General features: G+C 64.5%; 46 protein-coding genes and 1 riboswitch. Of the genes, 28 read left to right on the forward strand and 18 right to left on the reverse strand.

What is annotated here, in order from left to right; all coding sequences use genetic code 11:
* Window positions 1-198: hypothetical protein (locus tag BT122_RS06695; protein ID WP_502685898.1), on the reverse strand; the 198-nt coding region annotated here is incomplete at its 3' end.
* Window positions 199-620: 422 nt separating this feature from the next.
* Here BT122_RS06695 and BT122_RS06700 point away from each other — a divergent pair.
* The 4 genes from BT122_RS06700 to leuB all read left to right on the forward strand — a co-directional run bounded on the left by BT122_RS06700 (window position 621) and on the right by leuB (window position 5403).
* Entirely contained in the window at window positions 621-2156 is a 1536-nt protein-coding gene (locus tag BT122_RS06700) for a 2-isopropylmalate synthase (RefSeq protein ID WP_072355207.1), read from the forward strand.
* Complete coding sequence (gene leuC, locus BT122_RS06705) at window positions 2157-3419, forward strand: 3-isopropylmalate dehydratase large subunit (RefSeq protein ID WP_072355208.1); 1263 nt, start codon at window positions 2157-2159, stop codon at window positions 3417-3419.
* 362 nt (window positions 3420-3781) lie between these two features.
* Window positions 3782-4288 (forward strand): 3-isopropylmalate dehydratase small subunit, encoded by a 507-nt coding sequence (gene leuD, locus BT122_RS06710; protein ID WP_072355209.1) that lies wholly within the window; start codon window positions 3782-3784, stop codon window positions 4286-4288.
* Between the two features lie 2 nt (window positions 4289-4290).
* The gene (gene leuB / locus BT122_RS06715) at window positions 4291-5403 is read left to right on the forward strand and encodes a 3-isopropylmalate dehydrogenase (RefSeq protein WP_072355210.1); all 1113 of its coding nucleotides are present in this window, start codon (window positions 4291-4293) and stop codon (window positions 5401-5403) included.
* 128 nt (window positions 5404-5531) lie between these two features.
* Here leuB and ilvA read toward each other — a convergent pair whose 3' ends face one another.
* Window positions 5532-6752, reverse strand: a complete 1221-nt coding sequence (gene ilvA, locus BT122_RS06720) for a threonine ammonia-lyase (RefSeq protein WP_072355211.1) — start codon at window positions 6750-6752, stop codon at window positions 5532-5534.
* A gap of 154 nt (window positions 6753-6906) precedes the next feature.
* Here ilvA and BT122_RS06725 point away from each other — a divergent pair, with 154 nt between their 5' ends.
* The 5 genes from BT122_RS06725 to BT122_RS06745 all read left to right on the forward strand — a co-directional run bounded on the left by BT122_RS06725 (window position 6907) and on the right by BT122_RS06745 (window position 12626).
* Complete coding sequence (locus BT122_RS06725; protein ID WP_072355212.1) at window positions 6907-7725, forward strand: ABC transporter ATP-binding protein; 819 nt, start codon at window positions 6907-6909, stop codon at window positions 7723-7725.
* 6 nt (window positions 7726-7731) lie between these two features.
* Window positions 7732-8478 (forward strand): class I SAM-dependent methyltransferase, encoded by a 747-nt coding sequence (locus BT122_RS06730; RefSeq protein WP_286130333.1) that lies wholly within the window; start codon window positions 7732-7734, stop codon window positions 8476-8478.
* A 144-nt stretch (window positions 8479-8622) separates the two neighbouring features.
* Window positions 8623-9783 (forward strand): CobW family GTP-binding protein, encoded by a 1161-nt coding sequence (locus BT122_RS06735; protein ID WP_072355214.1) that lies wholly within the window; start codon window positions 8623-8625, stop codon window positions 9781-9783.
* A gap of 6 nt (window positions 9784-9789) precedes the next feature.
* Window positions 9790-10422, forward strand: coding sequence for a hypothetical protein (locus BT122_RS06740; RefSeq protein ID WP_072355215.1), 633 nt, complete (start codon window positions 9790-9792; stop codon window positions 10420-10422).
* Between the two features lie 377 nt (window positions 10423-10799).
* Window positions 10800-12626: an adenine deaminase gene (locus BT122_RS06745; protein WP_072355216.1), complete on the forward strand. Its 1827-nt coding sequence runs from the start codon at window positions 10800-10802 to the stop codon at window positions 12624-12626.
* Window positions 12627-12695: 69 nt separating this feature from the next.
* Here the strand turns inward: BT122_RS06745 and yfbR are convergent, their stop codons facing one another.
* Window positions 12696-13298 carry a 5'-deoxynucleotidase gene (gene yfbR / locus BT122_RS06750; RefSeq protein ID WP_059055046.1) on the reverse strand — a complete coding sequence of 201 codons (603 nt, stop codon included), beginning with the start codon at window positions 13296-13298 and terminating at the stop codon, window positions 12696-12698.
* A gap of 81 nt (window positions 13299-13379) precedes the next feature.
* Between yfbR and BT122_RS06755 the strand changes: the two genes are divergently transcribed.
* Window positions 13380-14003 (forward strand): flavodoxin family protein, encoded by a 624-nt coding sequence (locus BT122_RS06755; protein WP_072355217.1) that lies wholly within the window; start codon window positions 13380-13382, stop codon window positions 14001-14003.
* Between the two features lie 23 nt (window positions 14004-14026).
* Here BT122_RS06755 and BT122_RS06760 read toward each other — a convergent pair whose 3' ends face one another.
* The 4 genes from BT122_RS06760 to BT122_RS06775 form a co-directional block, all read right to left on the reverse strand.
* A complete protein-coding gene (locus BT122_RS06760; RefSeq protein WP_072355218.1) occupies window positions 14027-14821 on the reverse strand; it encodes an energy-coupling factor transporter transmembrane component T family protein in 795 nt (264 codons plus the stop codon).
* Window positions 14822-14823: 2 nt separating this feature from the next.
* On the reverse strand, window positions 14824-16683 hold the full coding sequence (locus BT122_RS06765; RefSeq protein WP_072355219.1) for an ABC transporter ATP-binding protein: 1860 nt from the start codon (window positions 16681-16683) through the stop codon (window positions 14824-14826).
* Window positions 16684-17286 (reverse strand): ECF transporter S component, encoded by a 603-nt coding sequence (locus BT122_RS06770; RefSeq protein ID WP_072355220.1) that lies wholly within the window; start codon window positions 17284-17286, stop codon window positions 16684-16686. It abuts the gene before it with no gap.
* A gap of 7 nt (window positions 17287-17293) precedes the next feature.
* Window positions 17294-17430, reverse strand: a riboswitch (FMN riboswitch).
* A gap of 54 nt (window positions 17431-17484) precedes the next feature.
* A complete protein-coding gene (locus tag BT122_RS06775; protein WP_072355221.1) occupies window positions 17485-18468 on the reverse strand; it encodes a hypothetical protein in 984 nt (327 codons plus the stop codon).
* Between the two features lie 146 nt (window positions 18469-18614).
* On the opposite strand from BT122_RS06775, the gene murB reads away from it, so the two are divergent.
* Together murB and BT122_RS06785 are read left to right on the forward strand one after the other, a co-directional pair.
* The gene (murB, locus tag BT122_RS06780; RefSeq protein ID WP_072355222.1) at window positions 18615-19550 is read left to right on the forward strand and encodes a UDP-N-acetylmuramate dehydrogenase; all 936 of its coding nucleotides are present in this window, start codon (window positions 18615-18617) and stop codon (window positions 19548-19550) included.
* Window positions 19551-19998: 448 nt separating this feature from the next.
* Window positions 19999-20862 (forward strand): putative endonuclease domain-containing protein, encoded by an 864-nt coding sequence (locus tag BT122_RS06785; protein WP_177242204.1) that lies wholly within the window; start codon window positions 19999-20001, stop codon window positions 20860-20862.
* A gap of 194 nt (window positions 20863-21056) precedes the next feature.
* Here BT122_RS06785 and BT122_RS06790 read toward each other — a convergent pair whose 3' ends face one another.
* Both BT122_RS06790 and BT122_RS06795 read right to left on the reverse strand, forming a co-directional pair.
* On the reverse strand, window positions 21057-22421 hold the full coding sequence (locus BT122_RS06790) for a PFL family protein (protein WP_059055053.1): 1365 nt from the start codon (window positions 22419-22421) through the stop codon (window positions 21057-21059).
* A 168-nt stretch (window positions 22422-22589) separates the two neighbouring features.
* A complete protein-coding gene (locus BT122_RS06795) occupies window positions 22590-23240 on the reverse strand; it encodes an HAD family hydrolase (RefSeq protein ID WP_072355224.1) in 651 nt (216 codons plus the stop codon).
* 125 nt (window positions 23241-23365) lie between these two features.
* Between BT122_RS06795 and BT122_RS10725 the strand changes: the two genes are divergently transcribed.
* Window positions 23366-23863 (forward strand): DUF1653 domain-containing protein, encoded by a 498-nt coding sequence (locus tag BT122_RS10725; protein ID WP_218161966.1) that lies wholly within the window; start codon window positions 23366-23368, stop codon window positions 23861-23863.
* An 18-nt stretch (window positions 23864-23881) separates the two neighbouring features.
* Window positions 23882-24259, forward strand: a complete 378-nt coding sequence (locus tag BT122_RS06810) for a peptide chain release factor family protein (RefSeq protein WP_072355225.1) — start codon at window positions 23882-23884, stop codon at window positions 24257-24259.
* 439 nt (window positions 24260-24698) lie between these two features.
* On the opposite strand, the gene BT122_RS06815 is transcribed toward BT122_RS06810, so the two are convergent.
* Window positions 24699-25337 carry a TMEM175 family protein gene (locus BT122_RS06815; RefSeq protein ID WP_072355226.1) on the reverse strand — a complete coding sequence of 213 codons (639 nt, stop codon included), beginning with the start codon at window positions 25335-25337 and terminating at the stop codon, window positions 24699-24701.
* Window positions 25338-25454: 117 nt separating this feature from the next.
* Between BT122_RS06815 and BT122_RS06820 the strand changes: the two genes are divergently transcribed.
* The 5 genes from BT122_RS06820 (at window position 25455) to BT122_RS06840 (ending at window position 35305) form a co-directional block, all read left to right on the forward strand.
* Entirely contained in the window at window positions 25455-26324 is an 870-nt protein-coding gene (locus BT122_RS06820) for a MurR/RpiR family transcriptional regulator (protein WP_072355227.1), read from the forward strand.
* 281 nt (window positions 26325-26605) lie between these two features.
* Window positions 26606-29704: a glycoside hydrolase family 3 C-terminal domain-containing protein gene (locus BT122_RS06825; RefSeq protein WP_072355228.1), complete on the forward strand. Its 3099-nt coding sequence runs from the start codon at window positions 26606-26608 to the stop codon at window positions 29702-29704.
* A complete protein-coding gene (locus tag BT122_RS06830) occupies window positions 29704-30156 on the forward strand; it encodes a hypothetical protein (RefSeq protein ID WP_072355229.1) in 453 nt (150 codons plus the stop codon). The genes BT122_RS06825 and BT122_RS06830 overlap by 1 nt, the downstream gene beginning before the upstream one ends.
* 98 nt (window positions 30157-30254) lie before the next feature.
* The gene (locus BT122_RS06835) at window positions 30255-32813 is read left to right on the forward strand and encodes an alpha-L-rhamnosidase (protein ID WP_072355230.1); all 2559 of its coding nucleotides are present in this window, start codon (window positions 30255-30257) and stop codon (window positions 32811-32813) included.
* On the forward strand, window positions 32810-35305 hold the full coding sequence (locus BT122_RS06840) for a glycoside hydrolase family 2 TIM barrel-domain containing protein (protein WP_072355231.1): 2496 nt from the start codon (window positions 32810-32812) through the stop codon (window positions 35303-35305). The genes BT122_RS06835 and BT122_RS06840 overlap by 4 nt, the downstream gene beginning before the upstream one ends.
* 197 nt (window positions 35306-35502) lie before the next feature.
* Here BT122_RS06840 and BT122_RS06845 read toward each other — a convergent pair whose 3' ends face one another.
* Window positions 35503-37008 (reverse strand): MFS transporter, encoded by a 1506-nt coding sequence (locus BT122_RS06845; protein ID WP_072355232.1) that lies wholly within the window; start codon window positions 37006-37008, stop codon window positions 35503-35505.
* A gap of 311 nt (window positions 37009-37319) precedes the next feature.
* Between BT122_RS06845 and rhaB the strand changes: the two genes are divergently transcribed.
* From rhaB to rhaD, 3 genes are read left to right on the forward strand one after another with little or no spacing between them, the layout of a single operon-like run.
* A complete protein-coding gene (gene rhaB, locus BT122_RS06850) occupies window positions 37320-38756 on the forward strand; it encodes a rhamnulokinase (RefSeq protein WP_072355233.1) in 1437 nt (478 codons plus the stop codon).
* Window positions 38749-40035, forward strand: coding sequence for an L-rhamnose isomerase (locus BT122_RS06855; protein WP_072355234.1), 1287 nt, complete (start codon window positions 38749-38751; stop codon window positions 40033-40035). Before rhaB ends, BT122_RS06855 begins: the two co-directional genes overlap by 8 nt.
* Before the next feature lie 27 nt (window positions 40036-40062).
* On the forward strand, window positions 40063-40878 hold the full coding sequence (gene rhaD / locus BT122_RS06860) for a rhamnulose-1-phosphate aldolase (protein WP_072355235.1): 816 nt from the start codon (window positions 40063-40065) through the stop codon (window positions 40876-40878).
* Window positions 40879-40921: 43 nt separating this feature from the next.
* On the opposite strand, the gene BT122_RS06865 is transcribed toward rhaD, so the two are convergent.
* Window positions 40922-42226 (reverse strand): ATP-binding protein, encoded by a 1305-nt coding sequence (locus BT122_RS06865; RefSeq protein ID WP_072355236.1) that lies wholly within the window; start codon window positions 42224-42226, stop codon window positions 40922-40924.
* On the reverse strand, window positions 42223-42942 hold the full coding sequence (locus tag BT122_RS06870) for a LytR/AlgR family response regulator transcription factor (protein WP_072355237.1): 720 nt from the start codon (window positions 42940-42942) through the stop codon (window positions 42223-42225). The genes BT122_RS06865 and BT122_RS06870 overlap by 4 nt, the downstream gene beginning before the upstream one ends.
* 214 nt (window positions 42943-43156) lie before the next feature.
* On the opposite strand from BT122_RS06870, the gene BT122_RS06875 reads away from it, so the two are divergent.
* The gene (locus BT122_RS06875; RefSeq protein WP_083432368.1) at window positions 43157-45598 is read left to right on the forward strand and encodes a glycoside hydrolase family 3 N-terminal domain-containing protein; all 2442 of its coding nucleotides are present in this window, start codon (window positions 43157-43159) and stop codon (window positions 45596-45598) included.
* A gap of 175 nt (window positions 45599-45773) precedes the next feature.
* Here the strand turns inward: BT122_RS06875 and BT122_RS06880 are convergent, their stop codons facing one another.
* From BT122_RS06880 to BT122_RS06890, 3 genes are all read right to left on the reverse strand, one after another.
* Window positions 45774-46088, reverse strand: coding sequence for a type II toxin-antitoxin system RelE/ParE family toxin (locus tag BT122_RS06880; RefSeq protein WP_072355238.1), 315 nt, complete (start codon window positions 46086-46088; stop codon window positions 45774-45776).
* Complete coding sequence (locus tag BT122_RS06885) at window positions 46085-46357, reverse strand: type II toxin-antitoxin system prevent-host-death family antitoxin (RefSeq protein ID WP_072355239.1); 273 nt, start codon at window positions 46355-46357, stop codon at window positions 46085-46087. The genes BT122_RS06880 and BT122_RS06885 overlap by 4 nt, the downstream gene beginning before the upstream one ends.
* 200 nt (window positions 46358-46557) lie before the next feature.
* Window positions 46558-47208, reverse strand: a complete 651-nt coding sequence (locus tag BT122_RS06890; protein WP_072355240.1) for a hypothetical protein — start codon at window positions 47206-47208, stop codon at window positions 46558-46560.
* Window positions 47209-47441: 233 nt separating this feature from the next.
* Here BT122_RS06890 and BT122_RS06895 point away from each other — a divergent pair, with 233 nt between their 5' ends.
* The 4 genes from BT122_RS06895 to BT122_RS06910 all read left to right on the forward strand — a co-directional run bounded on the left by BT122_RS06895 (window position 47442) and on the right by BT122_RS06910 (window position 54304).
* Window positions 47442-48464, forward strand: coding sequence for a LacI family DNA-binding transcriptional regulator (locus BT122_RS06895; RefSeq protein WP_072355241.1), 1023 nt, complete (start codon window positions 47442-47444; stop codon window positions 48462-48464).
* 722 nt (window positions 48465-49186) lie between these two features.
* The gene (locus tag BT122_RS06900; protein ID WP_059055081.1) at window positions 49187-51691 is read left to right on the forward strand and encodes a phosphoketolase; all 2505 of its coding nucleotides are present in this window, start codon (window positions 49187-49189) and stop codon (window positions 51689-51691) included.
* 565 nt (window positions 51692-52256) lie between these two features.
* Window positions 52257-53852, forward strand: a complete 1596-nt coding sequence (locus tag BT122_RS10730) for a Wadjet anti-phage system protein JetD domain-containing protein (protein ID WP_083432370.1) — start codon at window positions 52257-52259, stop codon at window positions 53850-53852.
* An 89-nt stretch (window positions 53853-53941) separates the two neighbouring features.
* Window positions 53942-54304, forward strand: coding sequence for an arsenate reductase family protein (locus BT122_RS06910; protein ID WP_072355332.1), 363 nt, complete (start codon window positions 53942-53944; stop codon window positions 54302-54304).
* A gap of 74 nt (window positions 54305-54378) precedes the next feature.
* Here BT122_RS06910 and BT122_RS06915 read toward each other — a convergent pair whose 3' ends face one another.
* Complete coding sequence (locus tag BT122_RS06915) at window positions 54379-54987, reverse strand: DUF2200 family protein (RefSeq protein WP_286130334.1); 609 nt, start codon at window positions 54985-54987, stop codon at window positions 54379-54381.
* A 164-nt stretch (window positions 54988-55151) separates the two neighbouring features.
* Between BT122_RS06915 and BT122_RS06925 the strand changes: the two genes are divergently transcribed.
* Complete coding sequence (locus tag BT122_RS06925; protein ID WP_072355242.1) at window positions 55152-56249, forward strand: putative NPN-dependent ornithine cyclodeaminase; 1098 nt, start codon at window positions 55152-55154, stop codon at window positions 56247-56249.
* Between the two features lie 51 nt (window positions 56250-56300).
* On the opposite strand, the gene BT122_RS06930 is transcribed toward BT122_RS06925, so the two are convergent.
* Entirely contained in the window at window positions 56301-57509 is a 1209-nt protein-coding gene (locus tag BT122_RS06930) for a hypothetical protein (RefSeq protein ID WP_177242205.1), read from the reverse strand.
* Between the last annotated feature and the right edge of the window lie 162 nt (window positions 57510-57671).

The raw sequence follows: 57671 nt of genomic DNA on the forward strand, positions 1-57671 counted from the left end.
GCGAGTGTCGTAGACGCCGCACCTCCGCCCGCACTCGGGGCACTCGACGGCCTGCCCCCTCACGTGAGCCACGCGGACGTGGAGCTCGTCGGGGGCGCCGTCGCGCTCCTCGAACCAGACGTCGGAGACCTCCCACTCGGGGCCCAGTCCCATCGACCTCTCGAAGAGCCTCGCGAGCATCCCGGCCTGCGCTTCCATAGCCGCCTCCCCGGTGGGTTGTGTCCGGCATCCCCCTGCAGGGCAACATCCTACCGCCCGGAGGAGTCAGACGCATCACCGCAGGGATGCGCTACCCACCAGAAGTGACGATGAGCCCAACTTTTTCCGCTGTGCCAAAGTAAACAACACCGGCTGCAGCCAGCAGCCTCGGCCAAGATGGGAGGGAACATGCGCATGAATCACCAGGAGCTGCCCATGGACCTTCTCGCTCTTGATCTACTCGGCCTAGAGCTTACGTGCGCGAGCGCACGCTAGGTCCGAGGTCCAGCAGGTATCATTAGACCCAGCTTGCGTTCGCGTCCCGCCTTGGGACAGCGGCAGCTGGGTCTTGTCGTGTGTCATGCCACCATCCCAAGGCAACCTGGTACCAGTCACTGGGTCCACGTCCAATGGAGGTAGCAATGACCCGCAAGATCGCCATCTTTGATACCACCCTGCGTGACGGCGAGCAGTCGCCCGGCGCGTCCATGAATACCGAGGAGAAGCTCGTCATCGCCCAGCAGCTGCTGCGCCTGCACGTGGACGTCATCGAGGCGGGCTTCCCCATCTCCTCCCCGGGCGACTTCCGCTCGGTGCAGGAGATCGGCCGCCTTGCCGGCGACGACGCCGTGGTGGTTGGCCTCACGCGCGCCGTCGACAAGGACATCGACCGCGCGGCCGAGGCGCTGAAGACCGCCAAGCGCCCGCGCATCCACACCGGCCTGGGCGTCTCGCCGCAGCACCTGCGCGAGAAGCTCCGCATCACCGAGGACGAGTGCGTCGAGCGCGCCATCCACTGCGTGAAGTACGCAAAGCAGTACGTCGAGGACGTGGAGTTCTACGCCGAGGACGCCGGTCGTGCGGACCAGAAGTTCTTGGAGCGCGTGATTCAGGCCGCCGTCGATGCGGGCGCAACCGTGGTGAACATCCCGGACACCACCGGCTACCAGATGCCGGACGACTTTGGCGCCCGCATCAAGGGCCTTGCCGACAACGTCCGCGGCATCGAGAACGTCACCATTAGCGTCCACACCCACAACGACCTGGGCATGGCCACCGCGCTTGCGCTGGCCGGCGTCAAGAACGGCGCCACGCAGATCGAGTGCACCATCAACGGCCTGGGCGAGCGCGCCGGCAACACCGCGCTCGAGGAAGTCGTGATGGCCATCAAGATGCACGGTGACGAGCTGGACGCCCACACCGACGTCAACACCTGCGAGCTCACGCGCGCGAGCCACCTGGTGAGCCGCATCACCGGCATGAACGTGCAGGCCAACAAGGCCATCGTGGGCGCCAACGCCTTTGCCCACAGCTCCGGCATCCACCAGGATGGCGTGCTCAAGGCGCGCGACACCTACGAGATCATCGACCCCGCCGACGTGGGCGCCGCCGGCTCCGAGATCATCCTCTCCGCGCGCTCGGGCCACGCCGCGCTGCGCCACCGCCTGGCGGAGCTGGGCTACTCCTTCAAGGACGACGAGTTCGACGAGATCTACAACCGCTTCCTTGAGATCGCAGACCAGAAGAAGGAGGTCTACGACGAGGACCTGGAGTCCATGGTGCAGGAGCGCCAGCGCGAGGTCGCGGCCGTCTACACCCTGGACGCCCTGCAGGTCTCCTGCGGCGACCCGCTCGTTCCCACCGCTACGGCTACCATCACGGACGAGTTGGGCGTGAGGCACGTGGTCTGCGCCACCGGCACCGGCCCCGTCGATGCGGCGTACAAGGCCGTCGACCAGGTGGTTGCCGTCCACGGCGACCTCGCGGAGTTCTCGGTCAAGGCCATCACCCGCGGCATCGACGCCATTGGTGAGGTCACGGTGCGCATCACGGCCGAGGACGGCAAGGTCTACACCGGCCGCGGTGCCGATAACGACATCGTGGTCTCCAGCGCCAAGGCCTACGTCAATGCCATCAACCGCATGATCCAGACTACGCGTTCCAAGGAGGGCAAGTAAATGGCACATCCCATGACCATGGCCGAGAAGATTCTCGCCGCCCACGCAGGGCTTGACGAGGTTGTCCCCGGCCAGCTCATCGAGTGCGACCTCGACCTCGTGCTCGCCAACGACATCACGGCGCCCATCGCCATCAAGACCGTGCGCGAGATTGGCGCTGGCGTCTTCGACCGCGACCGCATCTGCCTGGTGCCCGACCACTACAGCCCCAACAAGGACATCAAGAGTGCCGAGCAGACCAAGGTCACGCGTGACTTTGCGCACGAGATGGGCATCACACACTACTTCGAGCAGGGCTGCATGGGCATCGAGCACGCCCTTCTCCCCGAGCGCGGCATCGTGGGCCCCGGCGACCTGGTCATTGGCGCGGACTCCCACACCTGCACCTATGGTGGCATCGGTGCGTTCTCCACAGGCGTTGGCTCCACGGATGCCGGCGTGGGCATGGCGACCGGTCGCGCATGGTTCAAGGTGCCCGAGACCATCCGCTTCGAGATCGACGGCAAGCTGCCCGCGGGCGCCAGCGCAAAGGACATCATCCTTTATGTGATTGGCAAGATTGGCGTGGACGGCGCGCTCTACTGCGCCATGGAGTTTGCCGGCTCGACCATCCGCGACCTCTCCGTAGAGGGGCGCCTCACCATTGCCAACATGGCCATCGAGGCCGGCGGCAAGGCGGGCCTCTTCGAGGTGGACGACACCGCGCGCGCCTGGCTGGCAGGCCGCACCGAGCGCCCCTACACCGAATACCACCCCGACCCGGACGCCACCTACAAGCAGGTCATCAAGATCGATGCGGCGGACATCGTGCCGCAGGTCTCCTGGCCGCACCTGCCCTCCAACACCCACCCTGTTGCCGAGAGCCGCGACATTACCATCGACCAGGCCGTCATTGGCTCCTGCACCAACGGCCGCATCGAGGACATGCGCGCCGCGGCGGAGGTGCTGCGCGGTCGCACTGTGAACCCCAACGTGCGCTGCATCGTGATTCCCGCGACGCAGGCCGTGTGGCTGCAGTGCGTGCACGAGGGACTCATGGACGTCTTCATCGACGCGCACTGCGTTGTCTCGACGCCCACCTGCGGCCCGTGCCTGGGCGGCTACATGGGCATCCTGGCGGCAGGCGAGAGGTGCGTGAGCTCCACGAACCGCAACTTCGTCGGCCGCATGGGAGACCCCACGTCCGAGGTCTACCTGGCGAGCCCGGCCGTGTGTGCCGCGTCGGCCGTGGCCGGCCACATCGCGCTGCCGTCTGACCTGTAGCGGGAGGGGCGGGGCGCATTGCCGCTGTGCTCAGACAGCTTGGCTTCGCCAAGAACTCGCGCAGCGACAAAGCGCCCCGCCCTACCACTTGCGGGTCGTGACGGCAGGGAGCGTCGCCGGCCACGGGCGCCCCACCGGCCGCGCTCTTTGCTTCTGGTTTGAAGTTTGTTTTTTCCCGGGGTGGAGGTTCCGTCAGGGCTCTGACGCGAAAGACGGTTCCTCTCGCCTGTGGTTTGTTTCAACAACGGGACGGCGGCCACCCTTGCCGCCCCGCGAGTTCCGCAGCCGCGCTTTTTGCGGCGAGGACTGTCCGAAGCGGGGAGGCAAGGGTGGCGCCCCCCCTCCTTTTAGAAAGGAAACCCATGCAGTTCCGAGGAACCGTCTTTCGATACGGCAGAGACATAGACACCGACGTCATTATTCCTGCTCGCTACCTCAACACGTCCGATCCGGCGGAGCTCGCCAAGCACTGCCTCGAGGACCTCGACAAGACTTTCGTCTCTCGCGTGAAGCCGGGCGACATCATTGTGGCCGACGAGAACTTTGGCTGCGGCTCCTCGCGCGAGCACGCGCCCGTGGCAATCAAGGCGGCGGGTGTCTCGTGCGTCATTGCCAAGAGCTTCGCGCGCATCTTCTATCGCAACTCGATCAACATGGGCCTTCCCATCCTGGAGTGCCCCGAGGCCGCGGACGCCATCTCCGACGGCGACGTGGTGAGCGTTGACGCCGATACCGGCACCATCACCGACGAGACCACGGGCGCCGTCTTCCACGCCCAGCCGTTCCCGCCGTTCATTCAGGAGATTATCAACGAGGGCGGGCTTGTCGCGCGCACCAAGCGTGTGCTGGCCGAGAAGAAGGGCGAGTAGCAATGGCTAAGGCAACCTATCGCGTGTGCACGCTGCCGGGCGACGGCATTGGCCCCGAGATCATGGCCGAGGGCAAGAAGGTCCTGGCAGCAGTGGGCGAGAAGGCCAATGTCGACTTTGTCTGCGAGGACCACCTCATTGGCGGCGCTGCCATCGATGCCTACGGAAGTCCGCTGCCCGACGAGACGCTCGATGCCGCCAAGGCGTCGGACGCAGTCCTTCTCGCCTCCGTGGGCGGGCCCAAGTGGGACTCTACCGACCCAAACGCCCCTCGTCCGGAGCAGGGGCTTCTCGGCATTCGCAAGGGCCTCGGCCTCTACACTAACCTGCGCCCCGTTATGATCTACGACGCCCTAGCTGGCGCCTCGACGCTTCGTCCAGAGGTCATCAAGGGCGTTGACCTGGTGATTGTCCGCGAGCTTACCGGTGGCCTGTACTTTGGGCGCCGCGAGCGCTTCTACGACGAGGAGGGCGCGGGTGCCAACGGCGGCCGCGGGCAGCGTGCCTACGACACCATGGAGTACCGCGAGTACGAGGTCGAGCGCATTGCGCGCAAGGCGTTTGAGGCTGCCCGCAAGCGCCGCAACAAGGTCACGAGCGTCGACAAGCGCAACGTGCTGGAGACCTCCCGCATGTGGCGCGAGGTCGTGCACCGCGTCCATGACGAGGAGTTCCCCGAGGTCGAGCTTGAGGACCTGCTCGTTGACAACACCGCCATGCAGCTCATCAACCGTCCCGCGGACTTCGACATCGTCGTGACCGAGAACATGTTTGGCGACATCCTCTCCGACGAGGCCGCGCAGATCACGGGCTCGCTTGGCATGCTCGCGAGCGCGAGCCTGGGCGACGGCGTCTCGCTCTTCGAGCCCTCCGCCGGCTCCGCGCCGGACATCGCCGGCAAGGGCATCGCCAACCCGCTGGCGCAGATCCTCTCGACGGGCATGATGTTCACCTACGCCTTCGACATGACCGAGGAGGCTGGCTGGGTCGAGTCTGCCGTGGAGCGCGTCCTCGACGACGGCTGGCGCACCCGCGACATCGCCGATGACGCCACGCCGGCGGACCACGTGCTTGGCACCGCCGCGATGGGCGACAAGGTCGTCGAGTATCTGTAGCGGTGTCGCCGCCGCGCCTCTCGGCGCGGCCGGCGTCCGCGGCCCGCAGCGCCTATGTGCAAACAGCTCCTCCGGCGCGCATGCTGCCGGAGGGGCTGCTTCACAGCGGAGTGGTTATTACCGTGCCCTTACAGCGACGGCTGCACCAGCGAGGGCTTGAAGCCTGCCTTGCGGAGCGCCTCCACGATCTGCGCCTTGTGCTCCTCACCGTACGACTCGATGGTCACGCGCAGCTCGACCGCCGCATTCCTGTTGGTCGAGACGAACTGGTTGTGCTCGAGCTTGATCACGTTGCCGTTCTGCTCGGCGATGACGCTCGCCACGCGCACCAGCATGCCGGGGCGGTCGGGGAGCAGCACGCTCACGGTGAAGATGCGGCCGCGCTGGATGAGGCCGTGCTGCACCACGCTCGACATGGTGATCACGTCCATGTTGCCGCCGGAGAGGATGCAAGCCACGCGCTTGCCCTCGGCGGGGAGGTGCTTTGCGGCGGCCACGGTGAGCAGGCCGGAGTTCTCGACGATCATCTTGTGGTTCTCGACCATGTCGAGGAACGAGACAACCAGCTCGTCGTCGTCCACGCAGATGACGTCGTCGAGGTTCTGCTGCAGGTAGGGGAAGACCTTGTCGCCCACCTCGAGCACGGCGGTGCCGTCGGCGATGGTGTTGGCGCTGGGGAGCTTGACCACGTGGCCGGCCTCGAGTGCCGCCGTGAGGCTCGCCGCCCCCGTGGGCTCGACGCCGATGACGCGGATCTTGGGGTTGTAGAGCTTGGCGAAGGTCGAGACGCCGCAGGCCAGGCCGCCGCCTCCCACGGGCACGAGGATGGTGTCGACGAGCGGCAGCTCCTGGACGATCTCCATGGCGATGGTGCCCTGGCCGGTTGCAACCGTGGTGTCGTTGAACGGCGGAATGTAGGTAAGGCCCTGCTCCTCGGCCAGCTCGACGGCGCGCTGCTTTGCGTCGTCGAAGACGTCGCCGTAGAGGATGACCTCGGCACCGTAGCCCTTGGTGCGCTCAACCTTGATGAGCGGCGTGGTGGTGGGCATCACGACGATGGAGCGCGCGCCCGCGTGCGTGGCGGCGTAGGCCACACCCTGCGCGTGGTTGCCGGCGCTCGCGGTGATGACGCCGCGGTCGAGCTCCTCCTGCGAGAGCTTGGAGATCTTGTAGTACGCGCCACGAAGCTTGTAGGCACCGGTGCGCTGCATGTTCTCTGGCTTGAGCCACATGCGGTTACCCGTTGCCGCCGAGAGGTAGGGGCTCTCGATGAGCTTGGTCTCGAGCGTGACCTCCTTGACCTTCTCGGAGGCCTCCTCGAACGCTTCGAGCGTGAGCATCTCTGGCATGGGAACCCCTATCTGCGCAAATGAGGTGTGGGTATGTTTCTGCGCGTCGCCAACCTCGCGCGTGCGCGCACGTATTGCCTATAGTAGGTCTACGGGACGCACGTAATGGTGGTGCGTTTGTGTGAAGTTACACCAAGGAAAACCGGGAGACCGCATGCAGGGCGAGAACAACGCCGGCGATAAGACGCCGCTCTTTGCCATTCACGACGCGAGCGTGGTGAGGTCGGGCAAGACCATTCTCCACGTGGACGACTTCACGCTGCATGAGGGTGAGCACGTGGCGCTTCTCGGCCCCAACGGCGCGGGAAAGTCCACGTTCATACAGCTCCTTACCAGGGAGGTATTTCCCCTCTACCGAGACGAGCCGCCGGTACGCTTTCGCGGCAATCCGCGCCCGCAGCTTACCGACGTGCGTCGCGCGCTGGGCGTGGTGAGCTCTACCATGCACGAGCAGATCCGCGTGCACCTGCCGTCCGTCGACATCGTGGTGGGCGGGCTCTTTGGCACGCTGGGGCTGCCCAAGCAGGTGGAGGTCACCGAGCGCGACCGCCAGCTGGCGCTCGATGCGCTTGGCCGCCTGGGCATCCCCGAGGTGGCCGATCGCGACGTGATGACCCTCTCGACCGGCCAGGCCCGCCGCGTCCTGGTGGCACGCGAGCTCATCCGCGACCCGCAGGTGCTCGTCTTTGACGAGCCGTGCACCGGCCTTGACCCCGAGGGCATGTACCACGTGCGCGAGACCATGAGCACACTAGCCGCCGAGGGCCGCTCGATCATCCTGGTAACGCACTACCCCGAGGACATCATTCCGGCCATCGGGCGCGTGATGCTCATCAAGAATGCAGCCATCTTCGCTGACGGCCCCAAGGAGCAGATCCTGTGCGATAAGGTCCTCTCTAACCTCTTCGATGTGCCCCTTGTGGTGGACGAGCACGACGGCTGGTACTCGATGCGCGGGCAGTACGGGGCGTAGGCGCTGGTGGAGGGCCTGGTTGTAGAAGTTGGTGCGGGCGGGGACGCCGTTCGGGCGCAGGAGCTTGCGGCTCGTCTCGGCGTGCCCGTGGCGCCTGTGGGCACCGCGCAGGTAGCAGGTGGGCTGTGCCTTCTTGTGGGCGAGAAGGGCCTCTCGCTCGAGGGTGACGGCATGTCGCTTGCCGCGGACCTCTCACGCATGGTGCCGCGCCTTCGCGCGGGCAACCTCAACCGCGAGCTGGTGGTGCGCGCGGCACGCATTCGCGGGGCGGCTGGGCCGCTCACGGCTGTGGACGCGACGGCCGGGATGGGGGAGGACTCGCTGCTTTTGGCTGCGGCGGGCTTCTCGGTGACGCTCTTCGAGCGCGACCCCGTGATTTGCGCGCTTCTGGGCGACGCCCTGGCGCGCGCGGCGTCGGACCCGGCGCTGGCCGAGGCGGTCTCGCGCATGGAGCTTCGCGGCGAGGACTCCGTGCCGGCGCTTTCCGCGCTGGGCTTCTCGCCCGACGTGGTCCTTCTCGACCCCATGTTTCCCGAGCGCCGCAAGAGCGCGGCCGTCAAGAAGAAGCTGCAGCTCATTCAGCGTCTGGAGCGGCCGTGCGACGACGAGCGCGGCCTCATGGACGCCGCCCGTGCCGCGGGTCCTCGCCGCATTGTGGTGAAACGTCCGGCCAAGGGACCGTGGCTTGCGGGCGAGAAGCCCAGCTACACCGTGGCCGGCAAGGCCATACGCTACGACTGCTACGCGCTGTGAGCACGGGTGACGGGTCGAGAGGTGCCCGGCCGCCGCATGCCGCGCCTCTCTCGGCCCCTCAATCTCACCACACGCATGCCCTAGACTCTCTGGGTTCACCAGACACGTCGCCAGCGCCGCACGCGCCGGCAGAAGGGGGCACGTATGCCCACGAAGGACACCACGACTCCGGTCAAGATCGTCATGCTCACCGGTTACCTGGGAGCGGGCAAGACCACGCTTCTCAACCACATCCTTGCCAACGACGAGGGCATTCGCGCCGCCGTCATCGTGAACGACATTGGCGAGATCAACGTCGACGCAAGCCTCATCAAGAACGGCGGCCTCTCCGCCACGGACAGCCTCATCCCCATGAGCAACGGCTGCATCTGCTGCACGCTTGCCTCCGACCTGGCGCAGCAGCTCACGTCCATCGCCGAGACCGGCGACTTCGATTACATCATCATCGAGGCCTCGGGCATCTGCGAGCCCATCCCCATTGCCTACACCATCTCGTCCATCTGCGACCAGACCAAGGGCGGCACCGCACCGCTCGACCTGGACAACATTGTGGCCGTGGTCGACTGCGCCCGCATGTACGACGAGTTCAACGGCGGCCACGCCCTTCTCTCCGATGACATCGAGGAGGACGACGTCGAGAGCCTTCTCATCCAGCAGATCGAGTTCTGCACCACGCTCGTGCTCAACAAGTGCGACCGCGTGACGCCCGAGCAGGTGGCCGAGCTCAAGGCCATCGTGCGCGGCCTGCAGCCCCACGCGCGTATCGTGGAGGCCGTGAACGGCAACGTCCCCATGGACGAGCTGCTCAACACCGGCCGCTTTAGCTTTGACGAGGCGTACGGCTCGGCTGCATGGGTGGACGCCATGGAGCACCCCGAAGAGCACGAGAACCCCGAGGTCCTGGAGTATGACGTCTCTACCTTTGTCTACCAGCGTCGCCAGCCCTTCGACTACCATGCTCTCTCTGAGTTCGTGAACAACTGGCCCGAGTCCGTGATCCGCGTCAAGGGCCTCATGTGGGTCAACAACGACCCCGACATGTGCTACGTGTTCGAGCAGGCCGGCCAGCAGTTCACCCTCACCGAGAACGGCCAGTGGGCGGCGCTCATGCCGGAAGACGAGCTCAAGCGCAACATGGAGGAGGTCCCCGAGCTGCGTCGCGACTGGGATCCCAAGGTGGGGGACCGCATGGTTCGCCTCTGCGTGATTGGCCGTCACATGGACCGCGAGGCCGTGGAGCGCGGTCTGGACGCCTGCCTCACCACGTGGGAGGGCGAGACGCCTGCCGTCGATGGCCTGGAGTAGGGCAGCATGGACGAGAGCGACAAGACGCGCCTGATGGGGAGTGGCGCCGCGGTTGAGAATGACGAGACGCGCGTGATGGGCGACGAGGGCGAGAACGACCTCGACGCCACGGTGTACGCGCCGCCTTCGGCCTCCCGCACCGCTGCGGCGCCCCGGCGCGCCCCGGAGCCCGTGCGCAACGCCGTTCCCTCTCCCTCGCAGACGAGCTACTACGGCTATGGCTACGGTGGCGCCGCCGGCCGCGATGGACGTGGTGCCCACCGCGGCCCCAACCTCAAGCGAATCACGCTTGTGCTGGTAGGGGCGCTGGTGGCTCTCATCGTCTTTGCGGTGGTGTCAAGCTGCGTGAGTGACGCCGTGTCGAGCGTGGCCGCCGGTGCCTCAAGCGGCGCCACTTCAACTACAGCTGGCACGACAACGAGTACCACCACGCCCACGTCCACGGGAGCCAGCGGCTCCGGCAGTACCGGAGGCTCCACTTCCGGTACAGACACGGGTATCGACCTCGGTGGGATTGCGGACACCCTGGGAGATGCGGCCACCACCGCGCAGGAGGTCGTGCAGAACGTGGGTGGCGTCGCGCGGGAGGTGGCGTCCCAGCTCCCCTCCCAGGTCAAGGGGCTTCTCTCCTCTCGCTAGGCCCTGCGCGGGCCCGCGATTGCCTGTGGTTGGGGCACTTTGGGATCTTGCAGATTCCGATTGGTTAGCGGCCCCTAGCCGATCGGAATCTGCACGTTTGTCTCGCCGCACCCTTTAGCCTGCAATTTTCGATTGGTTAGCGATTCCGGCGCTCGGCCTGCAACCTTGGGAGCGCTACACATTCGGCCGACGAATCTGTATCGACCTGCGCGCGCCACACAATCGGTCCCGAATGTGTGGCGCGCATTCTTGTTTGAGTAGGCCTCCGGTAACACCGAGCAAACCTTTGTCCGCCGCTCGCAGAATTGTTGCTGCACTGCAACACAGGGCTGGTAACGTTTTGACAATTTAAAAGTCGGGCGTCGAGAGGGGCTGTCATGCTCAATCGCTTTTGCAAGAGTCCGTTGTGGGAATGCAACCGTACGCTCATCCGCGTGGCACAGGGCCAAGAGCCCGCTGACCTTGTCATTCGTCACGCCCGGCTGGTAAGCGTCACCACGCACGAGGTCCTCGAGGACGCAGACATCGCCGTTGCCGCGGGGCGCGTAGCCTACTTGGGCATTGGCGGCCACACGGCCGAGCACTGCATTGGCGAGAAGACCGCCGTCATCGATGCCGCTGGCCGCTACGTGGCACCGGGCTTCATGGACGGCCACATCCATGTGGAGTCTGCTATGGTGGGCCCCTCCGAGTACGCCCGCGCCGTGGTGCCGCATGGCACAACCGGCATCTACTGGGACCCGCACGAGGCCATGAACGTCGCTGGCCTGCCGGCGCTGAAGGAGCTCATCCGCGACTCCGAGCGCGTGCCGCTCAAGTGCATGGTCACGCCGGGCTCGTGCGTGCCCGCGGTGCCGGGCTTTGAGGACACCGGTTCCAAGATTGATGCCAAGGACATCCGCGAGACCATGGGCTGGGACGCTGTGGTGGGCCTTGGTGAGATGATGAACGACCCAGGCGTCCTTGCCTGCGACGAGGGCCCGCTCTCTGAGATGGACGAGACCCTCAAGGCCGACAAGACCCTGACCGGCCACTTCACCGTGCCGGACACGGACCGCCAGCTCAACGCCTACATCGCCTCCGGTATCTCCTGCTGCCACGAGTCCATCACGCGCGAAGAGGCGCTCGCCAAGCTCCGCCTGGGCCAGTATGCGCAGCTGCGCGAGGGTTCCGCCTGGCAGAACCTCAAGGAGCTGGCCCACGTCATCACCGAGAACAACATCGATACGCGCCACGTGAACCTTGTCTCTGATGACAACCATCCCGAGACCCTGGTCTCCGAGGGCCACCTCGACCGTATCCTGCGCAAGGCCGTGGGCTATGGCATCGATCCTGTCTCGGCAATCCAGATGGTCACGATCAACGTGGCAGACTGTTTTGGCATGTCGCGCGACCTGGGCTCCGTCACGCCTGGCAAGTGCGCCGACCTCGTGATTCTCGAGGACCTCAAGGACTTCCACGTGACGCACACCTTCATCGACGGCGAGCTTGTGGCCCAAGACGGCGCGGCGCTCTTCTCGCCAGAGCCCTACCCCTGGCCCAACTTCATGTTCAACTCCATGCACGTGGCGGCAGATATCAAGCCTGAGACCTTCCGCATCCCCGCCGTTCATGCGGACGGCTCGCCCATCATGGCAGACCGCGCGCTGGTGCGCGTGATGACCTCGAGCGCCGGCTCCACCATCACCAAGGAGGAGCACCTCGAGGTGCCCGTGGTCGACGGCTGCCTGGAGTGCTCGCCCGCGGACGACATCCTGAAGGCCTTTGTCTTCGAGCGCCATCACAACACGGGCTCGTTTGCCTACGGGTTTGCCAAGGGCTTTGGCATCCATGGTGCGCTTGCGCAGACTGTTGCCCACGATGCCCATAACCTGCTGGTCATTGGCGATAACGATGAGGACATGGCACTGGCGGCAAGTCTTCTTGTGGACTGCGGCGGAGGCGAGGTTGCCGTTGAGGACGGCAAGGTGCTTGGCCAGGTGAAGCTGCCCATTCTCGGCCTCATGAGCCCCAAGAGCGTGGAAGAGGTCGCCGCAGAGGTCCGTGGCGCCGAGGCCGCCTGGGCAAAGATGGGCTGCACGATGCCCTCGCCGTTCATGACCATGGCGCTTCTCTCGCTTGCCTGCATCCCAGACCTGCGGCTTACCAACCGAGGCTACGTGGACTGCCACACGTACCAGTTTGTGCCGGTGGTTGTGGAGTAGGACGAGAAGGCCGCGCGTGCCGGGGTGCCCGGTCCGCGCGGCCGCTGCGGTCGTCGTTGCGCTGCGCGCCTAGAGCAGCTGGTCGAGCGTCTTGCCGTAGCTGGGGAGAAACTCCGCCACGAAGTCCGCGACCTCGGGCATCTGCGCGGCCATCTCGTCCACCTTGGCGCGGATGCCCTTCTCGGCAGTCTTGAACTCGGCGTTTCCGGACTGCGCCTCGTCGACGCACTTGATGAGTGCCGAGATTTTGTCGGCGGCTTTCACCAGGCGTCGCAGGTAGACGTCGTCCTCGTCTGCTGGGTCGCCACGGAAGATCGCCTCGTAGGTGGGACGCAGGTCTTCTGGCAGCGTGTCGAGCAGCGTGTCCTCGGCGCTTCTCTCCACATCCTTGTAGGCGTCGCGGATGCCGCGGTTGGCGTACTTCACGGGCGTGGGCATGTCGCCGGTCACGATCTCTGTTGTGTCGTGGAAGAGGCCGATAAGCGCGGCCTTCTCGGCGTCAAGGTGGCGTCCGTGGCGGACGTTGCCCAGGGTTGCCAGGCCGTGCGCGATGGCAGCAACCTCGAGCGAGTGCTCGGAGAGGTTCTCCGGGCGGGCGCTGCGCATGAGTGCCCAGCGCTCGATGTACTTCATCCTCGAGACGATAGCGAAGAACGTGGACTGTTCAGTCATGGCAATCCCTCCTCCCAGAATGGTACGCTCGGATGAGACAAAGGGACAGTCCCTTTGTCTCATCCGAGAGAGGGAACGCACATGAAGGTCCTTATGCTCAACGGGGGTATTAGCCCCAAGGGGAACACCGGCATCGCGCTTGCGGAGATTGGCCGCACGCTTGCTGAGCAGGGCATAGACTCCGAGGTCTATCACCTACCGCTTACGCCCGCGCGCGACTGCGTGAGCTGTGGCAAGTGCTCCAAGCTTGGTCATTGCATCTTTGATGACGACGGCGTGAACGAGTTTGTCGAGAAGGCCGCCTCAGCCGACGGTTTTGTCTTTGGCACGCCCGTCTACTACGCGCACCCCGCAGGTCGCGTGCTGTCCTTCCTCGACCGCGTCTTCTACAGCGAGAGCGGCCAGTTTGCCTTCAAGCCGGGCGCCTGCGTGACCGTGGCGCGCCGCGGTGGCTGCACCGCGTCGTTTGACGTGATGAACAAGTACTTTGGCATCGCCAACATGATCACCGTGGGCTCGTCGTACTGGAACATGGTCTACGGCGCCAAGACCGGCGAGGCCGCGCTGGACGTCGAGGGCATGAAGACCATGCGCAACCTGGGGCGCAACATGGCGTGGCTGCTCAAGAGCATCGAGGCTGGCCGTGCCGCCGGCGTGCCCGCGCCCGAGGTCGAGGGCGGTTCCTGGATGAACTTCATCCGATGAGACAAAGGGAAACTCCCTTTGTCTCATCCCAGCGTGACGAGTAGGGCGACTAGGGCCGCTGTGGCGGCAAAGGCCACGGCGTCACGCGCGCCAAAGTGCAGCGGGTGCCAGTGCGAGCGCGTGCCGCCGCTCTCGTAGCAGCGCGCATCGAGGGCGCGCGCGAGGTCGTCGGCATGGTTCATCGAGCTTGCCATGAGCGCCACAAGCACCGAGCCCACTGCGCGAAGGCGCCGGCCCAGGCTGCCGCGCGCCACCTCGCCACCGCGCGCAACCTGGGCGTCCATGATGGCCGAGGCGTCGTTTGCCAGCGTGGGGATAAAGCGCAGCATGAGCGAGAAGACCATGGCCAGCTCGTGGCCGGGAAGGCCCAGCCTGGTGAGCGGCGAGCATGCGGCGTCGAAGGCGTCGCCCAGCTCGGTGGGCGTGGTGGTGAGCAGAAGCAGCGCGCCAACCACGATGGCGGCAAACACGCGCACCGGATAGAGCACCGCCGACCACGTGCCGCCCGTGGTTATCGTGATGGGTCCCGCGGCGAGAAGCACGCTGCCATCGCGAATGAGCAGCAGGTTGAAGACTGCAAGGATGAGAAGCACCCAGAGCACGCCTCGCACGGACGAGAGGACCTCGCCAGCCGGGACGCGCGCCGCAAGAAGCAGCGCGAGCACGCTGGCCGCAAGCGCCGCCAGCCCAAGCGGGGAGTGCACGAAGAACGTGGCAATCATGAGCGCCAGAGCGCAGGCCGTCTTGGTGCGGGGGTCAAGCCGGTGGATGGTGGAGTCTGCGGCGTAGTACTGGCCCACGGAGATGCGAAGTGCCATGGCTACTCGTCCCTCCCGTCGGCTGTTGCGGACGTACCGGCCGCGCTAGGAGCGCTGGGCTTGTCGGCTGCGCCAGCCGCGTCGGCGATGGCGTCTGCCAGGGCCTCGTTGGTGAGCGGGTCTCCCAGAGGTGCGCAGCCTGCATCCTCCAGAGCCCGCGCAAACGCAAGCGGGTGAGGGATGCCCAGCCCCATGTCGTGGAGCTTCTCGGCGTTGTCTGCCAAGAAGACCTGAGCCGGCGTGCCCGTGAGCACCACGCGTCCGCCATCGAGCACGGCCACGAGGTCTGCCCACGCGGCGTCCTCCATCGCGTGCGTGACCTCGACAAGCGTAGTACCGGCGGCGTTGAGGCCGTCGAGTATGCGCCGCAGCTTGCGGCGGCCCCGCGGGTCAAGGCCGGCGGTCGGCTCGTCCAAGACGAGAAGGTCTGGCTCCATGGCGAGGATGCCGGCAAGCGCGCAGAGGCGCTGCTGTCCTCCGGAGAGCTGGAACGGCGAGGCGTCGTCCTTGCCCGCAAGACCCACGAGGTCAAGCGCACGCCTCACGCGCTGGTCCACCTCGCTAGGAGAAAGTCCCAGGTTGGATGGGCCATAGGCCACATCCCGCGCCACGGTCTCCGCAAAGAGCTGGCGTTCCGGGCGCTGCATCACGTAGCCCACGCGGCCATGGAGCCGGCGACGGTCGCGACGCTCTGCCGTGGAGATGCCATCCACCTCAATGCGCCCCTGGTCAGGCACCTCGAGTGCCGCAATGAGTCGCAGCAGCGTGGACTTCCCCGAGCCCGTCTGTCCCACCAGCGCAACGTGCGCGCCACGCGGCACGTCGAGCGCCACGCCGTCAAGGGCTGCGGGCGCGGCGTCCGCGCGGCGTCGGCGGCGGGACTGCTCGTACGAGAAGCGCACGTCCTCCGCGCGCACCACGGGTGCTGCGGAGGTGTGAGATGCAGAACCGGGCGCAGCGGCTACACGCCCAGCGCGGTGGCCGCGCGTTCTTCTCGCCAGGTCGGCGAGAAGCGCGTCCTCGTCGCAGGTCCAAGAGACGTCCAGCCCGCGCTCGCGCAGCTGCGAGGAGAGCTGTCCGGCGAAGGGCTCCTCTAGGCCCAGGCCGCGTACCTCCTCTACGTGCGAGAAGACCTCCTGCGGCGTTCCTGCCAGGGCAACGTGGCCGTGGTCGAGCACCACCACACGATCTGCGCCAAGCGCCTCGTCCATGAAGTGCGTTACGTGGACCACGGTGCAGCCCACGCCACGGAGCTTCTCGACAACCTTCATGACCGAGCGCCTCCCGCGCACGTCGAGCGAGGACGAGGGCTCATCGAGCACCAGCACGCGAGGCTCCATGGCAAGCGCGCCGGCAATGGTCACGCGCTGGCGCTGGCCGCCGGAGAGGCGCGCCGGGTCCGCCTTGGCATAGCGCTCCATGGCAACGCGGTGCAGCTCGCGGCGAACCAGGTGCTCGATTCTCTCGGGTGGAAGGCCGAGGTTCTCGGGCCCAAATGCCACGTCCTCCTCGACCACGCTGGTCACAATCTGGTCCTCGGGGTTCTGGAAGACAAGCCCCAGCTTGCGGCGGGCGCGGCGGTAGGCGTCAAAGTCTGCGGAGCCGGCCGCAAAGACCTTCTCGCCCACAAGCGTGACCTCGCCAGCGTCTGGGGCGAGAAGCCCGCAGATGACCGATGCCAGCGTGGACTTTCCGGAACCGTTGGCACCCAGGACGCAGAGGCGCTCGCCTTGGCGCACGTCGAGCGAGACGTTATCAAGCGCCCGCAGGTCGCCATAGGCAAGCGTCACGTGCGCGAGCGAGACGATGGGCGTCTCGCTCGCGTTTGCGCTGGTAGTCGTGGTTGCGGCCGGCTGTGCCATCTAGCGGGCGTCTCCTGCGTTGGGGACCTCGATGCCCATGGCCTTGAAGGCGGGCCTCATGATGAGGACAAACACGATGCAGTTGATGACAATCTTGATAAGGTTGAAGGGCAGCAGCGCCGGCACGATGAGGTCGATGACCGCGTCGAGCGGCATGCCGGTGTAGAACGGCGTCACGATGAGATTGCCCACGATGCAGGCGACCAGGCAAACGATGCCACCAACCACAAGGCCAAGCACCGCTCCGCGCATGGTGCACTGCCTGCGGTAGATGAGAGACGCGGGCATGACCAGTGAGAACGTGGCCAGGATCGCCATGATCACGCCATAGACGCCGCTTGCCGTGGCGATGTGCACCAGGTACGGAATGACCGAGACCACGGCTCCCGTGGCAGGTCCAAACGCAAAGCCCGCGATGAGCGCCACGATGCCCGAGGGGTCGTACTTGAGCCACGTGACGCCGGGCAGGATGGGAAACTCAAGCAGCAGCGTGCAGATGGCGGCCATGGCGCAGAGAAGCGCGGTTACCGCGATGCGCCGGGTGTCCCAGCCCGATGCTGCGTGCGTGGAGTGGCTTGCGTTGCGTGATGAAGTGGGTACCATAATGGCTTCTCCGTTTCTTCCATCCGGACTGTAACCGTTGGTCCTGGAATCTCACCAGGTCAGCCGCCTTTTTAGCGGGTCGCGGACTTCGCGCGCCTGCGCGTCACCACCAGTGGGGAATCTCACCCCGCCCTGAAACTGTCAGCCGAACTATAGCACTTGAGAGGGAGCATGCAAGCGGCGAGCGCAGCGGGGAAGTTAAACCTCGGTGCCCTCCTCGGGTGTGTTGGGTGCGGTGCCCTTGTCCTTGTCAGCAAACGCGGGACGGATGCCCGGAAAGAGGGCGAGCGCGGCGCACACCCACACCGCGGCACCAAGCGCAACCTCAACGGCATAGAGCCAGGGGCTTGACCAGGGCACCAGGAAGGCGAGAAGCACCACAGCGCCCGCGGGCGGCATCCAGGTGCGCAAACCGTTCCAGGCAAGCACCAGCCCGACGAACGCAAACGCCGCCACAATCGGGCTGGACAGGCCAAAGGTGACCACGGCGTCTCTCGCCAGCGTGCCAATGATGCCTGCGATGGCGAGAACTGCCCAGGCCCGCCATGGGCGCAGGCGCAGCGTGAAGTCGGGGCGGGTAAGCTCGGTGTAGGCCACGAGCAGCGGTGGGACCGCGAGAAACACGTTGCCGGTGGCATAGGCAGGCACCGCGAACAGTGCGAACACGCACAAGCGGCGAGTCCAGGTTGCAAGGGCCTGCTCGATGGGAAGGCGGAAGGGGCGGTAGTCGATTGGCTCGCGAAGGCCCACGCGCTCGAGGGCAACCTGGCCCAGCTCGACAAGTGCCACCAGCACGAAGACGGCTACGGGGTAAATCCAGGAGTCGGTCCCCAGGAGCATGGGCAGGATCGCCGCCGAGAGCATGGGGGTCATGTCGGCACCGGCAATGTTCATGCACAGGGCGCAGAAGGCGTAGCCGATGACCGCGCGGACAGGCAGCGGGATGCCGGGGAAGGCAAGGTTCATGACCAGGCCAAAGACGGCGCCGGTGGTCATAAGTGCGAGCATGCGCGGGCGGTTGACGTTCCAGGCCTGCTTGGGCTGGATCCACGCGCCGCAGAGGATGGCGGTCATCTCGGGAAAGAGGACCTCGGGCGAGCCGATGAGCACCGAGGCACCCACCATGGCAACGACGAAGATTCCAGCAAGAAGGATGGGCAGCCAGCGCTTTTGGAATGACATGCGGAACGGCCTTCCGTGTTTGTGGTGTCGGGAGTGTAAGCGCAGGGTGAAGGCCCGCGCACAACATCCAACATCGTAGCCCACCTTGCTATACTCAAGAGCCAAACGCGTGTATGTAGCGTGCAAAACCCAAACTGAGGAGCATGATGTCCGAAAGCGGCACTACTGGCGACGACCACTTGCAACCGCTCGCCTGGAAGCTTCGCTCGATTGTTGGCGAGGACAACGTCCTTGTGAACGAGCCGATGAGCGAGCATACGTCGTTCGAGATTGGCGGTCCGGCCGACCTCTTTGTGATTCCCGAGGACTTTGACGAGGTCCATGACGTTATCGATGCCTGCAAGCAGGCGGGCGTGCCCTACTTTGTGCTGGGCCGCGGGTCGGACCTGCTGGTTGCAGACGAGGGTTACCGCGGCGTGATTGTTGCCGTGGCAGACGGCCTCGTTGGCGTGAGCGTCGATGACGACGAGATGTGGTGTCAGGCGGGCGTGACCTTGCGCGAGGCCTCCGAGATGGCGTGTGAGCTGGGGCTTTCTGGTCTCGAGTTTGCCTGTGGCATTCCCGGCTCCATTGGCGGCGCCTGCTTCATGAACGCGGGCGCGTACGGCGGCTGCATGGCGGACGTCCTCAAGAACGTGCACGTGCTGCACCAGGATGGCCACGAGGAGACCATCCCCGTTGACGAGCTTGACCTGGGCTACCGCCACAGTCGCATTGCGGACGAGGGCATGGTGGTTCTCTCGGCGACCTTCGACCTTGACCGTGGCGACCCCGAGAAGATTCGCGAGACCATGGACGAGCTCACGCGCAGGCGCGAGGAGAAGCAGCCGCTCGAGCTGCCCAGTGCCGGCTCGACGTTCAAGCGTCCTGAGGGCTACTTTGTGGGCAAGCTCGTGACCGACGCTGGTCTGCGCGGCTACCAGGTAGGCGGCGCTGCCGTCTCGAAGAAGCACGCCGGCTTTGTGGTCAACGTGGGCGGAGCCACGGCGGCGGACGTTCGCGCGGTTATCGCGCACGTCCAGGACGAGGTCGAGCGCCAGTTTGGCGTGCGCCTGGAGCCCGAGGTGCGCTTCCTGGGGTAGGTAGGCGCTTTCTGGGGAGCTCCCAGCCGTTCTTCTCGCATGCTCTTCTCGTGCTCAAAACCTCACACGTGATGTTTCTTTTTCTATAATCGCTATTACCCATCAGGGATTTTGTCACTGAATATAAGAAAAGAAACACCACGTGTGAGGTTTTCGATGGAGCAGTGCAATCTTTCTAAGAGGGAGGCTCCCCGTGTACGCGCTTTTGTCTCATGACTCTGCCTGTGAGGTACTGAGGTTTCTCTCTGCGCGCTCGACGCTTCCGACTGAGTGCTGGCCATCTGTCTCGCAGAAGCTTTCAGGTGATCAGTGTGTCTCGACGCAGCGCGAGTACCGTCAGCTCTGCGAGAAGGTTGACCTAACTTCCCTTGGGGTTCGTTCGGCTCCGACGCACCTCCTTGTGTCTTCTCAGCAGATGAGGAGCAGCGGTCGCAGAGCCCATTTTCATGTGTGGTCTGCCGAGCTTCCTGCGAATTCGTGTTTTATTGTTGGCGACGACGTTCTGCTCAGCGGTCCGGAGTTCACTATCATGCAGTTTGCCGGAGCAACTGCGCGGCTGGATGGGCTTCTCGATGCGCATGCTGCAGCAGTTGCTGCAGAGGCCAGAATGCTGGCGGATTTGGGGCTTGAAGACCATGCGATGGCGGACAGCCCACTCGTTTGGGAGCATGAGCGCCGGATTGTGGCGGCGGCGGTCCTCGCCTGTGAGTTTGCCGGGTCGTATCGTCTGGGCATGCCTGGCGAGTCAACGCGATACCGTATTTCGCCCATTATGAGCTGCAACGGGTTGGAGCTTATGGCGGCCAAGGCAGAGCGCACGACTGCGGCGTCGCGTGCGAGCAAAGCAGCCCGGCTGGCCTTTGATGGCTCAGCGTCGCCAATGGAGACGGCGCTGGCACTGCTGTTTGCGCTGCCTGTGGAATACGGTGGCTTTGGCTTGCCTCGCCCAGTGCTCAATAAGCCCGTTGATGTGTCGGGGTATCGTGGAGCACTGTCCGACAGGGATCAGGTGTCGCCTGATTTCCTTTGGCCAGAGAAGCGTGTGGCGTTGGAGTACGACAGCGGGGAGTTTCACTTTCAGGGCGAGAAGACTGCGGGTACAGATGCCGTTCGCGCCAACATCCTGACGGCACTTGGGTATCGGGTTTTCCGGGCAACTCCGCAGACGGTGCGGTCTTTGGCGGGAGTTGAGCTTCTCGGCAGACAGCTTGCTTGCGCGCTTGGTGTTGTTTTGGAGATTCCAGACGAGATTTGCACCCTGCGACGTCGGCGCCTCCACGCGGAGCTCATGCCGTGCCGACGCGAGAGATAGCGGCCTTTTCTTCCTCTTGCACCGTTCGATAACCTCACACGTGATATTTCTAAATTGATGTCATCTACATGCCAACTGGTCTTTTTCTGAGATATATCAATTTAGAAATATCACGTGTGAGGTTTGGGCAAAATGAACGCCGCGACAGGGTTGGTGTCGCGGCGAAAAGCCTTTCGGCGAGAAAGGCTGCGCTCCTAGTTCTTCAGGCTGTTGAGCGGCGCGGGGAAGCGACCGCCTCGGTGCGCCAGGACGTTCCCGGCAAAGCGGTTCACACTCATGACCGGCGCACTGCCAAAGAGACCGCCAAACTCCAGCGTGTCGCCGTCCTTGTGGCCAATCGCGGGAATCAGACGCACGGCCGTAGTCTTGGTGTTGATGACGCCGATGGCCATCTCGTCAGCGATGATGCCGGCGATGGCCTCCACGGGCGTGTCGCCGGGGATGGCAATCATGTCGAGGCCCACGGAGCACACGCTGGTCATGGCCTCGAGCTTCTCGATGGAGAGCGACCCGTCCTCGGCGGCGCGAATCATCCCGGCGTCTTCGGAGACGGGGATAAAGGCGCCGGAGAGCCCGCCCACGCTGGAGCTCGCCATGACGCCGCCCTTCTTGACGCAGTCGTTGAGCAGCGCCAGCGCGCAGGTGGTGCCAGGGCCGCCGCACTCGCCCACGCCGATGATCTCGAGGATCTTTGCCACGGAGTCGCCGGCAGCGGGAGTGGGCGCAAGCGACAGGTCCACGATGCCCTTCTCGACGCCCAGCCGGCGCGACGCCTCGCGGCTCATTAGCTCGCCGGCGCGCGTAATCTTGAACGCAGTTCTCTTGATGGTCTCGGCGACTTCCATGAGGTTTGCATCGTCGGGCAGCTGCTCCAGCGCCGCCGCCATCACGCCTGGGCCGGAGACGCCCACGTTAATCACGGCGTCGGCCTCGCCGGTTCCGTGCACCGCGCCGGCCATGAACGGCGAGTCCTCCACCATGTTGGCAAAGACCACGAACTTCGCCGCGCCGTAGCAGTCGATGTCCGTGGTGCGGCGCGCGCACTCGAGGATGGTCTGGGCCGAGAGAAGCACGGCATCCATGTTGATGCCGGCCCTGGTAGAGGCAATGTTCAGCGAGGAGCACACGCGCTCGGTGGTTGCGAGCGCCTCGGGCACCGAGTTGATGAGGCGGCGGTCGGCGTTGCCGATGCCCTTCTGAACCAGCGCAGAGAAGCCGCCCATGAAATCGATGCCCAGCGTCTGCGCGGCGCGGTCCATGGCGTGCGCGATGGGGGAGAGGTCTTCGTCTGCGCAGCCTGCCGCCACCTGTGCGACCGGCGTCACCGAGACGCGCTTGTTCGCAATGGGGATGCCGTACTCGGAGGCCAGGTCGTCGGCAACGGAGACAAGGTTCTCGGCCTGGTGCGTGATGCGGTCGTAGATCTTGTCGCACATGCGATCCATGTCCTCGTCGGCGCAGCCTGCGAGCGAGATGCCCATGGTGATTGTCCGGAGGTCGAGGTTTTGCTCCGTGACCATAGCGAGCGTCTCGGATACTTCCTGCGGCGTGATGTCCATCTGGGCCCCTTTGCTGTGACTGCTGGCTGTGCCACGTCATTATAGGTGAGCGAGAAGGCCGGCCACGGTGTAGTGCGCAACAGGAAAAGGCCTTGCAAAGTAGGGCGTGGGCCACGGCAGGGGGCCGCCCGCGCCGCGGCAGGGGGCCGCCCGCGCCGCGCACGGCCTTTACCAGCGTAGCTCTTGGAATGACGAGAACCGCTCGTCTGCGGCTGGAAGCTCCTGCGGCACGCATGAACCCGTGAACCCCAGCGTGTACACGCCTGCCGCCTGCGCCGACGCAACTCCCGAGGGCGAGTCCTCGAACGCCACGGCCTCCGCGGGCGCCACGTCAAACGCTTCGAGCGCGTGGGTGTATGGCTCTGGGTGAGGCTTGTGCCGCCCGACGTCATCTCCGCCAATCACAAGCTCGACGAGGTCGGCAAGGCCAACGCGCGCAAGGCCCGCCTCTACGAGCGCGTGCCGCGTGGTCGAGACCACGGCGATGCGTGCGCCCGCCGCATGAAGTCGCTGCATGAGCAGACGTGCCCCAGGGGATGCCTTGATGGGGAGCTCCTGGTAGATGATGTCGCTCGGCCCGCGATGGGCAAAGAACTCGGCGGCGCTCACGTCCATGCCGTGAGCGCGGAAGAGCGCGGGGATGGACTCCGAGCCGTCGGTCCCGGACAGCGATGCCTTCTCGGCCTCTGTTGGCTCGATGCCGTAGGAGGCGTAGGCCTTCTCGTCCAGCTCGATGCCAAAGCGCTCGGTGTCTGCGAGCGTGCCATCGAAGTCGAAAAGCGCCGCTCTCACGCATGCCGGCCGATGCGGCTTCCCCATGCTTCCTCCCGTATTCCTCGATTTCGCGTAGGGTTCATTGTAGTGTGTAGGGGCAGTTCGTCCGAAGCGATTTGCGCCGCGAGGGGCGCAGAATGGTGCCATGGTTTTGTGACGTTGGGAGCGACATGGGCAAGGGCAAGAAGCACGGTGGCAAGGGAGCCGAGAAGGACGTCGTTTGCGGTTGCAAGCATGTGACCAGGGCGGATGTGGAGGCTGCGGTTGCTGCGGGCGCGACGGGCTTGGCTGACGTCAAGCGCATGACCGGTGCCGGGACCAAGTGGGGCAAGTGCAAGGGTCGCGTGAGGGCGTGCCTCGAGCAGGCGCTTGAGGCACGGGTCGCAGCGGGAGCTGCCGCGCTGGAGCCCGAAGCGGAGAACCCCCTGGTCATCCATGGGATTTACCGACACTTCAAAGGCGACTTCTACCTCGTCGAAAATGTGGCGCATGATTCCGAGACCGACGAGGAGGTCGTGGTTTACCGCAAGCTCTATGGGGACGGCTCGCTTTGGGTCCGACCCAAGGCGATGTTCCTCTCGCCGGTTGACCACGAGAAGTACCCGGAGGTCACGCAGCGCTGGCGCTTTGAGCTGCAGCACGTGGAGAGCGTGGCTCGAAGGGTTTAGGGGGTAGGCGGTTGACACATGGAGAAGAGGTTCACATACCAAGATTATGCCCGCTTTGCCCACCTAGGCAGTACGGAGCTTGCTCGCCAGTGCGTGGCAGAGGCGTTTCGGGCTACCGGCCCGGGCGGCCAGGGCGTCAACACCACCGACTCGGCCGTGCGCATGCGCCACGTGCCCACCGGCATAACTGTGGTGAGCAGGGAGTCTCGCAGCCAGCTTCAGAACAGGGAGCGCTGCCTCGAGAAGATTCACGCCGAGCTGCTTCGGCGCTCTCGGCGGCCAAAGAAGCGTCATGCAACAAAGCCTACCAGGGCATCTGTGCGTCGACGGCTTGATGAAAAGGGCAGGCGCGGGGCGGTAAAGCGCCTTCGGCGACGTCCCGGCATGGACGAATAGGGCAAAGGTGGCAATGCGTGTTCGGCTAACTCCCGGAGTCTGGGGGCGGCGGCTTCGCTCCGGTGCACAATTCTGCTTTATCGAACGGCTTTTGGCGCTCGGTTGCACAAAAGTGGTCTATCGGACAGTCTTTTTCCCCAACCGTCATCAATCATTTAACTAATTTTGCAAAAATATGAATATTATTCAAGATGTATGCATAATTCTGTAAATGTAATTAAATAGTTGATATTGCTCGCCAGAATGGACTGTACGATAGCGCACTTTTATGCAGTGACTTCCGTTTTCCTGTTCGATAACGCATTTTTATGCAGCGAAGACGACAATCATTGGCTAGGCGGCGCTTCAAGCGGCTTCAATGAGGTTCGAGACGGGACGCCAGGTGTCGTTTGATGTCAACCCCTGATCGGCCCGGACCGCGGCCTGGGGGACTCACCCCCTAGCCCTCCTCTTCCTCCGCGAGGAAGTCGAGCAGCCGAACAATGCGCAGATCGGGGACGATCCACAGCAGAAATGCGACGACCACCGCCACAAGGGCAACGTGGGACTTTGGTAGGACAAGGGCGAGCACCAGCGCAATTGCCTCAAGCCCAAGGGTGAGTCGCTCCTTGAGAAGTGAACGCTCCTCAACCATTGCGCGGCGCTCCATCTCTCGGTCATTTGCTGGGTTGGGAGGGCACGAACGGCTGAGATTTCGCCGGATGACGCGTTCAAGATTCATGTAGGCAACCGAGACCAGTATGTTCACTATTACGTAGCAGGTAGTGGGCAGCGCGGCGAACTCCGTCTTCTGCATCCAGTCGGTTGCCAGCGGAAAGAACGAGAGGACAAAGAGAAACGCGAGGTTCGACCAGAGCATGCGGCCAGTCACGCGGTTGACCAGCTTGAGCAGGTGATGGTGGTTGTTCCAGTACGTCCCCACGCCAACAAAGCTTACGGCATACGCGGCAATGGCCGGCAGCAGCCCCAGCAGGTCGGCAAGCTCGTCGCCATCGGGCGCGGTGATGCCCAACACCATGATTGTGATGATAATGGCGATCACGCCATCGCTGAACGCTTCCATCCGGCCCTTGTCCATACGTCCTCCCTCGCTGCAATCACGGCAACTCAGGATAACGCGAGAAGGGCGCGCCTTGCGACGACGCTTTGGGAACCCTCGGTGCTACCCTAGAGGTCTATCCAGAGAGGGGTCGCCATGACAGGAAGCGAGAGCCACGAAGGCGTCGTCGACGCAATTCTTCAGCGCTACAAGGACCTTTCCGACGCCGAAAAGGCCGTTGCAGACTTTATCCTCACGCACAAGGGAACGGTTTCGTCCCTCTCGGCGGTCGAGATCGCCCGTCTTTCGGGCATCTCCAACACAACGGTCTCGCGCTTCGTCCGCTCGCTCGGCTACGCAAGCTTCGCCGACATGCGCTACGCCCTCGCGCGCGAGGAGACCGCCAGCAAGGAGCGCTCGTTCGACGACTCCCGCGGCATAGGCCTCTCCGACGTCCAGGGCTCGCTCGACTACGTGCTCGAGACCAAGATCGAGGAGCTGAGAAGCACGTTTGCCGCGCTTAGCGAGGAAAGCGTCGTCAAGGCAGTGGGCATCCTCTCCTCCGCCCGCATCGCGATGTTTGTGGGCGTGGGCAGCTCCCTTCCCGTCGCGCAGGGCTCCGCCATCAAGTTCTCGCAGGCGGGCGTCAACGCCATCTCCCCCTCCACGAGCGACGGCGCCATGATCACCGCCTCGCTCATGCAGCCGGACGACTGCCTGGTGGTCATCTCGAACTCCGGCCGTTCGGACCGCCTGCGCAAGATCATGAGCAACGCCATCGACCGAGGCGTCTCCACCATCGTGATCACGCGCAACGCAGAGTCGCCGCTCGCCGAGCGCGCGGACGTCGTCCTCAAGGTGGTCTCGCGCGACCACCTGCTCGTGAACGACTTCGACTTCTCCCACAACTCCATCAACTACGTGCTGGAATCGCTTCTGCTGCTGCTCTTCCACAGCTCGCGAGACGCCAACGAGTACAACCTCGAGCTCTTCAACCGCACCATCGCAAGCGAGAAGGAAGGCTAGCGAGAAGCCCAAAGCGCAAGCTACTGGTACGCCTACGGGCGGCGCTTCCCCAAGGGGCGCCGCCCGCATCTTGTGTCATCGCATCATGGAGATAGGCTTCGCAACGCGCTCGCAGGCATGCACATACCACTGACGGAAAATCGTTTTCACAAAAATCGTTACATATGGCATGCTTTTTTACGAAAAACGGCACAGATGCCGGAAGAGCTGGTCGCGCGGAGAGTCGCGGGGGCGACCGTTGCCACGCGACCAGCAATCACGCAGTTGGAGGGAGCAATCGGATGGGGATAGAACAGAAGCAGGTCACGCGCCGCGGTGCTGTGGCCCTCGCACTGTCTGCCGGCCTCGGCCTGACGGGCATGCACGGCGTAGCTGATTCCTGGAGAGGAACCATCGACTCTGCGCTGGGCACGACAAGCACCGAGCAGACCGCGGACGACAAGTTCGCGCCAAGCATCGCCACGACGGATGACCTGGTGAAGGCCCACGAGGAGCTGGGCCGTCGCGTTGGCCAGGAGGGCACCGTCCTCATGAAGAACGAGGGCCAGGCGCTGCCGCTTGCCAAGGGCTCCAAGGTCACGCTCCTTGGCATGGGCTCCATGTACCCCTTCCTGGGCGGCAAGATGGGGTCCACAATCACGACGGACGCCGCAGTCGACCTGGTGACCGCACTCGAGCAGGCAGACTTCGAGATTAACCCCACCATGACCGGCATCTACGAGACCCTGGGGTCCGTCGAGGACGCCGATGCCCCCAACCCGACGCCCTGGATGAAGTCTGTCGCCTACAAGTACCGCCCCGCCGGGTTCGCGACTCCGTACGTGCCCAACGAGCCCTCCTTTGACACCTACGTAAGCGAGGGCGGCGCGAGCGAGGACTTTGCCAGCAGCTTTGCCGAGTACGGCGACGCGGCAATCGTGGTGCTCTCCCGTCCCGGCTCCGAGGGCAGCGACTACTATCCCGGTGCCACCGGCATCGATGCCGAGACCTACGGCACAAAGAACCCGCTGGGCATCTGCACCAACGAGCGCGCGCTCATCCAGCTTGCCGAGGAGAACTTCGACAAGGTCATCGTGATGGTGAACAGTGGCTCGACCATGGAGCTGGGCGACCTCAAGGATGACCCCAAGATCTCGGCAATCATGAACATCGGTTTCCCCGGCGCCTACGGCACGCTGGGAATCGCGGACATCCTCAACGGCACCGTGAGCCCCTCCGGCTGCCTGGCGGACACCTATGCCACGGACACCGCCATGGCTCCGGCGTCGCAGAACTTCGGCTCCATCAAGATCGCCGACACGTCGATGGTCACCTGGCCCGACTCCCGCATGGGCGCCATGGGCACCGACATCGCCGGCGGCTTCCTCGGCGGAGAGAACAGCACCGCGTCCGCCTACTACGTGGTCGAGGCCGAGGGCATCTACACGGGCTACAAGTACTACGAGACCCGCTACTACGATTCCGTCATTGGGGCGGGCAACGCAACAGGCGCGGCCGGCGCGTCCAACGGCGCCTCCTCGTGGAACTACGACAACGAGGTTGTGTATCCGTTTGGCTATGGCCTCTCCTACACCACCTTCCAGCAGACGCTCGACGACGTCCAGGTGAACGCAGACGAGAAGACCGTCACTGCCAAGGTCACCGTAACCAACACCGGTTCTGTTGCAGGCAAGCACGCCGTCCAGCTCTACGTCTCGGCGCCTTACACGGACTACGACAAGAAGGCTGGTGTCGAGAAGTCCGCCATCCAGCTCATTGGCGTTGCCAAGACCGACGAGCTCAAGCCCGGCGACGACCAGCAGCTCACCATCACCGCTGACCTCTACGACATGGCAAGTTGGGACTCCAGCGCCAAGGGCGGCAACGGTGGCTGGATCCTCGATGGCGGCGACTACTGCTTTGTCCTGGGCGAGGGTGCCCACGATGCCGTGAACAACGTGCTGGCGGCGCAGGGCAAGGGCACCACGGGCGACACCTCCCAGGCGAGCATCAAGCCCCTTGGCTCCGAGGGCTCCGTTGACGAGTCGACGCTCGCCAAGTCCAAGAACGGCACCGAGATCGCAAACCAGCTCGCAAGCGCCGACGTGAACTACTACCAGCCCGGCTACGCCACGCAGCTCTCGAGGAGCGACTGGAACGGCACCTTCCCGCGCACCTACGATGACCTCACCATTGGTGGTGACAAGCAGGAGGAGTGGGTCAAGAACCTCTGCTGCGAGGAGTACCAGATCACGCAGAACGGCGAGGTCGCAGACGTTGACGGTGCCCCTGCCGGCCTCACCCTCTCAAGTCTCGCGGGCGATGACAACATCGACGACGCCCAGTGGGACAAGCTCGTCGACGAGATCCCCGTGGACACCCTCTTTGCGAAGATCATCAAGGGTGGCAGTCAGTCCGACGTTATCCCCGAGATCGAGAACCCCGTGGTCTACCAGAACGACGGCCCCAACGGCTTTGGCACCACGCTCTCTGGCCGCGGCCTGCACACCGACGACGCCAACGCTGCCTACGTCCTCAACACCATGGCAAACGAGACGACCATCGCGAGCACCTTCAGCGAGGACATTGCCAAGAGCTGGGGCGAGCTTCTCGGCAACGACGGCCTCTGGAGCGGCAACTACCTCCTGTGGGGCGCTGCGGCGAACCTGCACCGCTGCCCCTACAACGGCCGTAACTTCGAGTACTACTCCGAGGATCCGGTGCTCTCGAGCCTCATGTCCGCGCGTACGGTCGAGGGCGCGCTCGAGTACGGCATCATCATCGGCCCCAAGCACTTTGCCTTCAACGACCAGGAGACCAAGCGCGCCGGCGTTGCCCCGTACATGACCGAGCAGAAGGCCCGCGAGGGCGAGCTCCGCGCGTTCCGCGCCTCCTTCGAGGACGCTGGCGCCCTCGGCATCATGACCGCCTTCGGTAGGATCGGCGCAACTCCCGTCAACGGCTCCTGGGGGCTTCTCCGCAACATCCTGCGAGGCGAGTGGGGATTCAAGGGCCTCATGTCGACCGACATGGTGAACAACCCCGGCTATTTCCGCCCGGAGACGTGCATCTACGGCGGCGTCACGATGATGGCTGACTTCTCGACCGACGAGACCCTCACCGATGTCCAGGAGAGCTGGCCGTACATGACCCACGACCTCATCGCCAGCGACGCGACGCTCGTCGAGTATGCCCGCCAGAACATGAAGTACCAGCTCTACGCATTTGCCCAGAGCGCTGCGCAGAACATCAAGACCGTGCGAGTGACGCCCTGGTGGGAGATGGCGCTCAACGGCGCCACGGTGGCCGGCTACGGACTTGCCGCAGTGTTTGGTGCGCTCTACGTCCGCGATGCCGTCAAGGGTGCGCATGACGCCACGGAAGCCAAGGAGGAGAACTAATGGGATCTGCCAAGAAGTCCATGGGGGCAGCTGGCGTCTTCTACGCCATCGTCTGCCTGCTGAGCATCGTGACGTTCGTGCTCTACGTGATGAACGCGACCCGCGCGTACTACGTCGACCTCAATCCGGTCATCGCGGCGCTGCTTGTTGTGGCGATTGTCGCGGAGGTGGTTGTCCTTGCCATCGGTCGCGGAAAGGGGAGCCCTGCGACGGCCATCCTCTCTGACGTGCTGCGGGTTGTTGTCCCCTGCTGCCTTGTGGTTGCCGGCGTGATGTTTATCTCCGCGCGCGTCGAGTCTCTGGCGCAGGTCCTTGGCTCGAACCTCGAGCTTGGCAACGTGGAGGCGCACGAGGCAGCGACCCAGGCCGTTGCGGTTATCGTCGTGTCGCTGGTGACCTGGCTCGTCTCCGTGGTTGCCGCCTTCATCGGCCGCGGCAAGAGCGCAAGGTAGGGCCCTTGGCCGACGGGCGTTCGTCGGCGAGAATTGACCATACTGGGCGGGCAGGGGATGCGTCCCGTGCCCGCCCATTCCGTGAAGTGGGGGATGGCATGCTGAGGCTACGACGTTTTGCCTGCGAGGGCCTTGAGAGCGGTTGCGTGACCGACGAGAGCCGCCCGAGGTTCTCCTTCGCCTTCGAGAGCGATCGCAACGGCGCGAGCCTGCGCGAGGTCACGCTCGAGGCCAACGGGTGGACCTGGCGCGGCACCGGCAGGGCCTCTGTGCGCTATGACGGTGAGCCCCTCTCGCCCTGCACCGTCTACCAGGCACGCGTTTGCGCGACCGATGACGCCGGCGAGTCCTGCGAGGGTACGCTGGAGTTCGAGACGGGGCTTCTCGGCGGAACCTGGGACGCGCAGTGGATAAGCGACGCCGCCTACCACTTTGACGAGAAGGGTGTGGCGCCTGTGCCCATGGTCTTCAGGTACGGCTTCCCGCTTGGCGGCAAGGTGCGCCGCGCTCGCCTCTACGCCACGGCGATGGGCATCTACGACGTTGAGCTCAACGGCCGGCGCGTGGGGGAGCGCTACTTTGCGCCCGGCTTCACCTCGTACGGCTCTACGCTGCAGTACCAGACCTATGACGTGACGGAGCAGCTGGGCGCGACGAACGAGCTGGTGGTGACCGTTGCCGGCGGCTGGGCGGTGGGGCCCTTCTCCTACACGCGCGCGAACCGCGTCACCGCAGACAGGCAGGCGCTCCTCCTTGAGGTGCGCGTGGAGTTCGAGGACGGCACCACGCAGGTCCTGGGCACCGGCGAGGACTGGGAGGTCACCGAGGACGGGCCGTGCCGCATGGCCTGCTTCTACGACGGCGAGACCTACGACGCCCGCGTGAGCCTGGACGACGCGGCCTGGCGGCCCGCCGTGCGCGAGTCCCTGCGCGTGAGCCCGGTCCTTCTCGCCGATGATGGCGCTCCTGTCTGCGCCCACGAGCTCATGCGCCCCGTGAGCTGCACCAAGGTTGGAGACGAGCTGGTCTATGACTTTGGGCAGAACTTCGCGGGCGTCGTGGACCTCGTGGTGGACGGGCACGACGGCCAGACCGTCACGGTGCGCCACGCAGAGATCCTGAAGCCGGACGGCACGCTCAACACGGACTTCCTGCGCACGGCAAAGGCCACCGTCACGTACACCTGCCGGGAGGGGCGCCAGGAGTTTTCCCCGCGCCTCACCTACATGGGCTTTCGCTACGTCGCGGTGAGCGGCGCGGACGAGGCGAGCATCGAGGTGCGCGCCCGGGCGCTCTACTCGGACCTGCGCGCCACTGGCGAGTTTGGCTGCTCGGACGAGCGCCTCAACCGCCTGCAGGAGAACATCGTGTGGAGCTCCAAGTCCAACCTCATGGACATCCCCACCGACTGCCCGCAGCGAGACGAGCGCATGGGGTGGACCGGCGACATCGCCGTCTTTGCCCCAACTGCCTGCTACAACTTTGACATGGGGCGCTTCCTGCGCAAGTGGCTCCGCGACGTGCGGACTGAGCAGTACCGCACGGGCGGCATCCCCGTGACCGTCCCGTCGCAGGGCTTTGGCTTCCCCACGACGATTCCGCCCATGGCGGTGGACTTCTGGGGTGACGCCTGCGTCCTGGTGCCGTGGGCGCTCTACCAGGCAGAGGGCGACGTCGAGGTTCTGCGCGAGAACTTCGAGACCATGAAGCGCTACGTTGACGCCTGCCGCTTTTGGGCGGGATTTGGCATTGGCGACTACCGCTACGTCTGGCACACGCCCTCCGTGCTCCATTTTGGCGACTGGGTTGCCCCCGACGTGCCAAAGATGAGCCAGTGGCAGGGCCGCAGCAGGTGGACGGCGACGGCGAGCCTGCAGCACACGAGCGGCCTCGTGGCGCGCATCGCAGAGATCCTCGGCGAGAAGGACGCCGCCGAGAAGTACGGTCGCCTGAGCGAGCGCGTGACAAGGGCGTATAGAAACGTCTTCACCGATGGCCACGGTAGGCTCAAGAAGGAGTTCCAGACTGCCTACGTCCTGCCCATCCAGTTTGGCATGTTCCAGGGCGAGGAGCTGCACGCGGCCGTGGCGCGTCTTTCTCAGCTGGTCGAGCAGGGCGGGTACCGCATCGGCACGGGCTTCCCCGGCACCCCGTACATCCTCTTCGCCCTTGCGGACAACGGCGAGAAGGACGCAGCCTACAAGATGCTCGAGTGCATGGACTGCCCCTCGTGGCTCTACGAGGTGGTCCACGGGGCAACGACGATCTGGGAGCGCTGGGATGGCCTGGACGAGAGTGGCAACTGCCCCATCGGCGACGACGGCACGGACCAGATGATCTCGTACAACCACTACGCGAGCGGCGCGGTTGGTGACTTCCTCTACCGGCGAGTGGCGGGCCTGGAGCCGCTCGAGCCGGGATACCGCAGGTCACGCGTGCAGCCGCTCGTTGGGGGAGGCCCCCGGTCCGCTCACGGCGCGGTGGAGACGCCCTACGGCAGGCTTGCCAGCAGCTGGAAGCTCGATGGGACGGCCTTCTCGCTAGACGTCGAGGTGCCCCTGGGCACAACCTGCGAGGTCACGCTGCCCGACGGAAGCACACGCGAGGTTGGGTGCGGCAGGTACTCGTTTGCCTGCGAAGTGGAGGGTGCGCGATGAGGGGCCAATCGTTCAACGACGGATGGCGGTTCAGGCGGATTGCCGCCGCAGGCGAGCAGGACGCGCCATTCGAGGAGGTCACGCTTCCCCACGACGCGATGATTGGCGAGACGCGCAGCCCGCAGGCGGTCTCGGGCCGGAACAGCGGGTGGTTCGAGGGTCGCGACTACGAGTACGTCAAGACCTGGGTGCCGGCCAAAGATCTTCTCGGCAAGTCCCTTGCCCTCGAGTTCGAGGGGGTCTACCACCTTGCGCAGGTGTGGGTAGATGGGTCGCTCGTTGCCGAGAGACCCTATGGCTACACGAACTTCTACGTGGACCTTGGCGGGAGGGTTACACCTGGCAAGCCCTGTGAGCTGCGTGTTGTTGCGAAGAACTCCGACCAGCCCAACAGCCGCTGGTACTCGGGGGCGGGAATCTACCGCCCCGTCACGCTGTGGGTGGGCGAGCCGGTTCACCTGCGGCCAAACGGCATCGTGGTGCGAACGCTCTCGCTGGACGCAGGCCGTGCCCGCGTCGAGGTTGCGCTCGAGGCAACAGGCCCGGGCGTGGCGACGGTTGAGCTGCTCCCCGAGGCCTCCTCGGAGCCCGTCGCTGCCGGTAGCGTTGAGCTGGGCGCGGACGGCACCGGGTCGCTCGTACTCGACGTGAGCGCGCCGCGCGCCTGGTCGCCGGAACACCCGGACCTCTACCGCTGCAGCGTCGATTTTGCGTGCTCCGACGGCCGCACCGACCACGGCGAGACGTTCTGTGGCATCCGTACCCTTGCCTGGGGCGATGACGGGCTTCTTCTCAACGGCGACCGCGTCGTGCTGCGGGGTGCCTGCATCCACCACGACAACGGCGTGCTGGGCGCCCGCGCCTACGCCGACGCGGTTTGGCGCAAGGTCCTTCTCCTGCGCGAGCAGGGCTACAACGCCGTGCGCTCCGCACACAACCCGTGCTCCAAGGCGCTGCTCGACGCGTGTGACCACCTTGGGGTGCTGGTCATGGACGAGTACGTGGACCACTGGTACATCCACAAGACGCTTCACGACTACGTCGACTACTTCGATGCCTGGTGGCAGCGGGACCTGACGGACATGGTCGAGAAGGACCGCAACCACCCCAGCGTGGTGCTCTACTCGATTGGCAACGAGGTCGCCGAGACCGCCCAGGAGCGCGGCGTCCTTCTCACTCGCCAGATGGTCGAGCACCTGCATGCGCTTGATCCCACACGTCCCGTCACCTGCGGCGTCAACATCTTCTTCAACCTGTTGAGTTCGCTTGGGCTGGGCCAGTACTCCGACGAGAAGGCGCGGCGCGAGGCCGAGCAGGCCGCGCGCCAGGGCGCCACGCCCCACCGCGCGGTGGGAAGCGAGTTCTACAACAGGCTGGCCGGTCTTCTCGGCAAAGGTGTCATGAAGCTGGGGGCGGCGCTGCCCGCATGTGACCGCGTCACGCGTGACGCCTACGCGCAGATGGACGTTGCCGGCTACAACTACGGCATCGACCGCTACAACCACGACCTGCGGGCCTATCCGCACCGTCTGATCTTGGGCAGCGAGACCTTCTGCTCCGATGCGCAGCGGTTCAGCGACCTTGCCAAGAAGGAGCCTCGGCTCATCGGCGACTTTGTGTGGGCAGGTATGGACTACCTGGGCGAGACGGGCGTGGGAGCCTGGGAGTATGCCGACTACGCGCCTCGCGAGAGCGGGTTTGGCTGGCTCACGGCCGGTTCCGGTCGCGTGGACCTTACGGGCAAGCCTCTGGGGGAGGCCCTCTACACGCGGGTGGCGCTTGCCGGGGAGACGGGCCCCTACCTTGCCGTTTGCCCCGTGAACCACACGGGCGAGAGGCACTCGCCTAGCGCGTGGAAGATGTCCAACGCCATCGAGTCGTGGAGTTGGGACGACTGCGAGGGACGGGTCGCCAACGTCGAGGTGTACGCCCGTGCGCACTCGGTGGCGCTGCTTCTCAACGGTCGCGAGGTTGGCCGGAGGCTCCTCAAGGGGTCGTGCGTCGCACGGATGTCCTGCCGCTACGAGCCGGGTACGCTCGAGGCCGTCGCATTTGCCGAGGACGGCAGCGAGCTGGGGCGTCGCGTGCTGAGAAGCGCCGAGGGCCCAACGGAGCTGCGTGCGGAGGTCGAGTACGCCGGCGTGCCTGGGGGCTTCGTGCGCCGAGACGTGTGGCATGCCGGCGCTGCCGAGAAAGCCGTTGGCGTTGGCGCCGGCAGGCTGGCCTTTGTCCGCGTGCGCTACACCGGGGCGGCAGGCGAGACCCGGCCGCTCGCGAGGGGCGTGCTGAGGGCCTCGGTCGAGGGGGGAGACCTTCTCGGCTTTGGGTGCGCCTCGCCCTTCAACGAGGGAAGCTTTGTTACGGGAGAGACGCAGACCTACTTCGGCGAGGCGCTGGCGGTGGTGCAGCCGGCCCCGGGGTCGAGCCGCGTGCGCTTCTCCGCTACCGACGGAACGCTCTCGACGACGCTTGAAATCCCCGTCCTCCACTAGCAACGCGTCCCCCAGCGCCGACGACGGCGTTGGGGGACGCTACGTACCACCTCGTTCTTTAGCGGTATCTGTGAAACGGACTCGACGTTTGCCTAGGTCGCGAGAAACGCTTTTCACAGATACCGCTAAAGAACGATGAAGAGAGGGGGGCGGCGCCCGCGACGAGGGGGGCGCCGCCGGAGGGAATGGCGCTTGCGCTATGCCCGCTCGGCCACGGCCGCGGGGCTTTCGTTGCGCTCCTTCAGGGCTGCCTGCTCTGCCGGAAGGTTCTTCTCGACCGTGAAGAACAGGAGCAGGACTCCGCAGATGGCAAAGGCCACGGTCTCGACCCAGATGTAGCAGCCTGCGATCGCGGTCTGCGCCGCGGCGGACTGCGCAGCCACGCCCAGCGCGACATCGGCCGCCTGGTTGTAGTCAACGCTACCCAGGATGCCCGAGAAGATCGCGTTGCAGATGGGCGTCGCGGCGACGGCGATGCAGCTGTAGATGGACATGGTGAGGCCGTCGGTGCGGATGTGGTTCTTGTACTCGATGTGGTCGATCACGTCGGCGAGCATGGCGAGAATCATGTAGCCGAGCGGTGCGGAGCCAAGGCACTTGATGGCAACGCCTATGGCAACGGGCACGATGTTGCTCCCGCCTAGCCCGGCGATAATGCCTCCGACCACGCCGACCACCATGCCCACGATGCACACGCGCTGCTTGCCAAACTTGTTGCAGAGCGGGATCACAAAGAGGATGGCCGCCGCCATGGGAAGCGCGCCCATGATGCTGAGAAGCGACTGCGAAGCGCCCCAGGCCTCTGCGGTCCCAAAGAACCCGTTGTCGAGGACCCACTTGCAGAAGTACACCATCGAGCCGTTCTTGAAGGCGCCGCTGAACTGGTAGAGCAGGTAGGCAACGATGATGACCCACCACATGGGCTCGTGGGCAACGGAGGAGAGCTGGTGCGAGAGGGACGGCGCCTCCTTCTTCTCGCCCTCGGCCTGCGATGCGCTCACCTCCTCGGTGATGCGCTCGCGCGTGAAGCGAAACTGCAGGTAGACGGTAATGAGGGTGAAGAGGGCGATGGCGGACATCGCAAGGAGCCAGAGGTTCTGGTCCTCCTTGAGGAAGAACGAGACGAGGATGGGGAAGACCATCGTGCCGGCGCCCATGACGCCAAATCCCGCGATGTTGGTGAAGGAGGCCATGGTCCCGCGCTTCTCGGTGTCGCGCGTGGAGACCGCGACCAGCGTCGAGTTGGCGGTGTTGTAGATGGGGTAGGCCACCGAGTAGTACAGGTTGAAGGCGATGGCGATCCACACCATGCGCGCGGCGCCCTCAAACGGCACGAAGAACATGAGCAACGTGGACACCGTTAGGGTGAGGGCGGAAAGCAGGATCCACGGGCGCGCCTTGCCGGCAAGGCAGTGCGTGTGCTCGATGAGCTGGCCGACCATGAGGTTTGCTATGACGATAAGAACGGTCGAGATAAGTTGCAGAGCCGTGAGGAACGAGAGGTCGAGCCGCAGGACGTCGGTGAAGTAGTTCTGCAGCTGGCTTGTGAAGATGCCGCTGGCGAGAAGACCGCCGAACGGGCCGAGGAAGTAGCCAAAGATCACCTCGGGCGGTGTGACGCGGTCGCGCTTTGCAAGCGAGCTGGTAAATGGGCTAGACCAGAAGCCCTTGTCCTTCTCGTCCGTCGACGTGTTGTCTGTCATGTGCTCCCCCTGTCCTGCATTTTGGGCCGGTGGCCCGCAATGATGACGAATCCGACACAATCTCATTGTGGGATATGTTACCAAGAAATATAAAAGTCATGAAAACGATTTGCAGACGGTCGAGTTCGCCCGGTGACAGGCGCTTCTGATCGGCTTGCGCGCCTGGAGGAACCGGTTAGAAAATACTTACCTACGTTTAGCGAAATTATGTGACTGATTACCAAATCCGAGGTCAACCCTTATGGTTCAGCAGGTATTGTAGTGCGTGACACAAGGACGGCACGCACTTGAGCGTACGTGAAGGAGAGTCCATGGCACTTCGCCACCTTGCAATAGACATTGGTGCTTCCAGCGGTCGCGCCATCGTGGGCGAGCTTGACGAGACGGGCCGGCTGCGCCTTACCGAGGTCCATCGCTTCGAGAACGGCCTCGTCCAGCGTGGCGGGCATCTGTGCTGGGACATCGACGCCCTGTGGGAGAGCGTGCTCGACGGGCTTGCCGCCGCGCACGAGCGGGGCCTCACGCCTGCCACAGTGGGCGTGGATACCTGGGGCGTGGACTTTGTCCTGCTCGACGGGAGCGACCGTCGCCTCGGCGAGGCCGTGGGCTATCGCGACGCCCGAACCCAGGGCGTGCGGGAGGAGCTAGAACGCACGGGCGTGCTGCCCTTCTCGGAGCACTACGCACGCACGGGCATCCAGTACCAGCCCTTCAACACGGCCTACCAGCTGTGGGCCCTCAAGCGCGAGCACCCCGAGCAGCTGGCGGCGGCGCGCACCTTCCTCATGGTGCCCGACTATCTCAACTTCCTGCTCTGCGGCGAGAAGGCCAACGAGTACACCAACGCATCGACTACGGCGCTGGTGGGGGCCACGTCGCGCGATTGGGACCGCGAGCTCCTCGGGCGTCTCGGCCTGCCGACAGACACCTTCCTGCCCGTTTCCATGTCGGGCTGCGCGCTGGGTCACCTGCGTCCGGAGGTCGCACGTCGCGTGGGCTTTGACGCGGAGGTGGTGCTTCCTGCCACGCACGACACGGGCTCGGCGTTCCTGGCTGTTCCCGCGCGAGACGATCGTGCCGCGTTTCTGAGCTCGGGTACCTGGAGCCTTCTTGGCACGGAGCTTGCGGCACCCGTGACCACGCCCAATAGCGCGGCGGCAAACTTTACGAACGAGGGCGGCTACCAGGCACGCTATCGCTACCTCAAGAACATCATGGGCCTCTGGATGATTCAATGCGTGCGTCGGGAGTCCGCGCGACCGGACGGTAGCCTTCCCACCTGGGGCGAGCTTGTCTCGGCGGCAAGCGACGCTCACGAGCAGGGCTTCCGTTCGACCGTGGACGCGGAGGACGAGCGCTTCCTCTCGCCGGACTCCATGGTGGCCGAGGTCCGTGCCGCGTGTGCGGAGGCTGGCCAGCCGGCGCCCGTCACCACGGGCGAGGTTGCCTGCACGGTCTACGACTCTTTGGCCACAGACTACGCGCGAACGGTGCGCCAGATGCAGGAGCTCACCGGCACCACGTTTACCAGCGTAAACGTGGTGGGTGGTGGCTCTGCCAACGCCTACCTCAACCAGGCCACGGCCAACGCCTGCGGCCTTCCCGTCTACGCCGGTCCCACCGAGGGAACCGCGCTTGGCAACCTCATCGTGCAGATGATCCACACGGGCGAACTGGCGGATCTTGCCTCTGCCCGCGCGGCAATCGCAAGAAGCTTTGACATCAAGGAGGTACTACCCCATGAGTGACGCAAGCACCACGTCCGCGCAGGCCACGGCCTACGAGACTGCCCGCGCACGCTACGCCGCCTGCGGCATTGACACCGAGGCCGCGCTCGCGCGTCTGGCAGCCAAGCCCATCTCGATGCACTGCTGGCAGGGCGACGACGTCCAGGGCTTCGACCAGGGCGACAACCCCGCGTCGGGCGGCATCATGACCACGGGCAACTACCCCGGCCGCGCCCGCAACTTCGAGGAGCTCACGGCGGACTTCGCCTACGCCGCAAGCCTCATCCCTGGCGCCAAGCGCGTGAACCTGCACGCGAGCTACGCGGTCTTCTCGGCAACCAACCCCTGGCACGACCGCGACCAGCTCACCTACGAGGACTTCCGCCCCTGGGTTGAGTGGGCGCGCGAGAAGGGCTTTGGCATCGACTTCAACCCCACGTTTTTCTCGCACCCGCGCGTGAGCCACGGCCTCACCGTGAGCTCGCCGGACGAGGAGACCCGCGAGTTCTGGATTCGCCACGCCATCTGCTGCCGCCAGATCGCCGAGAGGATCGGCGAGGAGCTGGGTGACGAGGTCCTTCTCAACTTCTGGATCCCCGACGGCCTGAAGGACACGCCCACCGACCGCTACGGCCTGCGCAAGAACCTGGTGGACGCGCTTGACCGCATCTACGCCGAGCCCGCGCCGCACGTGGTGGACGCCTTCGAGCAGAAGGTCTTTGGCCTTGGCGTCGAGGGCTTCACGGTGGGCGACCAGGAGCTCTACGAGGGCTGGGCAGCACGCCACGGCGGGAGCGCCTGCGTGCTTCTCGACACCGGGCACTTCAACCCCACCGAGAACGTGGCCGACAAGCTCTCCGCGCTGGCGCTCTTCTTCGACCACCTGCCGCTGCACGTCACGCGCCCCATGCACTGGGACTCGGACCACGTGACCCTCTTCAACGACGACCTGCGCGAGCTTGCCGGCGAGATCGTGCGCGTGCCGGGCGCCTGGGAGAAGTCGATGATTGGCATGGACTTCTTCGACGCCGCCATCAACCGCATTGGCGCATGGGCCTGCGGCATGCGCTCCATGGAGAAGGCCCTGCTCTTCCAGCTGCTCCAGCCCACGGACCAGCTCAAGGAGCTGCAGAACACGTTCCAGGACTCGCGCAAGATGCTGGTGCTCGAGCAGTTCAAGTGCATGCCCTTTGGCGACGTGTGGGACGAGTACTGCCGCCGCGAGGGCGTGCCGCTCGAGGGCGAGCTGTGGGACAAGGTCAAGTCGTACGAGGACGACGTTCTGAGCACCCGCGCGTAGGCGCCTACGAGAAGGGAAGCAACACTCATGGCAATGGTTGATCTGGACTTTGTGCAGGGCTTTGTTCGCATGTGCAACGACGGCTGGCTGCAGGGCTGGCACGAACGCAACGGCGGGAACCTCACGTACCGTCTGAGCGAGAGGGACGTGGAGGTCGCGCGTCCGTTCTTTGGCGAGCCACGCGAGTGGCACGAGATCGGCGTTGCCCTGCCAAACCTGGCGGGGGAGTACTTCGTGGTGACGGGGTCGGGCAAGTACCTGAGGAACGTCATCCTCGACCCCGAGGCGAACATCGGCATCTGCGAGGTGGACGAGAAGGGCGAGCGCTGGCGCGTGGTGTGGGGCCTTCCCGGCGGAAGCGTGCCCACGAGCGAGTTCCCCACGCACCTCATGAACCACAGCGTGCGCAAGCGCGTGACCGGCGGCGCCAACCGCGTGATCTACCACTGCCACGCCACCAACGTGATTGCGCTCACCTACGTGCTGCCGCTCACCGACCGCGATTTCACGCGCGCGCTCTGGCAGAGCGCCACGGAGTGCCCGGTGGTCTTCCCCGAGGGTGTGGGCGTGGTGCCGTGGATGGTCCCCGGCGGCGTTGACATTGCGCGCGCCACGAGCAAGAAGATGGAGACCTACCAGGCCGCGATCTGGGCCATGCACGGGCTCTTCGTGAGCGGTCCGGACTTCGACGCTGCGTTTGGGCTTGCGCATACCATCGAGAAGAGCGCTGACGTCTACGTGCGCGTTCTCTCCTGCGGCGGCGTGCGCCAGACCATCACCGACGACGACCTGCGCGCCATCGCGCACGACTTTGGTGTGACGCTCAACCCGGCGATGCTCTAGGGGTTTGGCGCCCGGGGGTGCGGGCGGAGCGCCAGGCGGTGGCCTAGTCGATTGGCATCGAGACGACGATGAGCCTGGTGCCCCCCGCCGTGCTGGAGCTGACCGACCCACGGTGCGCGTCGACCACGCGCCTGGCAAGGCGGTCCAACTCGCGGCGCGTGACGCGCCTCTCGTCCTCGATCTGCTCCGCCTCGTAGCCCTGCGCCGAAATCGTGACCATGTCCCCGCGTCGCCTCACGATGAACGAGATGTCGCGCTGCGAGGGGTCGCCAACCATGCGCACCTGGTCGATCACAAGGTCAAGCACCCCGCCGACCAGCACGTATATCTCGGCCGGTCCCAGGAACGCCAGCGCCTCGCCGTCCGCGATGGGCGAGAGGCTCATCCCGTTCGACTCGCAGACAAGGCTCTTCTCGGTGAGCACGGTGTCCAGCGCCTCGTTGCCCGTGCGGATGATGGCATCGTAGTGGTTGACCTCGCTCACCATCTGCACGAGCAGTTCGTTTACCTGCGGATTGTCGAGCGCGCCCATCTGCCGCGCGGCCTCGGTGGTGCTGCGGACGATGTCGTGCATGCGTCGGTTGACCGCCTCGATGGAGAGCCTGCTCTCCTCGTACTGCCTGCTGCGCTCCTCAAGGATGTGACGGTCGACCGCCGCTTCGATCTCAAGGCGAGACCCAACCAGAGACCGGTACTCAAAGGCAAGGAGAAATGCGCAAAAGGCCAGGTGGACACAGCGCAACGCAAGAACGGTCGAAGTTGCAATCCCCTGGGATCCAAGCTGCTTGAGCAGGACGTCCAGCCCGATCACCGCAAGAATGCACATTCCAAAGGCGGGAAGCATGCGTCTGTCTGCCACAAGCTCGAGGCGACTCCTGCGCACTTTTCGAACAAACAGCAGGTAGAAGCCAATGTACGTGACGAGAAGAACCAGGTCGTCGGGAATGGCGGCGAGCGATTCAATCTGCGTCAGCCGCGCCGTGCCTCGGAGGACCCCCTGCACGCCGGTGGCGAACCCCTGTGCGGTGTAGCCGGCAGAGGAGCAGAAGAAGGCAGTCCAGACAGACGTCGAGAAGACCGCCCACACCGAAGCCGCCGAGAGCAAAAGGAGCGAGGCAAAGGTGAGGAGGTAGCCTGCAACGTCGACCGTCCCGTCTCCCCAGGACGCAATGAGGTGCAGGGCGACGGGCGAGAGAAGCGCGGCTACGACAAGTACGCGCAGGGGGAGGGGGACCTTGCGCGTTGGCAGTGCGTCTGCCAGAAGGAAGACGGGGATCTCGATCTGCAGCAGAAGCCAGAGCGGCCCGATCACGCCTGCTGCCCCTGCCGCCCCGGTCATACCGCTCATCTGGCCCCTCCCAGGGTGCCAAAGAACGCGTTGACCTTCTCGACCACAGACGTGCGCATGGTGCGGCCTACTGCGAAGGTGGTCCCGTCGAGAAGCACGACCTCAGAGGATCTGAACCGCTTGATCTGCGCCATGTTGACGATGGTCCCCCTCGAGACGCGCACGAACTGCATCGCGGGCAACCTCTCCTCCACCGAGGCGAGCGTTCCCCGCTCGACCGCCGTCTGCCCGTTGGTTAGATGGAACTGCAGGTCATGGCCGTGCGAGTCGATGTAGGCAATCTCCGAGACCCTCACCACGGTGATGCCGCCCTGGGTCTTGAGCACCAGGGAACGTGAGGCGTTTCTCTCCATCACGCGAAGCGCCTTGTCCATGCGCATGCAGAACGCCCCGTAGCTCACGGGCTTCACCATGAAGTCCAGCGCGTCGACCTCGTAGCCGCGAACTGCAAACTGGGCGAGGTTGGTTACAAAGATGATGGGCGTGGTGGCATCGAAGGTTCGCATGAGCGTCGCCGCCTCCATGCCGTCAAGGCCAGGCATCTCGATGTCCATGAGGATGAGGTCGGCCTTCTCGGAAAGCTCCGCCAGCGAGCGGGCGGAGTCCCGCCAGGTAACGGCAAGCTCCACGTCATGCTCGCGCGAGTAGCGCCTCACATGGGCGAGAAGCGACTGCGCGGCAGCCGGCGAGTCCTCAAGAAGCAGCACCTGATACACCAAAGCCCCCCTTCACGTGCGACAAACCCGATGGTACACGAGCCGAGAGTGGCTGCCTGCCCTTCTCGACAAGTGGCCGCTGGCGAGTAACGCCGTGTCGTTCGAAGCCAAAAGGCTACTGGTCGCGACGTGGTCGAGACGTGCCGTCCCACGCGAGGGAGGATGACCCTCGGAAGGTTGCGGGGTGGGACCCGCACGCACACGAGGAGGGAACATGGCAACAACTACCAGGAGGAACTTCATTCTTTCGTCTGCCTTGGCGGCGGCCTCGGCCACGGTGCTCGCGGCATGCGGGACCTCTGGCGAGGCGTCTGACGGCAAGCTGCCGGCTGCAGACTCGTACCCCATCAAGCCGGACGACTCCGGTACCAAGGCCAAGTGGAGCGAGGAGGAGAAGGACGGCTACAACCTGATCACCCAGTACGGCGGTGCGACCCTCTCGTACAGCCCCGAGTCTGGCCTGGGCATCATTCAAGTCGACGGCTATGCATTCAAGGACCTCAACGGCAACGGCGTGCTTGACCTCTTTGAGGACTGGCGCCAGAGTCCCCAGGATCGCGCGGCCGCATGGGCTAAGGAGCTTTCGGTCGACGACGAGCTTCCCCTCATGCTCCACTCCTCCGTCATGGTCGAGGAGGCCAAGGACCTCTCCGCCGGCGGTGAAATGGCCGTGAGCAATCAGTTTGACCTGGGCGTTCGCACGGCGCTGAGCTTTGCCACCCAGGGTGACGGCAAGTCGCAGTCCGACTGGAACAACGCCTGCCAGGCGTACTGCGAGGCCAAGCCCAACAGCATCCCGTTCAACCTCTCGACCAACCCGCGAGACTTCGGCAAGTTCCCCACGAACCTCTCGCTGGCCGCGAGCTTCGACCCTGAGCTTGCGAAGTCCGTCGCCGACCAGATCTCCAAGTGCTACCGCGCCGTGGGAGTCACCTGCCTGCTCGGGCCGCAGATCGACATGTGCGGCGAGCCCAGATGGAGCCGCATCACCGGAGCCTTTGGCGAGGACCCCGCTCTCTCGCGCGACCTCACGCGTGCCACCATCGATGGCCTGCAGTCCACGTACGTCGACGGCAAGGACACCGGTTGGGGAGCGGAGTCCGTCGGCACCCAGATGAAGCACTTCCCGGGTGACGGCGCCGGCGAGTCCGGCCGCGAGGCACACGGCGACTTTGGCAAGTTCAACGTCTACCCCGGCGACAACTTCAAGGCGACGCTCGTGAACTTCCTGGACGGCGGCCTCAAGCTGGACGACTCCACGGGTCAGGCCTCCGGCGCCATGACGTCGTACTCCATCGCGTACTCGAAGGACGAGGAGTACGGCGAGCTGGTCGGCTCGGCATACTCCAAGTTCAAGACTGGCATCCTGCGCGACCAGTGCGGCTACGACGGCCTGATCTGCTCGGACTGGGGCGTGACGGACGACCCCGGCGGCTTTGTCTCCACCCCCTGGGGCGTGACTGGCCTCACCAAGCCCGAGCGCTTCAAGAAGATCATCGACTGCGGCCTCGACCAGATTGGCGGCGGCTCTGACCTCGAGTCGCTCAAGGCGGCCTACGACATGCTCGTGAGCGAGCTTGGGCAGGACGGCGCAGACGAGCGCATCCGCGAGTCCGCGCGGCGCATCCTCGTCACCTACTTCGAGCCCGGCCTGGTCGACAACCCCTACACCGACTCAAAGGCAGCGGTCAAGCTGCTCGAGGGCGACGAGCTTGCCACGACCGCGCGCGACGCCGCCGACAAGTGCATCGTCCTTCTCAAGAACGAGGGCAACGTGATCTGCGAGCGCTCCCAGAAGCCCAAGGTCTACGTGCCGGTGAAGTACACGCCCGCCCAGGCGGCCGGTGCAACGGGCAACACGGCGACGGGCGCCACGATGAAGCTTCCCATCGAAGCGACCAAGGTCGCGGACTGCCTTGACATCGTGAGCGACACCATCGGCGACCCCACCGGCCCTGCTGACCAGGACGGGAAGCCCACCTACCAGGAGTCTGACCTCACGCGTCTCACTGCCGACCAGGTTGCGGACTGCGACTTCGCGATCGTCTTTGTCGACTCGCCTGCCACGGGCGACGGCGCCATCCCCAACGGCGACGGCTCCTACACCTACGTGCCCAAGACGCTCCAGTACCGTACCTACACGGCAGACGGAGCAAACGTGCGCAAGACCTCGATTGCGGGCGACAAGCTCGCTGACGGCAGCCAGGAGAACCGCGCGTACTTTGGCCGGTCCACGACCGCCCAGAACGAGAGTGATTTGGACTCCATCCTCAACACGGTCGAGCTCATGGCCGGCAAGCCCGTGGTGGTTGTCATCAACGCCAGCACGCCCATGGTCTTCTCCGAGTTCGAGGACAAGGTCCAGGGCATCGTGATGCACTTTGGCGCTGCCGACCTTCCGCTTGCCGACATCCTTGGCGGCAAGGTCGAGCCGAGTGGCCTCCTGCCCCTGCAGCAGCCTGCGGACATGGACACCGTCGAGGCGAATGACGAGGACGTGCCCCGCGACCTGGTGTGCCATGTCGATTCGGCGGGCAACGCCTACGACTTTGGCTTTGGCCTCGACTGGAAGGGCGTCATCGACGACGACCGCGTGACCACCTACGCGAAGGTTGCTCCGCTCACCGAGCCCCAGACGGTCTCGATTCAGCTGTAGGAACGCCCGGGCAGGCAGAACCCAGCAAGCAACGAAAAGCGCGGCGCCCCATCGATCCCGGTGGGGCGCCGTTCCCTCTCCCCGTTCTTTATCGGTATCTGTGAAACGGGGCCGGCGTTTGCCCAGGTCGCGAGAATCGCTTTTCACGGATACCGCTAAAGAACGGAGAGGGTGCCTACCATGTCCCCCGTGTGAAGTCCGAGAGCAGGTGCCTAATTCGATGGATGATGACGCGCCCGCCGTCAACGTAGTAGAACACCTTGAAGTTGTACACGTTGACGGATCTGTACTCGTGAAGCACGGGCTTCGGTGGCTCGAACTGGTAGACGGGGTGCTGCTCCGGCTCTTGGAGCAGGCGCTCAAAGGTGGAGAAGAACTCGTCCTCAAGGTGCTCGACAAAGGGCTCGTCTTGGTAGGTGAGCACGTAGTCCTCGAGTTTGCCGAGGTCTCTCACGGCATCGTCGGTGAGCAGGTATTCCTGGCACCTCACGACAATCGCCTCGCCTTGAGAGCAGCGCGAGCCTCCTTCGCGCTCAGGAGGGTGAGATTCCCTGCCGCCTCGCGTTGTTCGGTCTCTCGAATGGCTTGCGAGAATGACCGCTCCTGTGCGCTTGCCGCAGCGTTCCATGTGTCATAGTCAACCATCGCCCACTTGGGGCGTCCGTTTTGCGTGAGGACAACGACTTCGCCCTCGTCGGTGAACTGGGAGACGGACTTGATGTCTGCGCGAAAGTCGCTCACGGGGACAATCCTTGGCATGGCTCTCACCCCACTGCTATAGAAGAAATTTCTTCTATTGTAGCAATTGATGCCTAAGCAGGCTGTCTGCGGACAACACCCTCGTTCTTTAGCGGTTTTTGAGAATTGAGGCCGACGTTTGCCCAGGTCGTGCGAATCGCTTTTCTCGGATTCCGATAAAGAACGAGAGGGAGGCGGGATTCCGTGCGCAGGTACCCCTACTACTTGCTCCCTCTCTCCTTGCCGTTTGCCGCACGGCGCGCCATGTCCTGCAATTCTTCTGCGGCGTCGTTGGCCTTGTTACGCCACTCGGCGACCTTGGCCTTGTCGTGGGCGTTCTCGTACTGGGTGGCGATGAGCAGCGCGAGCCGCATGCGCTGCTGCGGCCCCTTGGCCTCCCCATACTGCTGCTCCATCTCGGCGATGTGGCTCGTGTCGTTCTCGGCGAAGATCTCCCACATGAGGCGCGACTCCTCGGCCACGGGCTTCTCGGCCGTCTTCTCGATCTCCTCGAGCAGCGGCTTTGCGTCCTTGTAGCGCTCGTGCTCCATGTAGAAGCGGTAGGCCTTCACCACGGCCTCGCTGCGCTGGTTCTTGGACGAGCGCATGGTGAGAAGGGCGTCGAGCTGGCGGGAGGCGCCCTCGACGTCGTCCTTCACGAGGTAGGCGTTGAGCTTCATGTACTCCCTGTTGAACGGGGGGTAGAGCCACTTGGAGCTGGGCTTGTCGAGAAGGTCGAGCGCCTCGTCGCAGCGGCCGTCGCGCAGGAGCAGGGCGAACTTGTTGAGGCGCGTGCTGCGCATGACCTGCTCGACGATGAAGTAGGCGGCCGCGATGGCAATGAGCGCGATGGTGATGGGGTTGAAGTCCATGGGGCCTCCGGATGACGTGGGGTTACTGCAGGCAACAGTGTAGCCCCGCGATGAGACAAAGGGACACTCCCTTTGTCTCATCGCGGGGCGTGCCGCGTATCCGCCAGATGGTCTAGCTCCCAAATTTGCGAGCTTATCTCCCAAAATTGGGAGCTAGTCTCGCACTGAGCATGAGCGACGCGTTATTGTCGATGCGGGGCTTGTGGGATTTGCAAACACTACGGAGAGGCGACATGGCAAAGGTGACGCTCAAGGACATCGCGCGCGAGGTGGGGCTTTCGCCTGCCTCGGTGTCTCTCGTTCTCAACAACCGACCGTGTCGCGTGAGCGAGGAGAACCGACGTCGTATCAAGGAGGTCGCGCGCCGCAAGCACTACATCCCCAACCAGATCGCCCGCAGCCTCGTGATGCAGCAGTCGCGCTCGTTTGGGCTGGTCGTGCCCAACATCCAGAGCCGCTACTTTGCCTCGCTTGCCAACAACCTCGAGATTCTCTGCCGCGAGAGGGGATACCTGCTGCTCATCACCAACTCCGTTGGTTCCTCCGAGAGCGACGCCGAGCTGGTCCGCCTGCTGGTGAACCGCGGAGTGGATGGCATCTTCCTTGTGGTCTCGGACGAGTTCACCACCGATAAGGAGCTGATAGATGACCTTACACAGCTGCCCGTTCCGCTTGTGATGGTTGACCGTTTTATTGATGGCGTGAGCTGTGACCGTGTGCGCTACGACAACGAGCTTGGCGGCTACCTGGCCACGGACCACCTGCTGCGCCACGGCCACCGACGCGTGGCATGCATCATCAATCCAGATTCCAATACCGGCCGGTTGCGCCTCGCGGGCTATCGCCGTGCGTTGGACGAACATGGCATTGCGTTTGATCCCGCGCTGGTCTTTGAGAGCGACTACTACATCCCCGACGCCTGGCAGGCGGCCGAGGGGCTTCTCGCCACGAACGCCACGGCAGCATTTGCGAGCAGCGACAACATTGCGCTGGGGCTGCTCAAGCGTGTGTACGAGCGCGGCCTTCGCGTGCCGGGCGACCTTTCGGTGGTGAGCTACGACAACAGCGCCGCAGACTCGCTCTTCGAGCCGGCGCTCACCTCCATCGAGCAGAACGTGCCGGCAATCTCCGAGGTCGCGGTGCAGATGATGCTCGCACGGGTAGGGGAGCACGCCGAGGACGCAGACGTTGCGGCGCCGGTCGAGCGCATGCTCACTCCGCGGCTAGTCGAGAAGGACAGCGTGCGGGCGTTGTAGGGGCGTCGGGCGGCGCGTGGTGTGGTCCGTTGGCACGAATTGACGGTTGGGCTACCGTTTTTCTCGATACCCCCAAGTATCCAGCGGTTCGATGTTTGATAAACCGCAGGTCAGAGATTTGCGCCTGCTGCGGCAACGTATAAGGGATTGAACCTAAGCTGCTGCCAACCGGAAGTCGCGCGGCGTGGAACCTGGTACCGACCTGGGGCCATGGGGCCGCCGCGCCCTTCTCGGTAGAGTTTAGCTCCATTTCTTAAAACGGTTTTGCGCCAACTGGGGAAACGTGAGGGGCGTTTAAGAAATGGAGCTAAACTCCGCGAAGAGCATGGTGGATGTGGCGCGGGCGGCAGACAGGTTCGTTTGCGCAGCGGACTGCGTCGCGCCCGAGGGCGAGTTATCGCAACAATTCCGTACAAAAGGAGCTCTCCGGCACGGCTCTGGCGCTCGAACGTGCGTTGTCGCAGGGATTCCGTATGAGACGTTCGATCGGCGTCGTTTTTCGCCGGAAGGGAAGTTCCCGCAGTGGCGTCGTACAAAGCCACGCTTTGGGCGTCAATTGTGCAGAACTTGCGGCGCTGTCGAGAATCCTCATCCATTCTCGTGTTGATAAAACGTTTTACCCACTACACTCAAACCGTGAGCAATGCGAAACAAGTAGGCGAGCGGTGCCAAACGCCCGCTCAAGTGGCGGTGTCAAGTGCCCGTCAGTGAGAGGAGAGAGAATGGCTCAGCCTGTGTTGGGAACTCCCTGGAAGAAGCTCAACGGCCCGGTGAGCGAGGACGAGATCGCGTGGGTCGACAAGTACTGGCGCGCCGCCAACTACCTGTCCGTTGGCCAGATCTATCTGCGCTCCAACCCCCTCATGCGCGCGGACTTCAAGAACCAGGACGGCCCCGACGGCTTTACCCGTGAGGACGTCAAGCACCGCCTCGTTGGTCACTGGGGCACCACGCCCGGCCTGAACTTCCTCTTTGGCCACGTGAACCGCCTCATCCGCGACCACCAGCAGAACGCCATCTTCCTCATGGGCCCCGGCCACGGCGGACCTGCCGGCACCGCGCAGTCCCTGCTCGACGGCACCTACCGCGAGATCCGTCCCGACATCACCGATGACGAGGCCGGCCTCCAGAAGTTCTTCCGCCAGTTCTCTTACCCCGGCGGCATCCCCAGCCACTACGCGCCCGAGACCCCTGGCTCCATCCACGAGGGCGGCGAGCTTGGCTACGTGCTCTCCCACGCCTACGGCGCCGTTCTCGACAACCCCAGCATGCTCGCGGTTGCCGTGGTGGGCGACGGCGAGGCCGAGACCGGCCCGCTTGCCACCAGCTGGCAGACGAACAAGTTCATGGACCCGCTCACGGACGGCATCGTCCTGCCGATCCTGCACCTCAACGGCTACAAGATCGCCAACCCCACCATCCTTGCCCGCATCTCCGACGGCGAGCGCGACGAGTTCTTCCGCGGCATGGGCTACCACCCCTACAACTTCGTTGCCGGCTTTGACGAGGAGGACCACGCCTCCATCCACCGTCGCTTTGCCACGCTCCTCGAGGCAGTCTTCGACGAGATCTGCGACATCAAGCGCCGTGCGGCCGCCGGCGAGGCGTCCCGCCCGTTCTACCCCATGATCATCTTCCGCACCCCCAAGGGCTGGACCTGCCCCAAGGAGATCGACGGCAAGAAGACCGAGGGTTCCTGGCGTGCGCACCAGGTGCCCCTGGCGTCCGCCCGCGACACCGAGGCCCACTTCGAGGTCCTCAAGGGCTGGCTCGAGTCATACGAGCCCGAGGGCCTCTTTGACGAGAAGGGCGCCATCCGTCCCGAGGTCACCGAGTTCATGCCCCAGGGCGAGCTGCGCCTGGGTGCCAACCCCAACACCAACGGCGGCAAGCTCCTCGAGGACCTCAAGCTCCCCGAGACGTCCAAGTACGAGATCGACGTCAAGAACGGTGGCCACGGTTTTGGCGCCACCGAGGCCACGCGCGTGCTGGGCGAGTACACCGCCGAGCTCATCAATAACAACCGCGACAAGTTCCGCATCTTTGGCCCTGACGAGACGGCCTCCAACCGCCTGCAGCCCAGCTACCAGGTGACGGACAAGCAGTGGTTCAACGGCGACCTCAACGACGACCCCGCAAACGACGAGCACCTCTCGCCCGTGGGCAACGTCATCGAGCAGCTGTCCGAGCACCAGTGCGAGGGCCTTCTCGAGGGCTACATCCTCACCGGTCGCCACGGCCTGTGGTCCAGCTACGAGTCGTTCGTGCACATCGTCGACTCGATGGTCAACCAGCACTGCAAGTGGCTTGAGGCCACCGTGCGCGAGATCCCTTGGCGCAAGCCCATCTCCGGCCTCAACATGCTGCTCTCCAGCCACGTCTGGCGCCAGGACCACAATGGCTTCTCGCACCAGGACCCCGGCTTTGTCGACGTGCTTCTCAACAAGACGTTCAACAACGACCACGTGGTGAACATCTACTACCCCGCCGACGCCAACCTGCTGCTGGCTGTGGCCGAGCGCTGCTACACGTCCACCAACTGCGTGAACGCGGTCTTCGCCGGCAAGCAGCCCGCCCCAACGTGGGTCACGCTTGACGAGGCCCGCGAGGAGCTTTCGGCCGGCGCCGCCGAGTGGAAGTGGGCGTCCAACACCGCCGACGGTGAGGAGCCCGACATCGTCCTCGGCTGCTGCGGCGACGTTCCCACGCAGGAGACCATGGCCGCCCTCGAGCTTCTCGACAAGCTGGGCGTGAAGTGCCGCCTGGTCAACGTGGTTGAGCTGCTCAAGATTCAGAACGCCTCCGAGAACGACGAGGCCCTCTCTGACGAGCAGTTCACGGCGCTCTTCACGGCCGACAAGCCCGTGCTCTTTGCCTTCCACGCCTATCCTGGCACGGTCCACCGCCTCATCTGGGACCGCCCGAACCACGACAACTTCCACGTCCACGGCTACGAGGAGCAGGGCTCCACGACCACGCCGTACGACATGCTGCGCCTGAACCACATGGACCGCTGGGCGCTCGCTGCCGACGCGCTGCGCATCCTGGACGCCGAGAAGTGGGCCGACCAGATTGCCGAGTGGGAGCAGTTCCGCCAGGACGCCTTCCAGTTTGCCGTCGACAACGGCTACGATCACCCCGCCTTCACCGACTGGGTGTGGCACGACGCCAAGGACACCGCCGCGGCGATCAGCGCCACTAAGGCCACCGGCGGCGACAACGAGTAGCCGGTAGGGCGATAGCCTCCGTTGCTTTGGGCGGCCTCGTACCCGTTTGGGCTGCGAGGCCGCTTTGCTGTATGCGGGGGCCTGTATGCGGGGCCTGTATGCGGAACCGTTGACGCCAGGGTGTCATGGGGACAGGAGCGCGTTGTTACCGGCCCATGGGATTCCCTCTGCGTTTCTGCAGGATTTGGCCGAGAAGCTCGATGGGCCGGTAACAGCACGGGGAAGAACGTCTCGCTTGTTACCGGCACGATTCGTGTTTTGGTTGCCAACAGGGGGAATGCTGGAGCTTCTCGCCGAGCCGGAAAGAACGAGAGGGAACGCTGGCCTCTTGTTACCGGCACGTGGAATTCCGTCTGCGTTTCTGCAGGATTCTGCCGGGAAGCGCGACGAGCCGGTAATAACGAGTGCAATGCGCCGTTCGCGCAAGCACTGCTCGCCGTCCGCTTCATGTCATTCAAAGCAAGCGTAACTTCACGTGTAGTTATGCAAGATTGCGAGCAGCGATGCTGGGCTTTTCTCGCCGTTGCCGTATCCTTCTTGCATGTCCGCATGAAAGGAACCCTGCATGGCGCGAAAACTGACCGATGTTGAACGCATGAACCTTGATTATCTGAGGGAGGCTCTCTGCCAAGTTCTGGAGCCTTCCCAGAAGAACAAGGCGGCTTCGGTGGCAAGCGCCCTCGTCCGCGTGCGCGGTGACGTGGTGACCGACGAGGATATCTCGCGGATCGTGGGGAGGTACGGCAAGGAAGCCCAGGCGGCGCTGACTGCGGCCGTGCGCTCAGAGGCGCTCGACCCCGTGGAGGGGCAGGATGGCATCTACACGCTGCGCGTTCCTGCGCAGGTAGAGGACGTTGCCGAGAAGCCCGAGGCAGCTGACCAGGCGACTGATGCCGAGGCCGATGCCGAGGTCGCGCCTGCGCCGGACACGGATGCCCCTGCGGAGACGGAGCCGGCGCCTGCCGCGGAGGCGACGGAAGCGGCCGCCGAGCCTGCCCCCGAGAGGAGAAAGCCGCGGCGACACAGGAGGAAGCAGGCTCCCGTGGAGCCAATGGCGGAGCCTGCTGAGAAGGACTTCTCGCCAGAAGCCTCGCCCGTCGCGGGGGAGGTCGCTGAACAGCCGGCAGCCGTGTCTGCCCCTGTGGCGTCCGCTCCCGAGGAAGAGCCCGCCGAACCAACCAAGGTCCCTGCGGACCCCGCGCCTCAGGCACCCGCCGAGAAGCCCGCCGAGAAGCCCGCCCGCACCGGCGCCACGCGCACCCAGCGCGGACGCTTCCGTCGGGTGGGGAAGGGCGGTCCCTCTCATCCCCTGCAGCTTTCCGAGGTCCCCTACGTGCGTCGCGGCGGCCCGGCCGAGACCGAGGTCCGCGCGAAGATCCTCGAACTCGACCAGCGCTTTTGGATGAACGGCTGGCTGCTCAGCCATCCCGGCGCCTACACGCTCTTCGAGCGCCAGCTCACCGCCATCAACAACGCGCTGGTAAACGGCGCGCTGCCGGGCGACATCACCCGTCGCCAGCTCGCCTACCAGATGGGTGGGGACGAGAAGTTCTTCGAGTACGGCTCCGACGGCCACAAGCTGCTGCGCGCGATGGGCATGGAGGACGTCATCCGCCACCGGCCCATGCCCAAGCCGGACCTTCTCTACCACGCGCCGCGCCGCAGGAAGCACATGCGCGTGCTGGTGACCGAGAACCTCGACCCCTGGCTCGACGTGCACGACCTCATGTACGAGGAGGGCCGCAACACCATTTTGGGCGAGCGCATCCATGCCGTGGTGCTTGGCGGGGGTACGCCCATTCTCGAGCACAACCGTCTTGCGCTGCTTCTTGACACCCTTGGCGCGGATTCCGTCGAGGTCCTCTACTGGGGCGACATCGACCGTGCGGGCATCGACATCATGGCGCGCCTACGCGACGTGCTGGGCGAGAACTACCCCTTTGCACCTTTCACCCCTGCCTACCAGCTCATGATTGACAAGGCGATGGAACGCTATCCGGATCCGTCTGACAACGAGCAGACCTGCCAGGTGAACCTTGGTATGCCGGACATGTCGCTTATGTGCGAGGGCCTCACCGAGGAGGCCGCCGCGTACGCGCGCAGCGTGGTGGAGGGCTGCCGACTCATCCCGCAGGAGATCCTCACCCGCCGCGACCTGTAGCGACCCGTAATGAGACAAGGGGAGTTTCCCTTTGTCTCATGGTGGGGTCGCGCGGGATTGCCCCGCAGTCAACAGACGAGGAGAACACCATGCCCAAGCTGCTCTTCATTGAGTATCCCAAGTGCTCGACCTGCAAGCGTGCCAAGAAGTGGCTGGACGAGCACGGCGTTGCGTACGCAGACCGCCACATCGTGGAGGAGAACCCCACTGCCGCCGAGCTTGCGGAGTGGCAGGCTCGCTCCGGCCTCCCCGTGCGGCGCTTCTTCAACACCAGCGGGCAGCTCTACCGACAGCTGGGCGTCAAGGCGCAGCTGGACGCGGGGATGAGCGACGCAGAGGCCTTCGACCTTCTCGCCACCAACGGCATGCTGGTCAAGCGGCCGCTGGTCGTGGGGGAGGACTTCGTGCTCGTTGGCTTCAAGGAGCCCGAGTGGTCTGATCGCCTCCTGTAGGCGGGATTCCATTCCCCGGCAACGGAATCCCGTTGCCGGGGAATGGAATCCCGTTACCGGGGAGAAAAATCCCATCACGCGCGGCGCAGGATCTTCTCGAGCGGACGTCCCTTTGCCAGCTCGTCCACCAGCTTGTCCAGCACGCGCACCCGGTGCATGGTGGGGTCCTCCACCTGCGCCACGTCAACGCCGCAGACCTTGCCGCTCACCAGCGCGGCCGCCGGGTTGTACGCCGGGGCGTCCTCAAGCCAGTCGGCAAAGCTCACCGCCCCCAGGCGCTCGTCGGTAAGGTCCTCGGGCGCGTAGCCGAGAAACCACTCGATAACGGACGCCAGCTCCTCTCGGCTCCTGCCCTTGCGCTCGACCTTGGCGGCGAGAAGGTCCACGTAGCGCTTGGCCGGCCCGTCCACCTGTGCGCAGACGAGAGTGACGTCCACGCTCTCTCCGGGCCCTTTGCCAATGGCCGCACGCATGTCCTTGCGGATGCCCAGCACGTAGTCGCGCCCGCCGTCGTCCCGCTTGAAGGCAACCACGCTGCCGTCGTAGGGCACGCCATCAAAAGTTGCATGCACCTTGATGCGCCCCGCACCGAACACCCTCGGCAGGTCGAGCGGTACCTGCACAAACGCGCCGTCGATGCCCTCGACCTTCTCAATGGTCGCGGGAAAGCTGTAGCTCTTCATGCCTGCTCCTCTCAGCGGTATCGCGAGAAGTATCGCATAGAGCGGCGCCATGTTTCGCCACGCCATTCCGTTGGGTCAAGTTTGTTGCTAGACGCTGCATGTTGCCATTGGGCAGGTCAGGGCGTGCTATCTTCCGGCTCATCGACGAGAAGATAGGAGCAACCATGGCGTTTGAGCTGCCGGTCTATCACCACCCCGATTTCTCCGCGCTCGGCTTGGACGACGCGCCAAACGTGAGGTGGGCTACCGTCGAGCAGGATGGCGTGATACCCGAGGGCTTCCATAGCACGTCAATGTACCCGGAATACTTCAAGATTGATGGCAGCTGGAAGCTGGCCGCCTCTTCTCGCATGGATGCCTGTATCGTTCTCCGGGCCGACGGCACCCTCCATGTGGTCACGGGCCGTCACCTCAAGCAGGGGGAGCTGGTTGCGCTGGGACGCAGCGAGGACGGCTCCGAGGGAATCTACGTCCACGCGGACGGTTTCGAGGACCCCTCCGCATCCAATGGCGAGAAGTTCTCCTTCCGCCAGGGCCGAAGCCGCGAAACCGCCTACACCCGCGACTACGACGACCTTATCGAGCTGCTGAGGTACGAACGCGATCACGGGTTCATCGAATGGGTGATGGGACCGGCGTTTGCGTTCGACGCGGACTCTCGCCACGCCATGCAGCGACTGGTGGAGGAGGGCTACGTCCACGCGCTCTCAGGCGGCAATGCGCTGGCCACGCATGACCTCGAGGGCGCCATGTTCCACACGGCGCTTGGCCAGGACATCCGCACGCAGCAGAGCATGCCAAATGGGCACTACAACCACCTGGACACCATCAACCGCGTGCGACGGTCTGGCTCCATCGCGCAGTTTGTGGATGACTACGACCTGCGCGACGGCATCATGTACGCATGCGTGAAGAAGAACGTTCCCTTCCTGCTCGCGGGGTCGATTCGCGACGACGGACCGCTGCCCGAGACCATCGCGGACGTGTACGAGTCCCAGCACCAGATTCGGGTGCTCGCGCGCAAGGCCACGACCGTGATCTGCATGGCCACGATGCTGCACACGATCGCGACCGGCAACATTACGCCCAGCTACCACGTCAATGATGACGGAACCGTGCGGCCGGTCTACATCTATGCCGTCGACGCTTCGGAGTTTGTCGTCAACAAGCTGCACGACCGCGGGAGTCTCTCGGCCAAGACGATCGTCACCAACGTGCAGGACTTCATCTTCATCGTGGCCAAGGGCCTTGGCGTGATCTAGCGGCTGCGCGGGCTGCGGTCGCTCGGATGCGGTCGCTCGGGCTGCGGTCGCCTAGAGCACAATCTCGACGGTGTGGTCCCCGATTGCCTGGCGCGGCGCCGAGTACTCCTGCGCCATGAATTGCCGCATGTACTCGACGCCAGGCTTCCAGTCGAGCAGTGCCCAGATCAGGAGTTGTCGCCTGTCACAGACGGCGGGGGAGTCGAACGCTTTCCAGCACAGGGAGAAATCCCGGTCAGAGAAACGCTCGGCAGCGCGAATGACCTGTTGCATGAGGGTGTCGAGGCCATAGCGGACGAACAGGTCTTCCATCGTGGCATTGACGATGACCAAGCCTCGCGACGCAAGCTCTCGCGTCCGGCGCAAGTCGTCGACGTACTTCTCGCGAACCTGGTTTTTCTCGTGAGCGACCTCATCCTGGAAAAGCACGCTGCCGGGATTCTCGGCCGCCACAGTGGCGGCTGCGACAATGCGGTCCAGTTCAAGGTGGCCGCCGCCTTCATAGTTGATGCCAACGGGCGTCTTTGGTACCAGCATGTCCGGCACTCGCGACCCCTTCTCGTGGCATATGGCGTGGCCGCCACCTGCGTCTGACCGCTCGTTCAGGGTGAGCCTGCCAAGGCCGTATCCCAGGTTCTCAATTGGAAGGGCTGCCATGGCAGCAATGAGCGATTCCGTGGGCGACCACGAATTGTCTGATACATACTTTATGCATTCCCTTGCAGCGCAGAGTCCTGGAATGCCGTGACATCGCGCTATGAAGTTCTCGATTTTCTCGACAGTCGTAAGCGGCGACACCCCGTAGGTGATCGGGCCGAGCCTTGGGGCGCCTGCGTCACGCGAGTATTTTCCGGTGAGCTCGTAGCCGAGAAGAACCAGCACCTGCGGAATCATCACGGTTGCGAGCTCGACAAACAGCAGCTCGGGCGATGCGATTTGGATTCCGTGGCCAATGTCCAGGAATGCGTCATCAGGAAGTCCCGCCGAGTAGATGGTGGACGAGAAGAACCTCGCACGGATGCGATTGGCATCAGTCGGGACGGCAACGTGAAGTGGCGCTCGCTGGCTTGGCTGGGGTAGGCCCAACCAGTCAAGGTGGGCGGTTGCTGGTGACCAGCGCTTCTTGCCATCCGGGCGCTGGGGTGAGCGGAGAGAGACTCTTGCCATGTAGTTGATAGCCCGATTGACCTGCGGTGCCTTTCCGCATCTGATTGCCCTGATTGCTTGAAGCGCAGATTGTTTGTTAAGCGACAGCTGCATGGTTCACCCGCCCCCCAGTCGATTGGTGGCGAGTAGTTTACAGAGGAGCGGCAGCCGAGAAGCACTAATAATCAATGAATATTACGCTGAGAATATGCATTGTCACCTCATGTCACCTTGGGTCGCGCTTTACCGCATTCTCGCCGGGTTATTTATGCTCGC

The organism is Olsenella sp. kh2p3, from assembly GCA_900119625.1.
GTDB lineage: Bacteria > Actinomycetota > Coriobacteriia > Coriobacteriales > Atopobiaceae > Tractidigestivibacter.

Excerpts from the sequence above, each read along its gene's own strand:
- BT122_RS06700 (WP_072355207.1), top strand. The coding sequence starts at position 621 with ATGACCCGCAAGATCGCCATCTTTGATACCACCCTGCGTGACGGCGAG.
- BT122_RS06735 (WP_072355214.1), top strand. The coding sequence starts at position 8,623 with ATGCCCACGAAGGACACCACGACTCCGGTCAAGATCGTCATGCTCACC.
- BT122_RS06900 (WP_059055081.1), top strand. The coding sequence starts at position 49,187 with ATGGCTCAGCCTGTGTTGGGAACTCCCTGGAAGAAGCTCAACGGCCCG.
- BT122_RS06865 (WP_072355236.1), bottom strand. The coding sequence starts at position 42,226 with ATGAGCGGTATGACCGGGGCGGCAGGGGCAGCAGGCGTGATCGGGCCG.
- BT122_RS06895 (WP_072355241.1), top strand. The coding sequence starts at position 47,442 with ATGGCAAAGGTGACGCTCAAGGACATCGCGCGCGAGGTGGGGCTTTCG.
- ilvA (WP_072355211.1), bottom strand. The coding sequence starts at position 6,752 with ATGCCAGAGATGCTCACGCTCGAAGCGTTCGAGGAGGCCTCCGAGAAG.
- BT122_RS06855 (WP_072355234.1), top strand. The coding sequence starts at position 38,749 with ATGAGTGACGCAAGCACCACGTCCGCGCAGGCCACGGCCTACGAGACT.
- BT122_RS10730 (WP_083432370.1), top strand. The coding sequence starts at position 52,257 with ATGGCGCGAAAACTGACCGATGTTGAACGCATGAACCTTGATTATCTG.
- BT122_RS06740 (WP_072355215.1), top strand. The coding sequence starts at position 9,790 with ATGGACGAGAGCGACAAGACGCGCCTGATGGGGAGTGGCGCCGCGGTT.
- BT122_RS06875 (WP_083432368.1), top strand. The coding sequence starts at position 43,157 with ATGGCAACAACTACCAGGAGGAACTTCATTCTTTCGTCTGCCTTGGCG.
- leuD (WP_072355209.1), top strand. The coding sequence starts at position 3,782 with ATGCAGTTCCGAGGAACCGTCTTTCGATACGGCAGAGACATAGACACC.
- murB (WP_072355222.1), top strand. The coding sequence starts at position 18,615 with ATGTCCGAAAGCGGCACTACTGGCGACGACCACTTGCAACCGCTCGCC.
- rhaB (WP_072355233.1), top strand. The coding sequence starts at position 37,320 with ATGGCACTTCGCCACCTTGCAATAGACATTGGTGCTTCCAGCGGTCGC.
- leuB (WP_072355210.1), top strand. The coding sequence starts at position 4,291 with ATGGCTAAGGCAACCTATCGCGTGTGCACGCTGCCGGGCGACGGCATT.
- BT122_RS06830 (WP_072355229.1), top strand. The coding sequence starts at position 29,704 with ATGGGATCTGCCAAGAAGTCCATGGGGGCAGCTGGCGTCTTCTACGCC.
- BT122_RS06770 (WP_072355220.1), bottom strand. The coding sequence starts at position 17,286 with ATGGTACCCACTTCATCACGCAACGCAAGCCACTCCACGCACGCAGCA.
- BT122_RS06910 (WP_072355332.1), top strand. The coding sequence starts at position 53,942 with ATGCCCAAGCTGCTCTTCATTGAGTATCCCAAGTGCTCGACCTGCAAG.
- BT122_RS06795 (WP_072355224.1), bottom strand. The coding sequence starts at position 23,240 with ATGGGGAAGCCGCATCGGCCGGCATGCGTGAGAGCGGCGCTTTTCGAC.
- BT122_RS06755 (WP_072355217.1), top strand. The coding sequence starts at position 13,380 with ATGAAGGTCCTTATGCTCAACGGGGGTATTAGCCCCAAGGGGAACACC.
- BT122_RS06725 (WP_072355212.1), top strand. The coding sequence starts at position 6,907 with ATGCAGGGCGAGAACAACGCCGGCGATAAGACGCCGCTCTTTGCCATT.
- BT122_RS06820 (WP_072355227.1), top strand. The coding sequence starts at position 25,455 with ATGACAGGAAGCGAGAGCCACGAAGGCGTCGTCGACGCAATTCTTCAG.
- BT122_RS06915 (WP_286130334.1), bottom strand. The coding sequence starts at position 54,987 with ATGAAGAGCTACAGCTTTCCCGCGACCATTGAGAAGGTCGAGGGCATC.
- BT122_RS10725 (WP_218161966.1), top strand. The coding sequence starts at position 23,366 with ATGGGCAAGGGCAAGAAGCACGGTGGCAAGGGAGCCGAGAAGGACGTC.
- BT122_RS06775 (WP_072355221.1), bottom strand. The coding sequence starts at position 18,468 with ATGTCATTCCAAAAGCGCTGGCTGCCCATCCTTCTTGCTGGAATCTTC.
- BT122_RS06845 (WP_072355232.1), bottom strand. The coding sequence starts at position 37,008 with ATGACAGACAACACGTCGACGGACGAGAAGGACAAGGGCTTCTGGTCT.
- BT122_RS06790 (WP_059055053.1), bottom strand. The coding sequence starts at position 22,421 with ATGGACATCACGCCGCAGGAAGTATCCGAGACGCTCGCTATGGTCACG.
- BT122_RS06745 (WP_072355216.1), top strand. The coding sequence starts at position 10,800 with ATGCTCAATCGCTTTTGCAAGAGTCCGTTGTGGGAATGCAACCGTACG.
- BT122_RS06815 (WP_072355226.1), bottom strand. The coding sequence starts at position 25,337 with ATGGACAAGGGCCGGATGGAAGCGTTCAGCGATGGCGTGATCGCCATT.
- BT122_RS06765 (WP_072355219.1), bottom strand. The coding sequence starts at position 16,683 with ATGGCACAGCCGGCCGCAACCACGACTACCAGCGCAAACGCGAGCGAG.
- BT122_RS06840 (WP_072355231.1), top strand. The coding sequence starts at position 32,810 with ATGAGGGGCCAATCGTTCAACGACGGATGGCGGTTCAGGCGGATTGCC.
- BT122_RS06810 (WP_072355225.1), top strand. The coding sequence starts at position 23,882 with ATGGAGAAGAGGTTCACATACCAAGATTATGCCCGCTTTGCCCACCTA.
- BT122_RS06825 (WP_072355228.1), top strand. The coding sequence starts at position 26,606 with ATGGGGATAGAACAGAAGCAGGTCACGCGCCGCGGTGCTGTGGCCCTC.
- BT122_RS06835 (WP_072355230.1), top strand. The coding sequence starts at position 30,255 with ATGCTGAGGCTACGACGTTTTGCCTGCGAGGGCCTTGAGAGCGGTTGC.
- BT122_RS06885 (WP_072355239.1), bottom strand. The coding sequence starts at position 46,357 with ATGCCAAGGATTGTCCCCGTGAGCGACTTTCGCGCAGACATCAAGTCC.
- BT122_RS06760 (WP_072355218.1), bottom strand. The coding sequence starts at position 14,821 with ATGGCACTTCGCATCTCCGTGGGCCAGTACTACGCCGCAGACTCCACC.
- rhaD (WP_072355235.1), top strand. The coding sequence starts at position 40,063 with ATGGCAATGGTTGATCTGGACTTTGTGCAGGGCTTTGTTCGCATGTGC.
- leuC (WP_072355208.1), top strand. The coding sequence starts at position 2,157 with ATGGCACATCCCATGACCATGGCCGAGAAGATTCTCGCCGCCCACGCA.
- BT122_RS06930 (WP_177242205.1), bottom strand. The coding sequence starts at position 57,509 with ATGCAGCTGTCGCTTAACAAACAATCTGCGCTTCAAGCAATCAGGGCA.
- yfbR (WP_059055046.1), bottom strand. The coding sequence starts at position 13,298 with ATGACTGAACAGTCCACGTTCTTCGCTATCGTCTCGAGGATGAAGTAC.
- BT122_RS06925 (WP_072355242.1), top strand. The coding sequence starts at position 55,152 with ATGGCGTTTGAGCTGCCGGTCTATCACCACCCCGATTTCTCCGCGCTC.
- BT122_RS06890 (WP_072355240.1), bottom strand. The coding sequence starts at position 47,208 with ATGGACTTCAACCCCATCACCATCGCGCTCATTGCCATCGCGGCCGCC.